Annotated in this window: 49 protein-coding genes (1 of these 49 running past the window's edge); 17 read left to right on the top strand and 32 right to left on the bottom strand. The window is 71.7% G+C overall.

The window, feature by feature from the left end:
• Positions 1–1,057, top strand: partial view of a beta-xylosidase/alpha-l-arabinosidase gene (locus GB864_RS03615; RefSeq protein WP_336603861.1) — the end only. It extends 1,307 nt beyond the left edge of the window; 1,057 of the gene's 2,364 nt are visible here — the last part of the coding sequence; its start codon lies beyond the left edge, outside the window; it ends in the stop codon at positions 1,055–1,057.
• Positions 1,058–1,079: 22 nt separating this feature from the next.
• Here the strand turns inward: GB864_RS03615 and GB864_RS03610 are convergent, their stop codons facing one another.
• The 5 genes from GB864_RS03610 to GB864_RS03590 form a co-directional block, all read right to left on the bottom strand.
• Complete coding sequence (locus tag GB864_RS03610) at positions 1,080–2,105, bottom strand: LacI family DNA-binding transcriptional regulator (RefSeq protein WP_160422986.1); 1,026 nt, start codon at positions 2,103–2,105, stop codon at positions 1,080–1,082.
• Positions 2,089–3,486 (bottom strand): acyltransferase family protein, encoded by a 1,398-nt coding sequence (locus tag GB864_RS03605; RefSeq protein ID WP_160422985.1) that lies wholly within the window; start codon positions 3,484–3,486, stop codon positions 2,089–2,091. Before GB864_RS03605 ends, GB864_RS03610 begins: the two co-directional genes overlap by 17 nt.
• 121 nt (positions 3,487–3,607) lie before the next feature.
• Complete coding sequence (locus tag GB864_RS03600; protein ID WP_160422984.1) at positions 3,608–4,279, bottom strand: response regulator; 672 nt, start codon at positions 4,277–4,279, stop codon at positions 3,608–3,610.
• Positions 4,279–5,589, bottom strand: coding sequence for a sensor histidine kinase (locus GB864_RS03595; RefSeq protein ID WP_160422983.1), 1,311 nt, complete (start codon positions 5,587–5,589; stop codon positions 4,279–4,281). The genes GB864_RS03600 and GB864_RS03595 overlap by 1 nt, the downstream gene beginning before the upstream one ends.
• Before the next feature lie 87 nt (positions 5,590–5,676).
• Positions 5,677–6,252, bottom strand: coding sequence for an HhH-GPD-type base excision DNA repair protein (locus GB864_RS03590; RefSeq protein ID WP_160422982.1), 576 nt, complete (start codon positions 6,250–6,252; stop codon positions 5,677–5,679).
• A 71-nt stretch (positions 6,253–6,323) separates the two neighbouring features.
• Here GB864_RS03590 and GB864_RS03585 point away from each other — a divergent pair, with 71 nt between their 5' ends.
• A complete protein-coding gene (locus tag GB864_RS03585) occupies positions 6,324–6,698 on the top strand; it encodes a glyoxalase superfamily protein (RefSeq protein ID WP_160422981.1) in 375 nt (124 codons plus the stop codon).
• Between the two features lie 117 nt (positions 6,699–6,815).
• Here the strand turns inward: GB864_RS03585 and GB864_RS03580 are convergent, their stop codons facing one another.
• The 9 genes from GB864_RS03580 to GB864_RS03540 form a co-directional block, all read right to left on the bottom strand.
• On the bottom strand, positions 6,816–7,928 hold the full coding sequence (locus GB864_RS03580) for a substrate-binding domain-containing protein (RefSeq protein ID WP_160422980.1): 1,113 nt from the start codon (positions 7,926–7,928) through the stop codon (positions 6,816–6,818).
• Positions 7,929–7,980: 52 nt separating this feature from the next.
• The gene (gene mmsB / locus GB864_RS03575; protein ID WP_160422979.1) at positions 7,981–9,327 is read right to left on the bottom strand and encodes a multiple monosaccharide ABC transporter permease; all 1,347 of its coding nucleotides are present in this window, start codon (positions 9,325–9,327) and stop codon (positions 7,981–7,983) included.
• The gene (gene mmsA / locus GB864_RS03570; protein WP_160422978.1) at positions 9,324–10,871 is read right to left on the bottom strand and encodes a multiple monosaccharide ABC transporter ATP-binding protein; all 1,548 of its coding nucleotides are present in this window, start codon (positions 10,869–10,871) and stop codon (positions 9,324–9,326) included. Before mmsA ends, mmsB begins: the two co-directional genes overlap by 4 nt.
• 241 nt (positions 10,872–11,112) lie before the next feature.
• On the bottom strand, positions 11,113–12,141 hold the full coding sequence (locus GB864_RS03565; RefSeq protein WP_160422977.1) for a LacI family DNA-binding transcriptional regulator: 1,029 nt from the start codon (positions 12,139–12,141) through the stop codon (positions 11,113–11,115).
• 336 nt (positions 12,142–12,477) lie between these two features.
• Complete coding sequence (locus tag GB864_RS03560; protein WP_336603860.1) at positions 12,478–13,875, bottom strand: MFS transporter; 1,398 nt, start codon at positions 13,873–13,875, stop codon at positions 12,478–12,480.
• A gap of 52 nt (positions 13,876–13,927) precedes the next feature.
• A complete protein-coding gene (locus GB864_RS03555; protein WP_160422976.1) occupies positions 13,928–14,758 on the bottom strand; it encodes an aldo/keto reductase in 831 nt (276 codons plus the stop codon).
• A 58-nt stretch (positions 14,759–14,816) separates the two neighbouring features.
• Positions 14,817–16,133, bottom strand: a complete 1,317-nt coding sequence (locus GB864_RS03550; protein WP_336603859.1) for an APC family permease — start codon at positions 16,131–16,133, stop codon at positions 14,817–14,819.
• A 186-nt stretch (positions 16,134–16,319) separates the two neighbouring features.
• Positions 16,320–17,486 carry a cystathionine gamma-synthase gene (locus tag GB864_RS03545; protein ID WP_336603863.1) on the bottom strand — a complete coding sequence of 389 codons (1,167 nt, stop codon included), beginning with the start codon at positions 17,484–17,486 and terminating at the stop codon, positions 16,320–16,322.
• An 8-nt stretch (positions 17,487–17,494) separates the two neighbouring features.
• Positions 17,495–18,859, bottom strand: coding sequence for a cystathionine beta-synthase (locus tag GB864_RS03540; RefSeq protein WP_160422973.1), 1,365 nt, complete (start codon positions 18,857–18,859; stop codon positions 17,495–17,497).
• Positions 18,860–19,185: 326 nt separating this feature from the next.
• Between GB864_RS03540 and GB864_RS03535 the strand changes: the two genes are divergently transcribed.
• Both GB864_RS03535 and GB864_RS03530 read left to right on the top strand, forming a co-directional pair.
• The gene (locus GB864_RS03535; RefSeq protein ID WP_336603858.1) at positions 19,186–19,860 is read left to right on the top strand and encodes a DUF3105 domain-containing protein; all 675 of its coding nucleotides are present in this window, start codon (positions 19,186–19,188) and stop codon (positions 19,858–19,860) included.
• Between the two features lie 16 nt (positions 19,861–19,876).
• Positions 19,877–20,632 (top strand): DUF305 domain-containing protein, encoded by a 756-nt coding sequence (locus GB864_RS03530; protein ID WP_160422971.1) that lies wholly within the window; start codon positions 19,877–19,879, stop codon positions 20,630–20,632.
• A gap of 271 nt (positions 20,633–20,903) precedes the next feature.
• On the opposite strand, the gene GB864_RS03525 is transcribed toward GB864_RS03530, so the two are convergent.
• The 6 genes from GB864_RS03525 to GB864_RS03500 form a co-directional block, all read right to left on the bottom strand.
• On the bottom strand, positions 20,904–22,931 hold the full coding sequence (locus tag GB864_RS03525; RefSeq protein WP_160422990.1) for an ABC transporter ATP-binding protein: 2,028 nt from the start codon (positions 22,929–22,931) through the stop codon (positions 20,904–20,906).
• Positions 22,932–23,180: 249 nt separating this feature from the next.
• Entirely contained in the window at positions 23,181–24,170 is a 990-nt protein-coding gene (locus GB864_RS03520; protein ID WP_160422970.1) for a carbohydrate ABC transporter permease, read from the bottom strand.
• Entirely contained in the window at positions 24,167–25,135 is a 969-nt protein-coding gene (locus tag GB864_RS03515; RefSeq protein WP_160422969.1) for a carbohydrate ABC transporter permease, read from the bottom strand. Before GB864_RS03515 ends, GB864_RS03520 begins: the two co-directional genes overlap by 4 nt.
• A gap of 111 nt (positions 25,136–25,246) precedes the next feature.
• On the bottom strand, positions 25,247–26,605 hold the full coding sequence (locus tag GB864_RS03510; protein WP_160422968.1) for an ABC transporter substrate-binding protein: 1,359 nt from the start codon (positions 26,603–26,605) through the stop codon (positions 25,247–25,249).
• A gap of 199 nt (positions 26,606–26,804) precedes the next feature.
• Positions 26,805–28,019 (bottom strand): MFS transporter, encoded by a 1,215-nt coding sequence (locus tag GB864_RS03505; RefSeq protein WP_336603862.1) that lies wholly within the window; start codon positions 28,017–28,019, stop codon positions 26,805–26,807.
• Between the two features lie 80 nt (positions 28,020–28,099).
• Entirely contained in the window at positions 28,100–28,609 is a 510-nt protein-coding gene (locus tag GB864_RS03500; protein ID WP_160422966.1) for a MarR family winged helix-turn-helix transcriptional regulator, read from the bottom strand.
• 340 nt (positions 28,610–28,949) lie between these two features.
• Between GB864_RS03500 and GB864_RS03495 the strand changes: the two genes are divergently transcribed.
• The 5 genes from GB864_RS03495 (at position 28,950) to GB864_RS03475 (ending at position 35,505) form a co-directional block, all read left to right on the top strand.
• Positions 28,950–29,879 carry a carbohydrate ABC transporter permease gene (locus tag GB864_RS03495; protein WP_160422965.1) on the top strand — a complete coding sequence of 310 codons (930 nt, stop codon included), beginning with the start codon at positions 28,950–28,952 and terminating at the stop codon, positions 29,877–29,879.
• The gene (locus GB864_RS03490; RefSeq protein ID WP_160422964.1) at positions 29,866–30,801 is read left to right on the top strand and encodes a carbohydrate ABC transporter permease; all 936 of its coding nucleotides are present in this window, start codon (positions 29,866–29,868) and stop codon (positions 30,799–30,801) included. The genes GB864_RS03495 and GB864_RS03490 overlap by 14 nt, the downstream gene beginning before the upstream one ends.
• 63 nt (positions 30,802–30,864) lie before the next feature.
• Positions 30,865–32,184 carry an ABC transporter substrate-binding protein gene (locus GB864_RS03485; protein WP_160422963.1) on the top strand — a complete coding sequence of 440 codons (1,320 nt, stop codon included), beginning with the start codon at positions 30,865–30,867 and terminating at the stop codon, positions 32,182–32,184.
• A 187-nt stretch (positions 32,185–32,371) separates the two neighbouring features.
• Entirely contained in the window at positions 32,372–34,336 is a 1,965-nt protein-coding gene (locus GB864_RS18905) for a DUF6807 family protein (protein ID WP_160422962.1), read from the top strand.
• Complete coding sequence (locus tag GB864_RS03475; protein WP_160422961.1) at positions 34,333–35,505, top strand: Gfo/Idh/MocA family protein; 1,173 nt, start codon at positions 34,333–34,335, stop codon at positions 35,503–35,505. The genes GB864_RS18905 and GB864_RS03475 overlap by 4 nt, the downstream gene beginning before the upstream one ends.
• A gap of 199 nt (positions 35,506–35,704) precedes the next feature.
• On the opposite strand, the gene rplL is transcribed toward GB864_RS03475, so the two are convergent.
• Complete coding sequence (gene rplL, locus GB864_RS03470) at positions 35,705–36,085, bottom strand: 50S ribosomal protein L7/L12 (RefSeq protein WP_160422960.1); 381 nt, start codon at positions 36,083–36,085, stop codon at positions 35,705–35,707.
• Between the two features lie 49 nt (positions 36,086–36,134).
• Positions 36,135–36,623: a 50S ribosomal protein L10 gene (rplJ, locus tag GB864_RS03465; RefSeq protein WP_160422959.1), complete on the bottom strand. Its 489-nt coding sequence runs from the start codon at positions 36,621–36,623 to the stop codon at positions 36,135–36,137.
• A gap of 359 nt (positions 36,624–36,982) precedes the next feature.
• Here rplJ and GB864_RS03460 point away from each other — a divergent pair, with 359 nt between their 5' ends.
• The 3 genes from GB864_RS03460 (at position 36,983) to GB864_RS03450 (ending at position 39,663) form a co-directional block, all read left to right on the top strand.
• Positions 36,983–38,722: an MDR family MFS transporter gene (locus tag GB864_RS03460; protein ID WP_202106952.1), complete on the top strand. Its 1,740-nt coding sequence runs from the start codon at positions 36,983–36,985 to the stop codon at positions 38,720–38,722.
• 1 nt (position 38,723) lies between these two features.
• A complete protein-coding gene (locus GB864_RS03455; protein ID WP_160422958.1) occupies positions 38,724–39,158 on the top strand; it encodes a MarR family winged helix-turn-helix transcriptional regulator in 435 nt (144 codons plus the stop codon).
• Positions 39,159–39,222: 64 nt separating this feature from the next.
• Entirely contained in the window at positions 39,223–39,663 is a 441-nt protein-coding gene (locus GB864_RS03450; protein ID WP_160422957.1) for a MarR family winged helix-turn-helix transcriptional regulator, read from the top strand.
• Positions 39,664–39,679: 16 nt separating this feature from the next.
• Here the strand turns inward: GB864_RS03450 and GB864_RS03445 are convergent, their stop codons facing one another.
• On the bottom strand, positions 39,680–40,924 hold the full coding sequence (locus GB864_RS03445) for a benzoate/H(+) symporter BenE family transporter (protein WP_160422956.1): 1,245 nt from the start codon (positions 40,922–40,924) through the stop codon (positions 39,680–39,682).
• A 60-nt stretch (positions 40,925–40,984) separates the two neighbouring features.
• On the opposite strand from GB864_RS03445, the gene GB864_RS03440 reads away from it, so the two are divergent.
• Positions 40,985–41,518: a helix-turn-helix domain-containing protein gene (locus GB864_RS03440; protein ID WP_160422955.1), complete on the top strand. Its 534-nt coding sequence runs from the start codon at positions 40,985–40,987 to the stop codon at positions 41,516–41,518.
• Between the two features lie 90 nt (positions 41,519–41,608).
• On the opposite strand, the gene GB864_RS03435 is transcribed toward GB864_RS03440, so the two are convergent.
• The 6 genes from GB864_RS03435 to GB864_RS03410 form a co-directional block, all read right to left on the bottom strand.
• Positions 41,609–43,936 (bottom strand): Xaa-Pro dipeptidyl-peptidase, encoded by a 2,328-nt coding sequence (locus tag GB864_RS03435; protein WP_160422954.1) that lies wholly within the window; start codon positions 43,934–43,936, stop codon positions 41,609–41,611.
• A gap of 118 nt (positions 43,937–44,054) precedes the next feature.
• Positions 44,055–46,454: a M64 family metallopeptidase gene (locus tag GB864_RS03430; RefSeq protein WP_160422953.1), complete on the bottom strand. Its 2,400-nt coding sequence runs from the start codon at positions 46,452–46,454 to the stop codon at positions 44,055–44,057.
• 143 nt (positions 46,455–46,597) lie between these two features.
• Positions 46,598–47,701 (bottom strand): COG1470 family protein, encoded by a 1,104-nt coding sequence (locus GB864_RS03425; protein WP_160422952.1) that lies wholly within the window; start codon positions 47,699–47,701, stop codon positions 46,598–46,600.
• 135 nt (positions 47,702–47,836) lie between these two features.
• Complete coding sequence (locus GB864_RS03420) at positions 47,837–49,063, bottom strand: helix-turn-helix domain-containing protein (RefSeq protein WP_160422951.1); 1,227 nt, start codon at positions 49,061–49,063, stop codon at positions 47,837–47,839.
• Between the two features lie 89 nt (positions 49,064–49,152).
• A complete protein-coding gene (locus GB864_RS03415; RefSeq protein WP_160422950.1) occupies positions 49,153–50,763 on the bottom strand; it encodes a sensor histidine kinase in 1,611 nt (536 codons plus the stop codon).
• Positions 50,760–51,500 carry a response regulator transcription factor gene (locus GB864_RS03410; protein ID WP_160422949.1) on the bottom strand — a complete coding sequence of 247 codons (741 nt, stop codon included), beginning with the start codon at positions 51,498–51,500 and terminating at the stop codon, positions 50,760–50,762. The genes GB864_RS03415 and GB864_RS03410 overlap by 4 nt, the downstream gene beginning before the upstream one ends.
• Positions 51,501–51,735: 235 nt before the next feature.
• Between GB864_RS03410 and GB864_RS03405 the strand changes: the two genes are divergently transcribed.
• The 4 genes from GB864_RS03405 (at position 51,736) to GB864_RS03390 (ending at position 55,609) form a co-directional block, all read left to right on the top strand.
• Positions 51,736–53,268: an ABC transporter permease gene (locus GB864_RS03405; RefSeq protein WP_160422948.1), complete on the top strand. Its 1,533-nt coding sequence runs from the start codon at positions 51,736–51,738 to the stop codon at positions 53,266–53,268.
• Positions 53,269–53,333: 65 nt separating this feature from the next.
• Positions 53,334–54,062: an ABC transporter ATP-binding protein gene (locus GB864_RS03400; RefSeq protein ID WP_160422947.1), complete on the top strand. Its 729-nt coding sequence runs from the start codon at positions 53,334–53,336 to the stop codon at positions 54,060–54,062.
• A gap of 96 nt (positions 54,063–54,158) precedes the next feature.
• A complete protein-coding gene (locus GB864_RS03395) occupies positions 54,159–54,830 on the top strand; it encodes a YqaJ viral recombinase family protein (protein ID WP_336603857.1) in 672 nt (223 codons plus the stop codon).
• Entirely contained in the window at positions 54,827–55,609 is a 783-nt protein-coding gene (locus GB864_RS03390; protein ID WP_160422946.1) for an alpha/beta fold hydrolase, read from the top strand. Before GB864_RS03395 ends, GB864_RS03390 begins: the two co-directional genes overlap by 4 nt.
• A 36-nt stretch (positions 55,610–55,645) precedes the next feature.
• Here the strand turns inward: GB864_RS03390 and GB864_RS03385 are convergent, their stop codons facing one another.
• From GB864_RS03385 to GB864_RS03375, 3 genes are all read right to left on the bottom strand, one after another.
• Complete coding sequence (locus tag GB864_RS03385) at positions 55,646–56,236, bottom strand: hypothetical protein (RefSeq protein ID WP_160422945.1); 591 nt, start codon at positions 56,234–56,236, stop codon at positions 55,646–55,648.
• Positions 56,233–57,069: a PP2C family protein-serine/threonine phosphatase gene (locus GB864_RS03380; protein WP_160422944.1), complete on the bottom strand. Its 837-nt coding sequence runs from the start codon at positions 57,067–57,069 to the stop codon at positions 56,233–56,235. Before GB864_RS03380 ends, GB864_RS03385 begins: the two co-directional genes overlap by 4 nt.
• The coding region (locus GB864_RS03375; protein WP_160422943.1) for an FHA domain-containing protein at positions 57,066–57,671 on the bottom strand (606 nt) is incomplete at its 5' end. The genes GB864_RS03380 and GB864_RS03375, both read right to left, overlap by 4 nt.

Below are 57,671 nucleotides of genomic sequence, written 5' to 3'. Positions count from 1 at the left end.
CGAGGACCCGTTCGCCGTGCTCGGCTGCTACTCCTTCCCCCTGCACGTCGGCGCCCACCACCCCGGCACGCCCGTGGGCATCGACCTGCCGAGCCTGCGCGAGGCCCTCGAAACCGAACTGCCCGGTGTCGAGTTCGTGCACGTCGCCGGCACCTCCATCGCCGGCGGCGAGCGGGACGGCATCGCCGCGGCCGCCGCGACCGCGGCCGACGCGGACCTCGCGATCGTCGCCCTCGGCGACCGCGCCGGCCTGTTCGGGCGCGGCACGAGCGGCGAAGGATGCGACGTCGCCTCGCTCGATCTGCCGGGCGCGCAGGGCGAGCTCCTGGATGCCGTGCTCGACACCGGCACGCCGACGATCGTCGCGCTCCTGTCTGGCCGGCCGTACGCCCTGGGCTCCGCGGCCGAGCGCGCGGCGGCGATCGTGCAGGCGTTCTTCGCCGGACAGGCCGGCACGACCGCGCTCGCGGGCATCCTCTCGGGGCGGGTGAACCCGTCGGGGCGACTGCCCGTCAGCATCCCGGCGCGGCCCGGCGCGCAGCCCTCGACGTACCTCGCCGCGCCCCTCGGCCGCGCGAACGACGTGTCGAATCTCGACCCGTCGGCCGTCTTCCCCTTCGGGCACGGCCTCGGGTACGCGCGCTTCGAGTGGTCCGACGAGTCGGCCGCCGCCGGGACCGTCCCCGTCGACGGCGACGTCGAGCTCGCCCTCTCCGTGCGCAACACGGGCGAGCGCGCCGGGGCCGACGTCGTGCAGCTCTACCTGCACGACCCGATCGCCTCGGTCGTTCGCCCGGTGCAGCGGCTCGTCGGCTTCCGCCGCGTCGAGCTGGAACCCGGCGCTTCAGTGCGGCTGACCGTGCGGGTCCCCGCCGACCTCGCGGCCTTCACCGGCCGCGACGGGCGCCGCGCCGTCGAGCCCGGTGCGCTCGTCTTCTCATGGGGCCGCTCGAGCGGGGAGCTCGTGCCGGCCGCCGAGGTCGAACTCGCGGGCCCCCGCCGCGAGGTCGGCTTCGACCGCGCCCTGCACCCGGACTGGCGCGTCGAAGCCGTGTGAACGGGGCGGCCCCGGTCGGCGATCAGGCCGCCGGGGCCGCCGTGCTCTGCCGGACGACGACGTGCGTCGCGAGGTCCATGCGCGGCGTCGGCTGCTCCGGAGTCTCGGCGGCGGCCAGCTGGATCACGAGCTCGGCGGCGCTCGCGCCCATGCGCCGCAACGGCTGGTGCACGGTCGTGAGGGCCGGCGTCACCCACCGGGCGGCCGGGATGTCGTCGTAGCCGACGACCGAGAGCTGTTCGGGCACGCGGATGCCCCGGGCGTACGCCGTCTCGAGCACGCCGAGCGCCTGCAGGTCGCTGCCCGCGAAGATCGCCGTCGGCGGGTCGGCCAGATCGAGCAGCGCTGCCGCGCCCGTGCGGCCGCCGTCGACCTCGAAGTCGCCGTAGCGCACGAGCGCGTCGTCGAGCGGCAGTCCCGCGGTGCCCATCGCCGAGCGATAGCCGTCGATGCGGGCGAGCGAGCACATCATGTCGTCGGGGCCGGAGATCATGCCGATGCGGCGATGCCCGAGCTCGATGAGGTGACGGGTCGCCATGAGCCCGCCCGACCAGTTCGCCGAGCCGACCGAGGGCACGTCGGGGGCGGGGTCGCCCGCGGGGTCGACGATCGCGAACGGGATGGCGCGGGAGCGCAGCTTGCGCTTCATCGCCGGAGGCAGATCGCTGAAGACGAGCACCACGCCGACCGGCCGTCGACGCAGCACCCCGTCGACCCAGTCCTCGGCGGGCGCGTGCCGGTCGCCCGACTCCGTCAGCACGACCGACAGTCCATGGGTGCGCGCGACCGCCTCGACGCCGCCGATGATCTCCATCGACCACACGCTCTGCAGCTCGGGGAACACGAGCTCGATGAGTTCGGATCGCGGCTCCCCCGCACCGCGGCGGCGGTAGCCGTGCGCTTCGAGCAGCGCCTCGACCTTGGCCCGCGTCGCCGCCGACACGTCGGTGCGACCGTTCAGCACTTTCGACACCGTCGAGAGCGAAACTCCCGCGAGTTCGGCGAGTTGCGCGAGGGTCACGCGGTCGGTCTCAGCTGCGTCGCTCATCCCCCGATGCTAGTCCCCGCGCGGCGCGGGCCGGACTCCCGGCGCGGTCGTCCTCGATTCCAGCCCCCGAAACTTGCGGACCCGGTTTGGACGATCCGGCGAGCGCGACGAGGAGGAGCCCCGCGGAGACGAGGGCCGGAAGCGGTCCGAACCCGTGCACCAGCACGACGACGACGCCCAGGATGCCCGCCGGCACGGCGACCCCGACGGGCACGCCCGCCCGCGTCATCCGCCGCCCGGCCCAGGACTGGGGAACGATGCGGCCCCCGCGTTCGAAGCGGGCCGTCGCCCGCGCCAGGAGCACGGCGAGGGCGATCGCGGCCAGGAGCCAGACGGGCCGGCTCAGCCACCACTCCGCGGTCTGCGGGGCGGGCAGGCCGATCGCACCCGCCTGGGCGCCGAGCAGCAGCACGCCGGCGAGCAGCACGTACGCCGTCAGGTGCCACAGGTAGAGCGTCATGCCCTGCTCACCGAATCGGGCGACGAGCCGCGCCGGCCCCGGACGCGCCGCCCACCGGCCGAGCGCCGGGCGCACGAGCGAGAAGGCGAGCAGTTGGGCGACGCCGAGCGGCACGAGCGCGAAGGTGGGCGGGTTGAGGTTCTCGAGGAGGTCGGGCGAGTAGCCGCCGAGCACGATGAGCGATGCGAGCATCCCGAGGGCAGCGAGCAGGGCGAGCGCCCGCACGCGGCGGGAGTGCCGCTCGAGCCGGCCGTCCGCGAGGAAGAACCCGAACTGCTGCACGAGGAGCCAGACGAACGCGAGGTTCAGCAGCCCGAACGCCGTGATGCCGGTCGCCGCGCGCAGCCCGTCCACGGCGAGCGCGAGCGCGGCGAGCGCCGCCACGACCGTGAGCGGACGTCGCTCATGAAGCCGGGACATCGCGGGCACGAGCGCCGTCGCGCCGAGGTAGACCGCGAGGAACCAGAGGGGCTGGCCGATGCGGAAGCCCGCGGTCGCGACGATGTCGGCGGGCACCCCCGCGACCGACAGCGCCGCGAGCCCGAGCCCGACGAACCCGACGAGCGCGACCGCCGGCCGCACCAACCGGGCGAGCCGGCCCCGCACGAAGTCGCCCGCCGTGCCGCCGCGCGAGCGCATCCGCTGCCAGCCGCGCCGGCCGGCGAACCCGCCGATGACGAAGAAGAGCGGCATCACCTGCGCGAACCAGGTCAGCGGGGCGAGGCCCGCCCACCCGTCGAGGGCGTTGCCGAGCACGGGCCCCGAGGCGTCGAGCGACACCCCGACCATGAGCGCGTGCAGTGCGAGCACGACGACGAGGCAGAACGCGCGGGCCGCGTCGACGGCACCGTCCCGTTCGGATTCGGGCCGGGCGGTCGCGGGCCCGGGGTGTGCGGCGGGCCGCACGGCGGCGATGGTCATCGGAGGCTCCCTGCCCGGGCGGCGTCTCCGCCCGCCCGGGCAGGTTAGGAATGCGCTGCCGCCGAGGGCATCGCCCCGCGGAGCGCTTCTCGCCCCCTACCGGGGTAGGGCCGGATGACGCTCAGCGACCGGCGCGGACGAGACCGGTCTCGTAGGCGAAGACGACGGCGTGCACCCGGTCGCGGAGCCCGAGCTTCGCGAGGATGCGGCTGACGTGCGACTTCACCGTCTGCTCCGCGATGAAGAGCGCCTCGGCGATCTCGTGGTTGGTGCGGCCCTGGGCGATCTGCACGAGCACCTCGCGCTCGCGTTCGGTGAGCCCGGCGAGTCGGTGCTCCTCGACGACGGGCGCGGGCGGGGTCGCGGCCACCTGCTCGATGAGCCGTCGGGTCACGCTCGGCGCGAGCAGCCCGTCGCCGGCGGCGATGACCCGCACTGCGGCGACCACGTCCTCCGGCAGCGCGTCCTTGAGCAGGAAGCCGCTCGCCCCGGCCCGGAGCGCCGCATACACGTAGTCGTCGATGTCGAAGGTCGTGAGCATGAGCACCTTCGGCACGTAGTCGCTCGAGCGCGGCGGCGTCTGCAGGGCCGCCGTGGCTTCGATGCCGTTGCGGCCGGGCATCCGCACATCCATGACGACGACGTCGGGGCGCAGCTCGTGCGCGAGCCGCACGGCCTCGTCGCCGTCGGCGGCCTGGCCGACGACCTCGATGCCGTCGTGGGCGTCGAGCACGGCGGCGAAGCCGGCGCGGACCATCGCCTGGTCGTCCGCGACGAGCACCCGGATGCCCATCAGGCCCCCGCCGCGTCGCCGGCGCGTTGCGGCAGCTCGCCGTGCACGCGGAACCCGCCCTCTGGCGTCGGTCCGGCGTCGAGGGAGCCGCCGAGGGCGCGGGCGCGTTCGCGCATGCCGATGATGCCGTGGCCGCCGCCGCGGGTGTCGGACGGCGCGGGCTCGGGCGGCGCCTGGTTGCGCACGGTGACGAGCACCGTCCCGCCCCGCTCCTGCACGAGGACCTCCGTCGCGGCACCCGGCGCGTGGCGGAGCACGTTGCTCAGCGATTCCTGCACGATGCGGTACGCGGCGCGACCGGCGAGCCCGTCGTCCGCGCCGTCGGCCTCGATGCGCACCTGCACCGGCAGCCCCGCCCGTTCGACGCTCGCGACGAGCGTCGGCAGTTCGGCGAGCCCCGGCTGCGGGGCGGTCTCGACGTCGGCGTCGGGCGCGCGCAGCACCGAGAGCAGGCCGCGCAGCTCGCCCATCGCCGTCCGCGCCGAGGCCGCGATCGCGCGGAACTCGTCGGCGGCGGCGGGGTCGAGGTCGGGCAGGCGGTAGGGCGCGCTCGTCGCCTGCACCTGCACGATCGAGAGGCTGTGGGCGACGACATCGTGCAGTTCCCGGGCGATGCGCGTGCGCTCCTCGGCGACGACCCGGCGCTCGTGCTCGACCTCGACCGCGCGACGGCCGCGCTCGAGTTCCTCGCTCACCCGGGAGCGCCCGACCTGCGCGACGAGCGCGGCGACGAGCGCGAGCGCGCTGACGCCGGCGACCGTCACGATGTTCGCGACGATGCCGTCCGGCGTCGCCCCGCGGTCGGGGAGGAACGCGAACGCGAGCGGCACGATCACGCCGCCCGCCCACGCCCAGGCGGCGGCGGTGCGCCGCCCGCGCAGCGCGAGCACGGCGATGAGCGCGCACAGGGCGAGCAACTGCGGCACCCCCACCGGCCACGGATCCCCCGGGCCGGCGGTGCCGAACACGGTGAAGAGCACTGCCCCGACGAGCGAGGCCGCCACCGCCGTCCACGGAGCGACGAGCGCGAGCGGGATCGCGCCGGCGGTCAGCAGCGCGACACCGAACGCGATCGCGACGTGCACGTCGTAGGCCGCCGCGAGGATCGGCACGTCGACCGCGTAGAGCACGACGCCGGCGACGATCGCGAGGAGCGCGAGCATCCGCTCGAACGAGAGGGTCCCGAGCAGCCGATCGGATGCGGCGGGAGCGGGATCGGGTTCGTGGGTCGGGGCCGACCGCGGCGCCGGAACGGCCGGAGGTTCCGGCGGCAGCGGCGGCGGCGCGATGGGGCCGAGCGGTGCGGACATGCTGCTCACTCTCGCAGAGGCCCCATCCGCCGGCATCCCTCCCCGGAGCGATTCCGGGATGCTACTCCGGTAGGGCCGCGGCCGGCCTCAGCTCTTCGCGGCCTTCGCCGCGGCCTTCGCGGCCTGCTTCGTCGCCCGCACTTTCTGCAGCGACTCAGGGCTGACGATGTCCGCCACCGAGCGGTACGAGCCCTCCTCGCCGTAGGCGCCCGCGGCCTCGCGCCAGCCGGGGGCGGTCAGTCCGCACTGCTTGCCGAGGAGCGCGAGGAAGATGCGCGCCTTCTGGTCGCCGTAGCCGGGCAGCGCCTGCAGCCGCTGCAGCACCTCGGCGCCGCTCGGCTCGCCCTCGGTCCAGATCGCGGCGGCATCGCCGCCCCAGTCGTCGACGACCGCCTGGGCGAGCTGCTGCACGCGACCGGCCATCGAACCGGGGAAGCGGTGCACCGCGGGGGTCTGCTTGAACACCTCGACGAACCGCTCCGGGTCGGTCGAGGCGACGCTCGCCGGGTCGATCGAGCCGAGACGCTCGCGGATCTTCTCGGGGCCGGCGAACGCCGTCTCCATCGCGACCTGCTGATCGAGCAGCATCCCGGTGAGGAGGGCGAAGGCGTCGTCGCTGAGCAGTCGGTCGGCGGCGTCGTCGCCGGTGATGTGGAGGGCCATGCCTCCATCCTCCCGCAGGGTTGTCGGCGGTGCGAGGCATCCTGGAGGCCTGGGACATCGAGGGGGACCCCATGGATTGGAAGATCGAACTCATCCACGTGCCCGTGAGCGACGTCGACCGGGCGAAAGCCTTCTACGTCGACAAGCTGGGCTTCAACGCCGACCACGACCAACGGGTGTCGCCCGAACTGCGGTTCGTGCAGCTCACCCCGCCCGGGTCGGCGTGCTCGATCGCGATCGGCGAAGGGCTCGGCGCGACGCTCGAACCGGGCTCGCTCGACGTCATCCAGGTCGTCATCGACGACGCGGATGCGGTGCTCGCCGACCTGCGTGCCAAAGGGGTCGACGCGCAGGGCGTCGACGAGCAGGCCTGGGGCCGCTTCGTCACGCTGCAAGACCCGGACGGCAACCGCTGGACGCTCCAGGAACTGCCGAAGTGGGCGTGAGCGCCGACCGGCGCTGATCGTGCGCGGCCAGTCCGGAGCGCCGGACACGACGAACGGGGCGGGTGCTCGCGCACCCGCCCCGCCGTCGTTCCCCGGCCGGAGCCGGGGCAGTGGAACTTAGTAGGACTCCACGATCTCCAGGAGCGACGGGACGTTGGCGTACGCCTCGGCCGCGTTCTCCTTGGTGACGATGACCGGAGCCAGCAGGTACGCCGGAACGACCTTCACGCCGTTGTCGTACTGCTCGGTGTCGTTGACCTCGGGCTCCTCGCCCTTCTGGAGGTCCTGGATCATCTTGATGGTCTGCTCGACCAGCAGGGTGGTGTCCTTGTTGATCGTGGAGTACTGGATGCCCTCCATGATCGACTTGACCGACTCGGCCTCCGAGTCCTGACCGGTGACGGTGACCTTGCTCATGTCCTTACCGGCCTGCTGCACGGAGGTGATGATGGCGCGGGCCAGGGTGTCGTTCGGCGAGAGGACGCCGTCGATCTCCTGCGAGCCGTAGGTCGAGGTGAGGATCGAGTCCATGCGGCTCTGGGCGTTCTCGGCCTCCCAGCCCTGGGTCGCCGTCTGGGCGATCTCGGTCTGGCCCGACGCGACGACGAGGGTGCCGTCGTCGATCTTCGGCTGGAGGACGTCCATCGCACCGTTGAAGAACACGGCCGAGTTGGCGTCGTCCGGCGAGCCGGAGAAGAGCTCGACGTTCCACGGCGCGCCGTGGCCCGAACGCTCCTCGAGGCCCGCGAGCAGCGCCTCGCCCTGGAGCTGGCCGACCTTGAAGTTGTCGAACGCGACGTAGTAGTCGACGTTCTCCGTGTTCTCGATCAGGCGGTCGTAGGCGATGATCTTGACGCCGGCGTCGGCAGCCTGCTGGAGCTGGGTGCCGAGCTGCTTGCCGTCCTTGGCGCCGATGACGATGACCTTGGCGCCGTTGGTGACCATGCTCGAGATCTGGTTCTGCTGCTCGGCGACCGTGTTGGACGCCGGGGCGTACTGCACGTCGGCCTTGAAGCCGGCCTCTTCGAGACCGTCGGTGAACAGGTCGCCCGCGAGCACCCAGTTCTCCGAGGTCTTGTCGGGCAGGGCGATGCCGATCGACGAGTCGGCGGCGAAGCCGGCGGCGTCCGTCGAGTCGCCCGATCCGCCGCGCTCGGAGGACGAGCAGCCGGCGAGGGTGAGCGCCGCGGCAGCTGCCACCGCGGTTGCGGCCAAAGCGATTCTCTTCATTGATCAGTCACTTTCTCTTGGTTGAGTGAAACGAACCCGGGTGCGATCGGGGTCACGGCTGACGATTGTCGGCCGGGATGCTCGTCTCATTTGTCCCGGCCGTCGGCTCGACGGCGGGAGTTTCGGGAACGGCGGTCTCGAGGCGCGCCTGACGGCGACGCGACCAGATGCCGAAGATGGATGCCCCGCCGCTGCGCTTGGACAGCACGTCGATGCCGACCGCGAGGAGCAGCACGAGGCCCTTGATGATGGAGACCAGGTCGGCACCCGTGCCGATGAGCTGGAGGCCGTTGTTCAGGAACGCCATGACCAGACCACCGATGATCGAGCCGATCACGGTGCCGATGCCGCCCGAGACCGCCGCGCCGCCGATGAAGACGGCCGCGATGGCGTCGAGCTCCCAGCCGTTGCCGTCCTGGGGGCCGGAGGCGGTGGAGCGGGCGACGAAGATCATGCCGGCGAGCGAGGCGAGCACCGACATGTTCATCATGACGAAGAAGTCGACCCGGCGGTCCTTGACGCCCGACAGGCTCGCGGCGAGACGGTTGCCGCCGACCGCGTAGATGTGGCGGCCGAAGACCGTCTTGTTCGTGACGAACGAGTAGACGATGACGAGGACGACGAGGATGATGCCCGAGACCGGGAAGCTCGTGCCGGGGCGGCCGGTCGCGAAGAGCCACGCGGCCCAGAGGATGACGGCGGAGAGCAGCACGACCTTCAGGATCGAGACCCAGACGGGCGCCATGTCGGAGCCGGTGCGCTTCTGCTGGCCGCGCAGGCGGAACTCGTTCCAGATGATCCACGCGACGCCGATGAGGCCGAGCAGCATCGTGAGCACGTTGAACGGCAGCGCGATGGGCAGTTCGGGCAGGTAGCCGGCGCCGATCACGCCGAACTCGGAGGGGACGGGAACCGTCGTCGACTGGCCGACGACCTGGTTCGCGCCGCGGAAGATGAGCATGCCCGCGAGCGTCACGATGAACGCCGGGACGCCGACGTAGGCGACCCACCACCCCTGCCAGGCGCCGATGAGCGCGCCGACGACGAGGCCGAGCACGATGGCGAACGGCCAGGGGAGGTTCCAGTCCGCCATCGCCTTCGCGACGACGATGCCCGAGAACGCCGCCACCGAGCCGACCGACAGGTCGATGTGGCCCATGATGATGACCATCACCATGCCGATCGCCAGGATCAGGATGTACGAGTACTGGTTGACGACGTTGATGAGGTTCGTCGGGGAGAGCGTCAGACCCCCGGTCCAGATCTGGAAGATCAGGATGATGACGAGGAGCGAACCCAGGATGCCGAACTGGCGCAGGGTCGACTGGCCGCCGCCGAACATCTTCCGGATGTCGGAGAAGCCGCCGCTCTTCTTGGGGGTGTCAGTGGCGCTGGTCATGCGTTCGCCTTCTTCTTCGCGGAGGTCATGCGCCGCATGAGGTTCTCCGGGGTCGCTTCGGATGCAGGGATGTCGTCGGTGATCTGTCCTTCGAACACCGTGTAGATGCGGTCGGCGATGCCGAGCAGCTCGGGCAGCTCGCTGGAGATGAGGATGACGCCCTTCCCCTGTGCGGCGAGCTGCTGGATGATCGTGTAGATCTCGTACTTCGCCCCGACGTCGATGCCGCGGGTGGGCTCGTCGAGGATGAGCAGGTCGGGGTCGGTGAACATCCACTTCGCCAGCACGACCTTCTGCTGGTTGCCGCCCGAGAGCTTCGAGACGCCCGCGTCGACGCTCGGGGTCTTGATGCGCAGCTGCTTGCGGTAGCCCTCGGCGATGCCGTGCTCCTGCTGGTTGTCGATGACCCCGCGCTTGGAGATCTTGCCGAGCTTCGCGGCGACGATCGAGCGCTTGATGGTGTCGAGCAGGTTCAGGCCCAGGACCTTGCGGTCCTCGCTGACGTAGGCGAGGCCGTGGTCGATCGCGGCCTGCACGTCCTTCAGGACGATCTCCTGGCCGTCCTTGATGATCGTGCCGCCGAGGTACGTGCCGTAGGAGCGGCCGAAGAGGCTCATCGCGAGCTCGGTGCGGCCGGCTCCCATGAGGCCCGCGAGGCCGACGATCTCGCCGCGACGGACGTTCAGGTTCGAGCCCTTCGCGACGAGCCGCTCGGGCACCTGCGGGTGCTGGATCGTCCAGTCCTTGACCTCGAAGAAGACCTCGCCGATCTTCGGCGTGCGGTCGGGGTAGCGGCTCTCGAGCGAGCGCCCGACCATGCCGCGGATGATGCGGTCCTCGTCGACGCCGCCGGCGGCGACGTCGAGGGTCTCGATCGTGCGGCCGTCGCGGATGATCGTGATCGAGTCGGAGATCTGCTCGATCTCGTTGAGCTTGTGGCTGATCATGATCGACGCGATGCCCTTGCCCTTGAGGCCGAGGATGAGGTCGAGCAGGTGCTGCGAGTCGTCCTCGTTGAGGGCCGCGGTCGGCTCGTCGAGGATGAGCAGCTTGACGTTCTTGGCGAGCGCCTTCGCGATCTCGACGAGCTGCTGCTTGCCGACGCCGAGGTGCTTGATCTGCGTGTCGGGGTTCTCGTCGAGGCCGACGCGGGCGAGCAGATCGACGGCGCGGCGCTTGGCCTCGGTCCAGTCGATGCGGCCGCCCTTGGCGATCTCGTTGCCGAGGAAGATGTTCTCGGTGATCGAGAGCTCGGGGATGAGCGCGAGCTCCTGGTGGATGATCGCGATGCCGGCGTGCTCGCTGGCCCGGATGTCCTTGAACTCGACGAGCTCGCCCTGGAACCAGATCTCGCCGGTGTAGGTGCCCGCGGGGTAGACGCCGGAGAGCACCTTCATGAGGGTGGACTTGCCGGCGCCGTTCTCGCCGCAGATCGCGTGGATCTCGCCTGCTCGGACCGTGATGGAGACCTCGGAGAGGGCCTTGACGCCCGGGAACTCCTTGGTGATGTCGCGCATCTCGAGGATGGGGGGATTGAGACTCATCGGGCGGCACCTTCCTCGGTGCCCGTGATGGGCACGCGCTGCTGTCTCGGGTTCGCGACGAGATCGCGATCGACATGCGCCCGACTGCGCCGAAGCGGCGAGTTGCTCACGGATGACCTCGCTGTCAGTGGGGATCGAACTGTGGGGTGTGACGGCGTGTGACCGTTCACATCGTCGTCAATCGTGCATCCGACCCGGGTGCGTGTCAAGTCGACCGAATCTCGCTTCGATAACGGCCGGTTCAGCCGACTTGGGCGCCGATGGGCGGCGCGCTCGAGGCCCGCACCTCGAGGTGCGCGGCGACCGGTGCATCCGCGTACCCGGTGTCGACGCCCATCTCGGCGAGCAGCAGCGCGATCGTCCGGCGTCCGGCGCCGCGGAAGTCCTGGTGCACCGTGGTGAGCGGCGGCCAGACGTGCCGAGCGACGGGGATGTCGTCGAATCCGACGATGCTGACGGCCCTCGGAACGTCGAGGCCCATGTCGCGGAAACCGTGCATGAGGCCGATCGCCATGAGGTCGTTCGCGGCGAACACCGCCGTGAAATCGCGCCGTCGGGCGAGCTCACGGGCGGCGTAATAGCCGAAGTCGGCGGTCCAGTCGCCGAGGAACGGCGGGTGGGTCATCAGGTCGGCGTCGTTGACCGCATCGAGGAATCCTCGCATCCTGCTCTCGGCCTCGATCCAGTCCCGCGGACCCGCGAGATGCACGATCTCGCGGTGTCCGAGCGAGATCAGGTGCTCGGTCGCGAGGCGCGCGCCCGTCACCTGGTCGTCGGCGATCTCCGTGCGCAGGGCGCCGGCCGCGGACTGGAGGCTCACGACCGGCACCCCGAGGGCGAGTTCCGCGAGCACGTCGAAGGTGCGCACCTGCGGCGCGATCACGATGAGGCCCTCGATGTCCTGCTCGCGCAGGTGGGCGACCGCCTCGGCGATGGCCTCGGGCGTCGTCGCCGGCAGGTTCGCGGTCGTCACCCAGTAGCCCTGCTCGCGGGCGGCGTCCTCGATCGCGGCGATCGAGGAGGTGGGCCCGTACTCGCCGCGCGTGGCCAACAGGACGCCGATCGTGCGGGACCGGCTCGTGACGAGCGTGCGGGCGGCGCGATTGGGCCGGTACTTCAACTCGCCCATCGCGTCGATGACGCGCTGCTTGGTCTCGGGGCGGATGCTGGGGTGGTCGTTGAGCACGCGCGAGACGGTCTGATGGGAGACCCCCGCGAGGCGCGCGACATCGCGAATGCTGGGCTGTCGCCCTCCGTCAAGCTCTGGCATCACCCGCGACCGTTCGACTCCGATGTGCACGTTCACATGCGGCGCTCCCATTATGCACATTCGTCGCGAGAGTGCGATTCCGAGGTGCCGCCCGGCATGTGACCGTCACATCCGCCGGTCAGCGGTCATTTCCGCAAGAGATGCCCGAACCGGCATACGAATCCGGCCGCATCCGAAGCCCGCCGGTCCGGACAATTCCCCGGTCAGGCTCGAATCGTTTCGACCACGGAGCGCCGCCGATCTGCCCGCCGCCCGACCGCGAAAGCGACGGCAGCCGGCCGCGACCCCGCCGGCTCAGCCCGGCCGGCTCAGCCCGCTGAGATCGACCCGCTCGGATCAGCCGCGGTCCGACGCCGACGCCGCCGGGCGCATGCGTGCGGCCAGGAGCAGGGCGACGAGGGCGACGAGCACCGTCACGGCGAACTCCGCGGTGAACGCGTCGAACGCGAGCGCGCCGGCCACGAGGGCTGTCACGGAGATCGACACCGAGACGCCGAGCGACTCCCCGATCGTGAGGGCCGACGAGTTGAACCCCTGCGCGCTCACCGGCGAGAGTTCGAGCACCGACACCGTGAAGCGCGGGTACATGAGCCCCATCCCGGCACCTGCGACCGTCCAGGCGGCGAACGCGCACCACACCGGCAGCGCGAACGCCGCGGTGGCGAGCACCGCCACGAGGGCCGCGAGCAGCGTCGCCGTCCCGATCGCGACCGCGCGCGCGTTCGTCAGCCGCGCGCCGAGCCGTCCTTGCAACCACGACCCGGCCGCCCAGGAGATCCCCGCGCCCGTCAGCACGACGCCCGAGAGCGCCGGAGTCAGCTCGTACTCGGACTGCAGCAGATAGGGCAGGTAGAGCTCGGTCGCGAAGAAGGCGCCGGCGACGAGCATCCTGAGCACGACCGCCGCGGGCAGCCCCCGGGCGACCCGGAGCGCGCCTGCCGGCAGCAGCGGCCGAGCCGCGACGACGACGAGGGCGATCGAGGCGAGCGCGACGACCCAGCGCCACGGCGCGGCGAGCTCCTCCGACAGGCTCACCCCGAGGGCGGCGACGGCCGCGACGAGGGCCCAGCCGAAGCGCGAACGGCTCCACGGCACGCTCGGGTCGCCGGCGACCGCGTCGCGGGCCCGGAAGAGCGGGGCGGCCATGAGGAAGGCGGCCGGAACGGTGATGACGAGGACGCCGAGGAAGACCCAGCGCCAGCCGATGCCCTCCGCGTCGGCGATCGCGCCGGCGATGGCCGGCCCGATGATCGAGGGCACGACCCAGGCTGCGGCGAACGCCGCGAAGATGCGCGGATGCAGTGTCGGCGGGTACACGCGCGCGACGATGACGTAGATCGGCACCGTCACCGCCGCGCCGCCGAGCCCGTGCACGAGACGGCCCAGCACGAAGACCTCCATCGTCGGGGCGAGTCCCGCGATGACGAGGCCGACGGCGAAGACGGACCCCGCGACGATGAGCGGCACCACCGGGCCTCGGCGGTCGGTCCAGTTGCCGATGACCACCATGCCGACGACGCCGGCCGCGAACGGCACCGCGAACGCCAGGGCGAAGAGCTCCTCGCCGTCGAGCTCGGCGGCGATGCCCGGCATCACGGTCGTGACGGCGAGCGACTCGAAGGCCGCGATGACGATGAGGGCGACCATGCCGACCGTGAGCCAGCGCAGCGACGGCGCCATGATCGTGGCGGGTTCGCTCGGGACGGCTTCGCTGCCGGGACTCTCGTGACGCACCGATCCAGCCTATGCGGCCGGGCGCGCCTCGCCTCGACGGCGGAGCGCGGGGCTACTGCTCCTCGTGCTCGTCGGGGTCGGCTCCCCACAGCCGTCCGCGCTCGAGCCCCGAGATCGCCGCGACCTCCTCTTGCGCGAGTTCGAAGTCGAACACGTCGAGGTTCTCGCGCTGCCGTGCGGCGTCGCGCGAGCGCGGGATCGGGATGGTGCCGAGCTGAACGTGCCAGCGCAGCACGATGCGGGCCGGGCTGACGCCCTTCGCGCTCGCGAGGTCGACGATCACCGGCTCGGCGAGCAGCTCGCTGCCCCGACCGAGCGGGCTCCAGCTCTGCGTGCGGATGCCGTGGTCGTCGTGATAGCGGCGCAGACCGCCCTGCGGGAAATAGGGGTGCAGTTCGACCTGGTTGATCGCCGGCACGACGCCCGTCTCGTCTTCCAGCCGCGCGAGCATCGGCGCCGTGAAGTTCGAGACGCCGATCGAGCGCACGAGCCCCTTCTCGCGGAGGCGGATCATCGCCCGCCAGCTCTCGACGTAGCGGTCGACGGAGGGGTTCGGCCAGTGGATCAGGTAGAGGTCGAGCCAGTCGAGGTCGAGCCGTGCCCGCGACTCCTCGAAGCTCTCGAGGGTCTCGTCGAAGCCGTGGTGGCGGCCGGGCAGCTTGGTCGTGACGAAGAGCTCGGCGCGGTCGATGCCGGAGCGCACGAGCGCCTGGCCGACCTCGGCCTCGTTGCCGTAGTTGTACGCGGTGTCGAGCAGTCGGTACCCGCTCTCGATCGCCTGCACCATCGAGGCGAGTCCCTCGGCTCCGTCGAGCCGGTAGGTGCCGAGGCCGATCTGGGGGATCGATTGGCCGTCGCGCAACGTGTAGGCGGGCACGTTCATCGTCACAGTCTCGCCCATTGCGCCGCCCCGGCGCCAGGCCGCGCCGCGGGCCGACCGCTCAGATCGCGGTTGCGCTCCGTGCCCGCCCGCGCCGGACGAGCGTCACGGCGACCGCCGCGAGCGCGAGGAGACCGGGCACGAGCAGGTGCTGCCAGGCGAGCACGAGCAGGCCGAGAGTGAGCACGCTCGCGACGACCGCGAGCACCCACCCGAGGCTGCCGCGGCGAAGGATGCGCGTCGCGGCGAGCATCCCGGCGGTGTAGATGGCGACCATCGTGCTCGTGTGGATGAGGATGAACGCGGTCAGGTCGAGCCCGCCGGCGATCATGGCCACGAGGTAGGCGGCCATGAGGATGCCCGTGAGCGCGAGTGCGGGACGGGGCACCTCGCCGTCGGCGGCGCCGCGCGCGAACCGTCGCGGGAGGTCGCCGTCACGCCCCAGTGCGGCGCCGAGTTTGCCGAACGCGGGCAGATAGGAGTTCAGCACCCCGAGGGTGACGATGGCGGCGACGATCGCGACCAGCACGGGGCCGATGCCGGGCGCGGTCGCCGACACGAGCGCGAGGAGGGGCACGACGCCCTCCCCCGCGGACTCGCCGAGCACCGCGACCGTCGCCCATTGGAGCGCCAGGTAACCGATGCCGACGACGACGATCGCGATACCGGTCGCGAGCGGGATCGTACGGCGCGGGTCGCGGAACTCCCCGGCGAGGTGCGTGCCGACCTCCCATCCGGCGAACGCCCACACGAAGAGGCTCACCGCGGTGCCGACGCCGGCCCAACCGTGCGGCAGGAACGGCTGGAAGTTCGTCGCGTCGGCCGCCGGCACGGCGACCGCGACGACGCCGATCACGAGGGCGAGCAGCAGGCCCGTCAGCACGAACTGCACCCAGCCCGCGACGCGCACGCCGAACCAGTTCGCGACGAACGGCGGGATGAAGATGGCGGCGGCGATCCACGGCACGGCGGCGCGATCGACGCCGAGCACGGCCACGGCGTACTCGCCGCCGAGGACGGCGACGACCGGCGCCCCGATCGAGATGCCGAAGAAGAACCAGTATCCGGCCGCCCGTGCGGCGGTCCCTCCGAGGGCGCGACGCACGTAGCTCGCCACGCCGCCCGGGTCGGGGAAGCGCGAGGCGAGCGCGGCGAAGGTGCCGGCGAGCGGGATGCTCAGCACGAGGACCGCGGCGACGGCGAGCACCGAGGCCGGGCCCGCCGCGGCGGCCGCGAGGCCCGGCAGGGTCAGGATGCCCGTGCCGAGCACGCTCGCGATGTAGAGCGCGGTGCCCTGCACGAGGCCGAGCCCCGCCCGCCGCGGCGCGGTGGTTCCTCGGGCGGGGCCGGCGGGTCGGGGTGCGGTCTCGGTCGTCACGCTTCGATCATTCCGTCGCCCGGGCAGCGCCGGCGATGGCAGTAACGACACGCTCCGGAGAAAAACTGCCAGCATTGCCGTCGGTCGAGTCGGCGCGTCAGCGCCGTATCGAGACCCTGCAGCAGGTCGACTCGCCCGGTCTCGAGACGCCACTCCTCGCTTCCTCGACCACCGCGAACGGCGCGCTCACAGCGACGCGAGCGCGCCGTCGATGTCGGCGATGAGGTCCGCGGCGGCCTCGAGGCCGACCGACAGGCGCACGATCGACGGCGACACCTCGGCGGGCGTGCCCTTGACCGACGCGTGCGTCATCTCCGACGGGTAGTTCACGAGGGACTCCACGCCGCCGAGCGACTCGGCGAGGGAGAAGAGCTCGGTCGACTCGGCGAACTTCCGCGCTGCGGCTTCGCCGCCGGCGAGGTCGAGCGAGATCATGCCGCCGAAGCCCGACATCTGCCGCGCCGCGAGCTCGTGGCCGGGGTGCGTCGGCAGGCCCGGGTAGAGGACGCGCGCGACCGCGGCGTGGCCGACGAGGTGCTCGGCGATCGCCTGCGCGTTGGACGAGTGCCGCTCCATGCGCACGGCGAGCGTCTTGATGCCGCGCGAGGTGAGGAACGCGTCGAACGGGCTCGAGACCGCGCCGGCCGCGAACTGGGTGAAGCGCACCTGCTCCTCGAGCTCGGGGTCGTTCAGCACGAGCGCGCCGCCGACGACGTCGGAGTGGCCGCCGAGGTACTTCGTCGTCGAGTGCACGACCACGTCGGCGCCGAACTCGAGCGGGCGCTGCAGCGCCGGGCTCGCGAAGGTGTTGTCGACGACGACGAGCAGACCGCGGGAGTGGCCGAGTTCGACGAGCGCCGCGATGTCGCTGAGCTTCATGAGCGGGTTCGACGGCGTCTCGACCCAGAGGATTTTCGTCTCGGGGCGGATCGCCGCCGCGACGGCATCCAGGTCGCTCGTGTCGACCGTCGAGTGCTCGACGCCCTTGCCGCCGTGGATGCGGCGGATGAGGCGGTGCGTGCCGCCGTAGACGTCGTTGCCGATGATGACGTGGTCGCCGGGGCCGAGCACCGTGCGCAGCAGCGCGTCCTCGGCCGCGAGGCCCGACGCGAACGACAGGCCGAAGGCGCCGCCCTCGATGCCGGCGAGCTGCGTCTCGAGCGCCGTGCGCGTCGGGTTGCCGCCGCGCGAGTACTCGTAGCCGCCGCGGAGGCCGCCGATGCCGTCCTGCACGTAGGTGGAGGTGACGTGAATCGGCGGGATGACCGCGCCCGTCGTGGGGTCGGCGTCCTGGCCGGCGTGGATGGCGATGGTCTCGAAGGAAGTCATGTCGGTATCTCGATTCGTCTCGATCGCGCGCGTCACGCGGAGAGGTAGGTCAGGAGGTCGGCGCGGCTCACGACGCCGAGCACCTTGCCGCCGTCGGTGACGAGCAGTGCCGGATGCGTGGTGAACTCCGCCCGCGCGGTCGCGACGGGCTCGTTGACGCCGATGAGCGGCAGCGGCGACACATCGAGCGTCGACACCTCGTCGGTGAGCTGCACCGCGCCGGAGAAGACGAGCTCGAGCAGCGCCTCCTCGTCGAGCGCACCGCGCACCTCGCCGAGCACGACGGGCGGCTCGGCGCCGAGCACGAGCAGCTGGGAGACGCCGGTCTCGGTCATCCGGTCGATCGCGTCGCGCACCGAGTCGGTCGGGTGCACGTAGACGAGCGGGGCGATGCGGTCGGCCTTCGCCGCGAGCAGGTTCGCGACGGTGTGGCCGGCCGGCGCGTTCGCGAAGCCGTTCGCGCGCATCCAGGTGTCGTTGAAGATCTTGCCGAGGTAGCCGCGGCCGCCGTCGGGCAGCAGCACGACGAACACCGAGTCCGCCGGAGCGTCCTTGGCCGCCTTGAGCGCTGCGACGACGGCCATGCCGCTCGAGCCGCCGACGAGGATGCCCTCCTCGCGCGCCAGACGACGGGTCATCGCGAACGACTCGGCGTCGGTGACCTCGATGATCTCGTGCGGCACGGCGGGGTCGTAGGTGCCCGGCCAGAAGTCCTCGCCGACGCCCTCGACGAGGTACGGACGGCCCGTGCCGCCCGAGTACACCGAGCCCTCGGGGTCGGCGCCGATAATGCGCACGGCGTCGCCCGAGACCTCGCGCAGGTAGCGCCCGGTGCCCGTGATCGTGCCGCCCGTGCCGACGCCCGCGACGAAGTGCGTGACCTCGCCCTCGGTGTCGGCCCAGATCTCGGGACCGGTCGTCTCGTAGTGCGCGCGCGGGCCGTTCGGGTTGTCGTACTGGTTCGGCTTGAACGCGCCCGGGATCTCGGCGACGAGCCGGTCGCTCACCGAGTAGTAGGACTCCGGGCTCTCGGGGGCGACCGCCGTCGGGGTCACGACGACCTCGGCGCCGTAGGCCGTGAGCACGTTGCGCTTGTCCTCGCCGACCTTGTCGGGCACGACGAAGATCGTGCGGTAGCCGCGCTGCTGCGCGACGAGCGCCAGGCCGACGCCGGTGTTGCCGCTCGTCGGCTCGACGATCGTGCCGCCGGGGGCGAGCTTGCCCTCCTGCTCGGCCGCGTCGATGATGCGCGTCGCGATGCGGTCCTTCGAGGAGCCGCCGGGGTTCAGGTACTCGAGCTTGACGAGCACCGTGGCCTGGATGCCGTCGGTGACGTGGTTGAGCTTGACGAGGGGGGTGCCGCCGACGAGGTCGACGACGTGGTTCGCGTAACGCACTGGAATGGGTCCTCAGGGTCGTGTCGTGTGGTGCACGCAGGCGTCGGATGCCGATCGCGACGGGTCCGGGGGCGTTCGCGCCCGCGCCGGACTGCCGAATTGCGCGCAGGAAGCTGGGTCAGCGCGAACGGCGACGACAGCAACACGAGAACGGCGGGAGCACTCGACCAGCCTAGCCGCATCCCCCGGGGCCGGGTAGCCGGTCGGCGCCCCCGCGCCCTGGGGAAGCCCCGGGAACCCGGCGGATTCCCGCGGTTGCTTGCCGCGGCATCGTTTAGGCTCGGCGACGAGTGTCGTCCCCGCCAAACCCGACGAGAGGCCCCCACGTGCCCCAGCAGTCCGCTTCGAACCAGAACCCGACGGTCAAGCAGCAGCGCGCCGCCGCGCGCGACGCGAAGCTCGCCGCGTACCGCAAGAAGGAAGCGGCCCGGAAGCGCAACAAGCTCATCTGGATCTGGACCGGCTCCGTCGCGGCGGTCGCGGTCATCGCCCTCGTCGTCACGACGATCGTGCTGACGCCGAAGCCGGCCTCCTACGCGGGCGGCGCCACTCCCGGCGAGATCGAGGGCGTCGAGACCTTCGAGAACACGAGCGAGCACGTCTCGGGCACGGTCGAGTACCCCCAGGACCCGCCGGCCGGCGGCCAGCACAACCAGGTCTGGCTGAACTGCGGCGTCTACGACGTGCCGGTTCCCAATGAGAACGCGGTGCACTCGATGGAGCACGGCGCCGTGTGGCTCACCTACGACCCCGCCCAGGTCGACGAGGACGACATCGCGAAGCTCAAGTCCTACCTGCCGCTCAGCTTCGCGGTCTTCTCCCCCTACGAGAACATGGACACCCCGATCGCCGTGAGCGCGTGGAACGCGCAGCTCAAGGTCGACTCCGCCGACGACCCGCGGATCTCCGAGTTCTTCGAGCAGTACTGGCGCGCCGCCACCGTCCCCGAGCCCAACGCGGTCTGCACGGGCGGGGTCGACGAGACCGGCTCGCTCTCCTGATCGAACTGGACGCTCGATGACGGACGCGAAGTCGGAGCACGGGGTCGAGGGACTCGACGACGTCGAGGACCCCGACGAACTCGACGAGCTCGACGAGCTCGACGACGACCAGGCGGACGCCCCGCGTCGGCCGGCGATCGCCGTCCTCGCGATCGTGTCGCTCGTCGCGATCGTCGTCGTGGCCCTCGTGGCGTACTCGTTCGGCCGGCTCTCGACGCTCGCGCCGGAGGCCGAGGCTCCGAGCGACACGAGCGCCGAGGCCGGCTTCGCCCGCGACATGCAGGAGCACCACCACCAGGCCGTCGAGATGTCGCGCCTCATCCGCGACCGCACGGACGACCCCGAAGTGCGCACGCTCGCGTGGGACATCATCACGGCGCAGTCCGGCCAGGCCGGCCAGCTCTACGGCTGGCTGCAGGAGTGGGGACTCAACCAGGCCGGTTCCCAGCCCTCGATGACGTGGATGACGCTGCCGACGCTCTCGGGGTCGCCGCACGAGCACGCGGAGTCCGGCTCCCACGAGCCGGGGCAGCCGATGCCGGGCATGGCGACCGACGAGCAGTTGCAGGAACTCAGCGACGCGACCGGCGTCGAGGCGGAACGCCTCTACCTCGAGCTCATGATCGCCCATCATCAGGGCGGCGTGGAGATGGCCGAGGCGTACCTCGCCCGCGGGGACCGCCCGTCGGTGGTCGGCCTCGCCGAGAACATCGTCATGATGCAGCAGTCGGAGATCGACCTGATGACGGAGATGCTCGCCGAACGGCAGTAGTCGCCCCGCGGCCTCCGCCGGTCGAGTCGGCGCGCCGGCGCCGTGTCGAGACCCCCGCACCCGGTCTCGATACGCTCGCTCCGCTCGCTACTCGACCAACGCAACGCTGGTCGAGTAGGCGCGCCAGCGCCGTATCGAGACCCCCGCACCCGGTCTCGAGACGCGACCATTTCGCTGGTCGAGTCGGCGCGCCAGCGCCGTATCGAGACAACCGCACCCGGTCTCGAGACGATCGCTCCGCTCGCTACTCGACCACCGGACGAACGGAGCGCTACTCGACCGGAGGCGCCGGCTCGTCGAGGTCCGGCGAGAACGTGCGGATCGGTCCGGTCGGCTCGGGCGCCGGCGCCGGCGCCGCGGGCGCGTCGCTCGACCCGGGGCCCTCCTCCGGAGCATCCGGCGCCGGTGCGATCGCGGCGGTCTGCTGCTCGTGGAAGAGCGACGCGTAGACGCCGCCCGTCGCGAGCAGCTCGGGGTGCGTGCCGCGCTCGACGATGCGGCCGGCGACGACGACGAAGATGACGTCGGCCCCGACGATCGTCGTGAGCCGGTGCGCGATCGCCACGGTCGTGCGGCCGCGGGTCGCGTCATCCAGCGCGTGCTGCACGACGCGCTCGGAGATCGTGTCGAGGGCGCTCGTCGCCTCGTCGAGCACGACCACGGGCGGATCCTTCAGCAGCACCCGGGCGATCGCGATGCGCTGCTTCTCGCCGCCGGAGAGCCGGTACCCGCGCTCCCCCACGACCGTCTCGTAGCCGTCGGGGAAGGAGGCGATCGTGTCGTGGATGTTCGCGGCGCGCGCGGCCGCCTCGAGTTCCTCATCGCTCGCGTCGGGCTTCGCGTAGCGCAGGTTCTCGGCGATCGTCGCGTGGAAGAGGTAGGTCTCCTGGCTGACGATGCCGATGCGGTCGATGAGGCTCGCCTGCGCGAGGTCGCGCACGTCGACCCCCGCGAACCGCACCGATCCCTCGGATGCCTCGTAGAGCCGCGGGATCAGGTAGGACACGGTCGTCTTGCCCGCGCCCGACGGTCCGACGAACGCCGCGAACTCGCCCGGTTCGATGGTGAACGAGACCTGTTCGAGCGTCGGATGCTCGTCGGCACGGGCATCCGGATAGCGGAACGAGACCCCGTCGAACTCGAGCCGCCCGAGCGCGGCGCCGGCGGGCACGGGCTTCGGCTCGGCCGGGTCGGTGATCGCGGGCACGAGGTCGAGGTACTCGAAGATACGGGCGAACAGAGCGCCGGAGGTCTGCAGGTCGAGGGCGACCCGCATGAGGCCCATGAGCGGGAAGAGGAGCCGCGACTGCACGGTCGTGAAGGCGACGATCGTGCCCGCCGTGATGTCGGTCGAGCCGCCGCCGAGCAGGAATCCCGAGACGAGGTACACGATCGCCGGGATCGAGGACAGGAAGATGTTCACCATCGCGAAGAACCACTGGCCGGTCATCTGCTGGCGCACCTGCAGGCCGATCTGCGTGCGGTTCGCGTCGGCGTAGCGATCGATCTCGCTCGACTGCCGGCTGAACGACTTGCCGAGCAGGATGCCCGAGACCGACAGCGTCTCCTGGGTGATCGCGGTCATCTCCGAGAGCGACTCCTGCGTCTGTCCGGCGATGCGGGCCCGCACACGGCCGACGCGGCGCTGCGCGATCACCATGAACGGCATGAGCGCGACGGCGATGAGGGTGAGCTGCCAGTTGAGCAGCAGCATCGCGATGAGCGCCGAGATGACCGTGACGGTGTTGCCGAGCACGCTCGAGACCGTGTTGGTCAGCACGTTGGCGACGCCGCCGACGTCGTTCTGCAGGCGCGACTGGATGACGCCCGTCTTCGTGCGGGTGAAGAACGAGAGCTCCATCGCCTGGAGGTGGGTGAAGAGCCGCACCCGCAGGGCGCCCATGACCTCGTTGCCGATCGTCGCCGTGAGCCACGTCTGCCAGACGCCGAGCAGCGCCGAGACGACGTAGACGAGCACCATGAGGCCCACGAGCCCGCCGAGCAGCGGCAGGTTCGGCCCCGTCGGGGCGAAGAGGCCGTCGTCGAAGGCGCGCTGCGTGAGCAGCGGCGGGATGATGCTGAGCGTGGCGCCGATGAGCACGAGCACGACGACCGTGACGAGCGCCGCGCGGTGCGGCCGGAAGAGGCCGCCGATGCGGCGCAGCAGGTGCGGGATGCTCGGCGCCGCCGAGATCTGCGCGCGGGCGGCATCCTCGTCGACGGGTTTCACGCCGCGCCCGCCGAGCCCGCCCGGCATGCCGGCCGACCTGGCCGCGCGGCCACCCGGCCCTCCGCCCATGCTCATGGGCCCACCCTAAGCCCGCCCGGCGACGGCCCCGCAGCAGGCCGGATGTCCCGATCCGCCGAGCGCGAACGGCGTGTCGAGCCGGTGCGGGAGCCGGTCGTCCCGGGTCCGGCGCGCAACGAATCCGCTCGTCCCGCGCTCGGTGGAATCCGCCGCGCTCCCCCGCACACTCGGAGGAGAGAAGGCCGGGCGCCCCCACGCCCGGCCTTCCCGCCTCGGTAGTGCCTCCCCCTGACCCGCCGGCTACCCCTTCGTAGATCCGGCGAGCAGCCCTCGTACGAAGTACCGCTGCAGACTGAAGAACACGATGAGCGGGATGACGAGCGACACGAACGCGCCCGCCGTCAGGCGTTGCCAGTCCTGACCTCTCGACCCGACCATCTCCGCCAATCGTTGGGTGAGCGGCGCGGCGTCCTGCGTGCCGCCCGAGAAGATCAGCGCGACGAGCAGGTCGTTCCAGACCCACAGGAACTGGAAGATCGCGAACGACGCGATCGCCGGCACGGCGAGCGGGAGCACGATGCGGAAGAAGATCTGGCCGTGGGTCGCGCCGTCGACGCGGGCCGCCTCGATGACGTCCGCCGGGATGTCCGCGATGAAGTTGTGCAGCAGGAAGATCGCGAGCGGCAGGCCGAACATCGTGTGGGCGATCCACAGCGGCACGTAGTTCTGCGTCGGGATGATCGGGATGACGTCGTGCAGCCACTCCATCGAGGGCCGCAGGAACGTGCTGAAGAACTGCAGCAGCGGCACGAGGGCCACCTGGATCGGCACGATCTGGAGCGCGAAGATGAAGATGAACAGCGCGTTCGACCACTTGAACTTGATCCACGCGAAGGCGTACGCCGCCATCGACGCGAAGACGAGCGGGATGAGCACGCCGAGGATCGAGATCGCGATCGAGTTGACGATGTAGGAGCCCAGCTGCGGCGACGACTGCGACGCCGAGAAGAGCACCTCGTTGTAGTTGTCGAGCGTCCAACCCCAGTTCGAGAAGACCGTCCACCACCCGGTCTCGCGAATGAGCTCCGCCGGCCGGAACGACGAGATGAACAGGCCGAACGTCGGGATCGTCCAGAGGACGGCGATGATGAGCGAGGCGATCGTCGCGGTGCGCGACGTCAGGCGCTTCTTGACCCGACCGGTCTTCGTCTCGCCGAGCGTCATGGCCGTGACGACGTCGTCGCCGCCGACCTCCTTCGGTGCGGGCAGGTCCGCGGGTGCGATGCTCATCGGATCTCCCTCTGCCGGCGCAGCACTCTGACGTTGTAGACGACGATCGGCAGCACGAAGATGAGCAGGATGATGGCGAGCGCCGAACCGCGCCCCACCTCGCTCGCCCGGAACGCCTGGGTGTACATCTCGTTGGCGACGACGCTCGTGTTGAAGTTTCCGCCGGTCATCGTGCGGACGATGTCGAAGACCTTCAGCGTCGCGATCGAGATCGTCGTGAGCACCACCACGAGCGAGGGCCGGATGCCGGGGAGCGTGACGTTCGTGAAACGCTGCCAGGCGCTCGTGCCGTCGAGCTCTGCGGCCTCGAGCTGCTCGGTCGGGATGCCCTTGATGGCGGCGCTCAGCACGACCATCGCGAAACCGGTCTGGATCCAGATCATCACGACGATGAGCAGGATCGTGTTGATCGGGTCGGACTGGAGCCACTGCACGGGCTCGCCGCCGAACGCCACGACGATCGCGTTGAGGAGGCCGATCTGGTCGCGCCCCGGCGAGCGGTACTCGTAGACGAAGCGCCAGATGATGCCCGCGCCGACGAACGAGATCGCCATCGGCATGAACAGCAACGACTTGTAGTACTTCTCCCCGCGGGAGCGGTCGATGAAGACCGCGTAGGCGAGGCCGATCGCCGTCGCGAGCGTCGGCACGAGCAGCACCCACACGAGGGTGTTGATCAGCGTGCGGATCGCGGCCGGCTGCGTGAACGCCCACACGAAGTTGTCGAAGGTGAACGCGCCGTCGTTCGTCTGGAACGACAGGATGAACGTGCGGATCGCGGGGTAGACCAGGCCGATCGCGATCAGGATGAGGGCCGGCAGCAGGAACCCGGCCAGCTGCCAGTAGTCGCGGCCGCGCTTGGGCGCCTTGTCGATGAAGAAGATCAGCAGCCCGACCACGGCGGCGAACACCGCGAGGCCGATGAAGAGCAGCAGGATCTTCCCGAGCAGGTCGTTCGTCGTCATCGTGCCTCCCGGTTCGTCGTCGAGACTGGGGGTTGCCGAGGGGCGGAGCTCGCGCCCCGCCCCTCGATCATGCCTCTGCCGATGCGATCAGTGCCAGAGGCGCCCCGATGTTCAGCTGCTGGGCCAGGTCGCCTCGATGGTGTCGAGGACGGTCTGCGTGTCCTCGCCGCCGACCCAGGAGACGATGCCCTTCCAGAAGGAGTCGGCGCCGACGGCGCCCGGCATCAGGTCGGAACCGTCGAAGCGGAACGTCGTCTCGGGATCCTGGAGGATCTCGATGGACTGGACGAGCAGCTCGCTCGACGCGTTCTCCGGGTCGACGCCCTTGTTGGCGCTGATCACGCCGCCGAGGCTGACGCGGTTGTTCGCCCAGGTGTCGCTCGAGAGGTACGCGCGCACCGCCTCGACCTCCTCGGCGTCGCGGAACGCGACCGGGAACTCGCCGCCGCCCGTGACGGCCATGCCGCTGTCGGCGTCGACCGGCGGGAGCAGGAAGCCGAACACCGAACCGTCGGACGCCACCGTGTTCTCGTCGCCGCCGTCCGGGTTCCAGAAGGTCTCGTAGAACGAGGCCTGGTGGTGCAGCGAGCATTCGCCGTCGAGGATCGGCAGGCCGGCCGTCTGGAAGGCCTCGCTGATCTGCGTGGAGACGTCGCCGATGCCGCCGTTGACCATGTCCTCGTTCTTGAGGTACTCGCCGACGGCGTCGAACGCCTCGGCGACCATCGGGTCGTTGAACGGGATCTCGTGCGTTACCCACTGGTCGTAGACCTCGGGACCGTGGAGACGGAGCATGTAGTCCTCGATCCAGTCGGTGCCGGGCCAGCCCGTCGCCTCACCGGATTCGAGTCCGACGCACCACGGCTTGTGGCCGCTGTCGGCGGCGATCGTCGCGGACAGGTCGCTCAGCTCGTCGAGGGTCGTCGGGATCTCGTAGCCCGCCTCCTCGAACTCCGTCGGCGAGTACCAGACGTAGCCCTTGATGCTCGCCATCAGCGGAGCGGCGTACGTCGTGCCGTCGACGGTCGCGTACTCCTTCCAGATGGGATCCCAGAACTCGTCGATGTTCGCGACGACGGGTTCGGATGCCGGGATCGCCCAGCCGCCCGCGACGAGTCGGTTCAACAGGCCCGGCTGCGGCACGATGCCGATGTCGGGCGCGTTGCCGCCCTCGGCGAGCACGGCGATCTGCGCCTCGAACTCGCTCGAGCCCTGGTATTCGATCGAGATCCCCGTGCAGGTCTGGAAGTCGGACCACGACTCGACCAGGCGGTCGGCCTCGAGGTCCAGGATCGTGCCGGAGATGGTGACTTCGGCGCCGTCGAACGTGCCGTAGTCCTCGTAGTCGCCGCAGTCGACGTCGGCGGCGTCCTGTTCCGCCGCATCGCCCGTGCAGCCAGTGAGCGCCAGGCCGATGACCGCGGCTCCCGCCACGGCTGCCCAAGCGCCGCGTCGCTGGAATGTGCGCATAACCTCTCTCCCTCTTCATCGAGTTCATAGGTGGATCGCAGTCCCCCCGAACCGTTCCGCGCTCCACGCTATGCCCGGGCTATGCCGGGGGGCAAGGACCGCCGGGTCACGATCGGGCCACGGGTGAACGCGCTCTCACGGCGTCCGGACGCGCCGCACGCCCGCATCCGGCGATCGGATGCGGGCGCGCGGCGGTGGTTCAGGCGGCGTCGCCGAACGCGATCGCCTGCGCGACCTCGGGGGCGTGCTCCTCCCCGGCGTCGGCCCTCACGAGGGCGCGTCGGCCGAGCACGATGACGAGCGTCGCGGCGAGCACGGCGGCTGCGCCGAACACGAAGGCCCACTCGCCGCCGAAGGCGCCGGCGATGAGCGTCGCCACGGGCGGGGCGATGGCGCCGCCGAGGAAGCGCACGCCCGAATAGGCCGAGGATGCCACGGGGCGCGGCACGTCGGCGGCCTCCATCGAGCACTCCGTGAGCACCGTGTTGAGGACGCCGAGGAAGAGCCCGCCGACGATGACGCAGACGATGAGCCCGACGAGGGAGTGCACCAGGAGCGCCGCGGCGACGAGGTCGAGCGCGAGCAGCGGGAGCACGATGCGCAGCACGACGGTGCGGCGCAGGCGCGCCGTGAGCCACGGGGCGGCCCAGACGGACGTGACCGCGACCGCGAGCCCCCAGCCGAAGAAGATCAGGCCGAGCGAGACCGCCGAGCCCATGCCGATCGCCTCGAGCGCGAACGGTGTGTAGGCCAGCAGCACGAAGAAGCCGATGTTGTAGCAGAACGCCGCGGTCGCCATGACGCCGAGGCCCGGCTTCGCGAGCGCGCGGAACGGCGCCGAGAGGCGGGTCGGCGCGGGCCGCGCGGCGTCGGTGCGCAGCATCGTCATGATCGCGATGAAGCCCACCGCCATGAGCACCGCGGTGCCGAAGAACGGCGCGCGCCACGACAGGGAGCCGAGCGCACCGCCGAGCAGCGGCCCGATCGCGATGCCGAGGCCGAGCGCCGCCTCGTAGAGGATGATCGCCTGCGCCGCGCCGCCGGAGGCCGCACCCACGATGGTCGCGAGCGCCGTGGAGATGAAGAGGGCGTTGCCGAGGCCCCAGCCGGCGCGGAAGCCGATGACGCCGTCGACGCTGCCCGAGAACCCGGCGAGCGCGGCGAAGACCACGATGACGGCGAGGCCGATGAGCAGCGTGCGCTTCGCCCCGATGCGGGTCGACACCCAACTGGTGAAGAACATCGCGAGGCCGGTCACGGCCAGGTAGCTCGTGAAGAGCAGCTGCGTCTGCGCGGGGCTCGCCTCGAGGTCGCGGGCGATCGCGGGCAGGATCGGGTCGACGAGCCCGATGCCCATGAACGACACGACGGCGGCGAACGCGACGGCCCAGACCGCCTTCGGCTGGTGCAGGATGCTCGGTTTCGCCGGCGCGGTCGTGGCCGCCGGTGCGCCCGGTGCGGTCTCGAGTACGGGGAGGCTCGACGTGGCGGCGCTCACGCGACGCCCCCGGGCCGGACGGCTCCGCGGGCGGGCTGGAGGTCGAGGCGCTCGTGCACGATGCGCGAGGCGTCGATGAGGGTGTCGACGTCGTCGGGCGAGAGGCCGGCGAACCAGGGGGCGAGGGCCTCGCCGAGCTCGGCGCGCCACGCGTCGAGCGCGGCGAGGCCGGACGGGTCGAGCGAGATCTTCCACGCGCGGCCGTCGGCCGCGTCGACGAGCCGGCGCACCCAACCGCGCTCGTCGAGCGCGTGCACGAGCTTGGTCATGGTCGGCTGGGCCACGCGGCTCGCACGCGCGAGCTCGCCGAGACGCAGCGGGCCGAGGTCGCGCAGCACGGCGAGCGTGCGCCAGACCGCGGGGGATTCGGCGTTGCCGGTCTCGCTCGCGGCCAGGCGCGCGAGGCGGCTGGAGACCGCGACGAGGTCGCCGATGACGGTGGCGAGATCGCGATCCGGGTGCAGGATGCGGGCGCCGTTCGCGTCCGTCGGCTTCTGATCGTCCATCCCGACATCATATAGCCAATCTATATAGATTGGCGATACGGTTCGGGAACGCGAACAGTCGGGCCGACGACGGCCGGCCACCGCGCCCGAGCCGCCTCGATGACGCGCCGCGCACGGCGACGCCGCATGCATCCCGAGAAACCCCTTTCACGGATCCCGACGGAATTCTCGGAATGAATTCGGGAAAGGGCTTGCCAGACCCCGGGGGACTCGGGTAGAAACGTCCCCAGCATCCGAGATAGCGCTTTCTCGGAAAGTGATCAACGACGATGACTGGAGTCCGCGTGCCCGACACGACCTTCAACCGACCGGCCCGCAGCGGCCGCCCGAGGAGGCTCGCATGAGTGCTCTCGGCGAACTGCGAACCCTCAAAGGCGGGAGCGCTCCCAAGGGGCGACGGCAGAACAAGGCCGCGTACCTCTTCCTCCTGCCGTGGTTCCTCGGGCTCGCGGTCATCACCATCGGCCCGATGATCTCGTCCCTGTACCTCTCGTTCACGAAGTACAACCTCCTCAGCCCGCCGAAGTTCACCGGCCTCACGAACATCGAGCGGATGATCGAGGACGAGCGGCTGCACCACTCCCTCCTCGTGACGTTCCAGTACGTCTTCATCTCGGTGCCGCTGCAGCTCGCACTCGCACTCCTGCTCGCGGTCGTCCTCGACCGGGGCCTTCGCGGCCTCGCGATCTACCGCTCGGTGTTCTACCTGCCCTCGCTGCTCGGCGCGAGCGTCGCCATCGCCGTGCTCTGGCGCCAGCTCTTCGGCTACGACGGGCTCGTCAACCAGGTGCTCGCCTGGTTCGGCATCGAGGGCCAGGGCTGGATCTCGAGCCCCGACACCGCGCTCGGCACCCTCATGATCCTGAACGTCTGGACCTTCGGCTCCCCGATGGTGATCTTCCTCGCCGGCCTCCGTCAGATCCCGACGATGTACTACGAGGCGGCCTCGGTCGACGGCGCGAGCCGCTGGCAGCAGTTCTGGCGCATCACGATGCCGATGCTGACGCCGATCATCTTCTTCAACCTGATCCTCCAGATCATCGGCGCCTTCCAGTCGTTCACGCAGGCCTTCGTCGTCTCCGGCGGCACCGGCGGACCGGTCGACTCGACGCTCTTCTACACGCTCTACCTGTACCAGCGCGGCTTCACGAGCCTCGACATGGGCTACGCCTCGGCGATGGCCTGGCTGCTCCTCGTGATCATCGGCGCATTCACCGCCCTGAACTTCTGGGCCTCGAAGTATTGGGTTTTCTACGATGACCAGGACTGACCTTCCCACCGAGCCCGCACCCGTCACCGAGTGGGTGGTGACGGGCGAACCGATCGAGGACATCCGCGATCGCCGGCGCCGCCGCGCGGCGATGCGCAAGCCCTTCACGAGCATCCTGCGCCACGTGCTGCTCATCGCGGCCGCCGCGCTCATGCTCTACCCGGTGATCTGGATGGTCGTGAGCTCCCTGCGGCCCAACGAGCTGATCTTCCGCGAGCCCGGCATCATCCTGGACAGCTTCGAGGTGTCGAACTACACCGACGGCTGGAACGCGTTGAGCTACCCGTTCAACGTCTACCTGCTGAACTCGGCGATCGTCGTCATCGGCTCGATCATCGGCAACCTCGTCTCGTGCTCGCTCGCGGCCTACGCGTTCGCCCGGCTCGAGTTCGCCGGCAAGAAGTGGTGGTTCGCCATCATGCTCGTCACGATCATGCTGCCGATCCACGTCGTGATCGTGCCGCAGTACATCCTGTTCAGCCAGCTCGGCTGGGTGAACACGTTCCTGCCGCTCATCGTGCCGAAGCTGCTGGCGACCGACGCCTTCTTCATCTTCCTGATGGTGCAGTTCATCCGCGGAATCCCGCGCGAGCTCGACGAGGCGGCGCGCATCGACGGCGCCGGCCACCCCCGGATCTTCGCGCAGATCATCCTGCCGCTCATGGTCCCGGCCCTCGCCACGACGACGATCTTCACCTTCATCTGGACCTGGAACGACTTCTTCAGCCAGCTCATCTTCCTGACGAAGCCCAGCCTCTACACCGTGCCGCTGGCGCTCAACGCCTTCCAGGACTCGCAGAGCTCCACCGATTTCGGGCAGCTGTTCGCCATGAGCGTCGTCGCCCTCCTCCCGATCTTCCTCATCTTCCTCTTCGGGCAGAAGTACCTCATCAAGGGCATCGCCACGACGGGGATCAAGTGACGCGCCGGCCCCGGACGCGTCGCCACCACTGCACCACCCAACAGCACTAGGAAGGAATGCACCATGCGAGGCAACACACGACGCCGTGTCGGCGTCCTCGTCGGTCTGAGCGCAGCGACGATGCTCGCGCTCACGTCCTGCGCCGGCTCCCCCGCGGCCGCTCCCGAGGCGGAGCAGCTCGAGCTCTCCGACGAGCCCGTGACCCTCTCGTTCACCTGGTGGGGCAATGACACCCGCCACGCCGCGACCGAGGAGATCATCGCGGCCTTCGAGGACGAGCACCCGAACATCACCATCGAGCCGCAGTACACCGACTGGGCCGGCTACTGGGACAAGCTCAACACCTCGGTCGCCGCCGGCGAGATCCCCGACATCATCCAGATGGACGAGAAGCAGCTCTCGACCTATGCCGCCAACGGCGTGCTCGCCGACCTCGGCGCCTACTCGTCGATCCTCTCGACCGAGGACTTCCCGGCCGCCACCCTCGGCACCGGCGCCCTCGACGGCACGCAGTACGGCATCCCCGTCGGCGTGAACTCGTACACGATCATCGCCAACCAGACGATCCTCGACCAGTACGGCATCGACCTGCCCGACGACGAGTCGTGGACGTGGGACGACTTCGTGGACGTCTCCGAGGAGGTCGCCTCCGCGAGCGGCGGCGCGACCATCGGCACCCAGTCGTGGGGCTTCGAGGACGGCGGCCTGAACAACTGGCTCCGCCAGAACGGCAGCGCGCTGTACACGACCGACGGCGGCATCGCCGCGACCGAAGAGGACCTCGCCGGCTGGTGGGAGTTCCTCCTCGAGGCCACCGAGGGCGGCGCCACGCCCGACCCGGCCGCGACGGTCGAGCGCGAGTCCGGCGGTCTCGCCGAGTCCTTCACCGCGACCAACGCGTCGGCCTTCGGCCCGTGGTGGTCGAACCAGGTGCAGGCGCTCCGCGACGCGAGCGGCCAGGACCTCGTCGCCCTGCGCGTGCCCGGCACGACCGACGACTCCGCGTACTACAAGCCGTCCATGTTCTGGTCCTCCTCCGCGAAGACCGAGCACCCGGCCGAGGTCGCGACGTTCCTCGACTACCTCGCCAACAGCGAGGATGCGGCCGACCTGCTCCTCGCCGAGCGCGGCGTTCCCGCCAACGAGAAGATCCGCGAGTACATCACGCCGAAGCTCGACGAGGTGAACCAGACGGTCGTCGAGTTCCTCGACAGCCTCTCGGTCGGCGACGCCCCGCCCGCCACGCCCCCGGGCGGCGGCGTGATCGAGACGATCATCGACCAGCACACCACTGCCGTGCTGTTCGGCGAGATGACGCCGGACGAGGCCGCCGCGAGCTTCCTCGAGGAGCTCCAGACGGCGCTGGACGACGCCGCGGTCTGAGCCGACCGGCACTGAACGCCGCCGGCCGAGGAGCCCGTTCCGCTCCATCGACACCGTCGGTCCCCGACCGACACCCGGCAGCGAAACGCCGCCGGCCGAGGAGCCCGTTCCGCTCCTCGGCCGGCGGTCCCCACAATCTTCGCCCATCCAGCCCCCGCCCAACCCGATCCCTCGACGGAGGTCCCTCGTGCCGAACCCGCCGCACCGGCAGGTCACGATCGCCCAGGTCGCCGAGTACGCCGGCGTCTCGCAGGCATCCGTCTCGCGCGTGCTGAACCGCAACCAGAAGGTCGATCCCGCGATCTCGGCGAAGGTCCTCGACGCGATCGAGAAACTCGACTACTCCCCCAGCCAGACGGCCCGCAATCTCGTGCGAGGCCGCAGCAACACCATCGCGCTCGTCGTTCCCGACCTCGCGAACCCCATGTTCCAGGGCGTCCTCGCCGGCCTCAGCCGCGAGGCCGACCGCGACGGCTACCGCCTGCTCATCGCCGACACGGGCGAGCGGGTGGAGCACGAGGCGGAGATCGCCCGCGAAGCCCGCTCCCGCTGCGACGCCCTCGTGCTCGTGTCGCCGCGCATGAGCGCCGACCGCCTCGACGAGCTCATCGCGCGCTGCGGCCCGGCCGTCGTCGTGAACCGCCGCGTCGATCGCGACCCGGCCGCGGAGCTCTCCGTGGACTACGAGCACGCCGCACGGCTCATCGCCGAGCACCTCCTCGATCTCGGCCACACGCGACTGGCCTACCTCGCAGGGCCGGCGCAGTCGTTCGCCGACAAGCTGCGCCGCCGCGGGCTCGCCGCGCTCGGCGCGATGCGCCCCGAGCTCGATCTCGTCGAGCTGCCCGGGGGTTCCCGCGTCGAGGACGGCTTCGCCGCCGCGGAGGCGGTGCTCGCCTCCGGCGCCACGGGCGTCGTCTGCTTCAACGACCTGCTCGCCCTCGGCCTGCTCGCCCGGCTGCGCGAGCTCGGCGTCGACGTCCCGGGCGACCTCTCGGTCGGCGGCATCGACGACGTCCCCCTCGCCCGGTTCGCGGCACCGCCGCTGACGACGGTCTCGGTGCCGCGGGACGAGCTCGGTGCGCAGGCCTGGCGCCGGCTCCGGGATGCGATGGCCGGCACTCCGGCGACGCATCCGCTCTCCTTCCGCGGCATCCTCGAGGTGCGCGCGAGCACCGGTCCGGCGCCCGAATCGTCGGGCTGGCTGGCACCGGGCCGCCCGCAGTTGCGGCTCGGCGGCCGCGTGGTCGCCCGCATCGAGTCCGGCGACGACGTCGACGCCGTGCTCTCGCCGCGCCCGTACCTGCATCCCGTCACGACCCTGGCCGGCACGGTCACGACCGACACCCTGCCCGCCGACCACCTGCACCATCTCGGGCTCGGCGTGGCCCTGCCCGACGTCAACGGCACGAGCCACTGGGGCGGGCGCACGTACGTGCGCGGCACGGGCTCGGTAATGCTGGCGAACCACGGCCGGCAGCGGCGCGACGGCGTCGAGGTCGAGGGCGGATTGCTCCGCGAGCGGCTGACGTGGCTCGACGAGCACGGCGCCGCGCAGCTCGGCGAGCACCGCGAGACGACCGGCGAGGTCGTGCGGGTCGGCGCCGACGAAGCCTGGATGCTCGGCTGGCGCAGTCTCCTCACCGCCAACTTCGGGGCGCTCGAGTTCGGCTCGCCTGCGACGAAGGGCCGCGTCGGAGCGGGCTACGGCGGCGTGTTCTGGCGCTTCCCCGACTGGGCTGCGACGGTCGTCACGGCCGACGGAGCGGGCGAGGACAATGCCCACGGTTCGCGATCGCCCTGGCTCGCGGTGACGGATGCGTCGCGTGCGACCACGGTGCTGCTCATGCAGCCGGTCGGGCCGCGGCCGCGGCCGTGGTTCGCGCGGGTCGCGGAGTACCTCGGGGTCGGCCCGGCCCTCGCCTGGGACGAGCCGTTCCACGTCGCGGAGGGCGACTCGGTCGAGCTCGGCCTCGACGCGCTCCTGCTCGATCGCGCGGTGGTCGATCCCGACGAGCTCGCGGCACTGGCCCTGCGCTTCGCGTCCGGCCGTCGCATCCGCCCGGTCTCGATCCCGGTGGCCTCCCTGCCGGTGCTGCCCGAACCGCCGGAACCGACGGAGACTCCGGCCGCGCAGGGCGCCGTCCGATGACCGCCGGTCTCCCCCGAGTCGGCATCGCGGGCATCCACGGCCACGGCGCGAGCCATGTGCGCACGGCGCTCGGGCTGGTCGCGGCGGGGCGGGCCGAGCTCGCAGCCGTCGCCGACCCGCGGCCGCCCGCGTCAGGGCCCGGGGAACCGGTCCTGCCGGTGTCGACGGCCGTCTTCGACGACGCCGCGGCGATGATCGACGCTGCCGACCTCGACGTCGTGGTCCTGTGCACCCCCATCCACACGCACCTCCCGCTCGGCCTCGCCGCGATGGAGGCCGGCTCCCACGTCCTGCTCGAGAAGCCGCCCACGCCGACGTTCGCCGACTTCGAACAGCTCGTCGCGGCGAGCGCGACGACGGGCCGGGCCGTGCAGTTGGGATTCCAGAGCCTCGGCTCGGCGGGGATCGCCGAGGTGCGCCGGCTCGTCGCCGAGGGCGCGATCGGCGAGGTCGTGCGCTACGGCGCGCTCGGCACGTGGCTGCGCACCGAGGCCTATTGGACGCGCGCGCCGTGGGCGGGGCACCGGACGCTCGGCGGCCGACCCGTCGCGGACGGCGCGGTCACCAACCCGCTCGCCCACGCCGTCGCGACGGCGCTCGCGGTGGCCGGGGCCGACCGCTCCGACGACGTCGGCCGGGTGCGGCTCGACCTCCACCGGGCGAACGACATCGAGGCCGACGACACGTCCTCGTTCGTCGTCGAACTCCAGGACCGGGCCCCGCTCGCCGGTGCGTTGAGCCTGACGGCGCCGCGTCGGAGCGAGCCGTGCGTCGTCGTGACCGGGACGCGCGGCCGGATCGTCCTCTGGTACACCCTCGACGTCGTGCAGGTCTTCGCCGACGACGGCGCCCTGCCGCACACGAGCGCCCATCCCCGCGTCGGCCTGCTCGAGAACCTGCTCGATCACCTCGGCACGGGCGCCTCGCTCGTCGCACCGGCGGCGGCGACCGGCGGGTTCATGCGGGTGCTCGAGGCGGTCCGCACGTCGGAGGCGCCCCATCGCATCCCGGACGGGTTCGTCGAGCGCCGCGAGAGCCCCGAGGGCGTCCACCGCGTCGTCGCCGATGTCGAGCGCTGGAGCGACCGCGTCCTCGCCGAGGGCCGCACCTTCGCCGAGCTTGGCGCCCCCTGGGCGGTCCCGGCGTCCGTCGCCGCGTCGGTCGAATAATCCGCCGTCGGTCGAGTATCGAAGCGTATCGAGACCCCGCAGGTCGACTCGCGGGGTCTCGATACGCTCCTTCGTCGCGACTCGACCAACGGGACAATGCGGAAAGGGCGTCGCATCCGACGGATGCGACGCCCTTCCGTGCGTTGCTGGAGCGCGTCCGCGCCCTCAACCCGCGTGCTCCGTCTGGCGGAGCGCGGGATTACTTGAGGGTGACGGTGGCGCCGGCGGCCTCGAGGGCCTCCTTCGCCTTGTCGGCGGTCTCCTTGTTGGCGCCCTCGAGGACGGCCTTGGGAGCACCGTCGACGACGGCCTTGGCCTCGCCGAGGCCGAGCGAGGTGAGCTCGCGGACGACCTTGATGACCTGGATCTTCTTGTCGCCGGCAGCCTCGAGGACGACGTCGAAGGAGTCCTTCTCCTCGACCTCTTCGGCAGCACCGGCACCGCCGGCGCCGGCGACGGCGACGGGGGCGGCAGCGGTGACGTCGAACTTCTCCTCGAACGCCTTCACGAACTCGCTGAGCTCGACAAGCGTGAGACCAGCGAACTGCTCGAGCAGCTCTTCGGTGGTGAGCTTCGCCATGATGTATCTCCTAGCTAAATGGGGGTTGTGTAACGAGATCTCCGGGCGCTTACGCGGCCTCGGCGGTCTCCAGCTTTTCGCGAAGCGCGTCGATGGTGGCGGCAGCCTTGCCCATCGTCGCCTTCATCATTCCCGCAGCCTTCGCCAGCAGAACCTCACGGCTCTCGAGCGAGGCGTACATGTTGATCTCGTCAGCGCTGAGGGACTTGCCCTCGAAGACGCCGCCCTTGATCACGAGAAGGGGGTTCGCCTTGGCGAAGTCACGAACGGCCTTGGCGGTGGCGACGAAGTCGCCGTGCACGAAGGCGACGGCGGACGGGCCCTTGAGGTCCTCGTCCAGCGTCGTGATCCCCGCGTTGTTCGCGGCGATCTTGGTCAGCGTGTTCTTCACCACGGCGTAGTTCGCGTCCTGACGGATGTTGTTGCGCAGCGTCTTCAGCTGGGCAACCGTCAGGCCGCGGTATTCGGTCAGCAGAACGGCGCTCGAGCTCTCGAACAGGTTCGTGAGTTCGGCAACCGAGGCTTCCTTGTTCGCCATGGCCACTCCTTGTGTACTCAACGTGCATCGCGGCGGCGATGCACGGCCTGGACCACGCGAACTCGCGGTGAAAAACGAAAAAGCTCCGGCGCAAGCGCTCGGAGCTTCACCCGGATGCTTCCGGGAAGTGGTCTTCACACCTGCGCGGGCCCTCGTTCTCACGAGACTTCGATCGGCCTTCCCGAAGGAAGACGCGACGACCAGCGGTCTTCGGCTCAGACCACGATAGCGGACGGCCCCCGGTCGGCCAAATCGTTCCCAGGATGCTGCCAGGAATAGTTGACCGGCGTCCATAGTTGACAAATCGCAACAAATACTTATCATTGACGAAGATCAACTATCTCCGTAGGGAACACGCCTTGACCGCACCAGCACCCACCGCCTCCGCCGCCGCGCCCACGCGCTCGGCGCGGGAGGTCTTCACCGCCATCTCCGGCCTCGTCGTCGCGATGTTCGTCGCCGTCATCTCCGGCACCATCGTGTCGACGTCGATGCCCGTCATCATCGCCGACCTCGGCGGCACGCAGTCCCAGTACACCTGGGTCATCACCGCGAGCCTGCTGGCGACCGCCGTCTCCACGCCGATCTGGGGCAAGCTCGCCGACCTCGTCGACCGCAAGATCCTCATCCAGCTCGCGCTCGTCCTCTTCACGGTCGGCACCGTCATCGCCGGCTTCTCGACCGACACCAACATGCTCATCGCGGTGCGCGTCATCCAGGGCCTCGGCGTCGGCGGCCTCATGTCGCTCGTCATGATCGCGGTCGCGCTCATCATCTCGCCGCGCGAACGCGGCAAGTACATGGGCGTCGTCGGCGGCATCATGGCGCTCGGCACCATCGGCGGCCCGCTCCTCGGCGGCGTCCTCACCGACGCCTGGGGCTGGCGCTCCAACTTCTTCGTCGGCGTGCCGATCGCGATCGTCGCCCTGATCCTGCTGCAGTTCACCCTGCACCTGCCGAAGCCGCAGCGCGGCACGAAGGTCTCGATCGACTACTTCGGCATCGCGCTGATGGCCGTCGGCGTCTCGCTCCTGCTCATCTGGGTGTCGATGGGCGGCAGCCAGTTCGAGTGGGACTCCACCACGAGCTGGGCGCTCGCCGTCACCTCCGGCGTCGCGATCGTCGCCTTCGTGATCGTCGAGTTCTTCGTCAAGGAGCCCATCGTGCCGATGACGCTCTTCAAGAACCGCACGTTCACCCTCTCGGTCGTCGCCTCGATCGGCGTCGGCGTCGCGATGTTCGCCACCTCGGTGTTCCTCGCCCAGTACTTCCAGCTCGCGCGCGGCGCGACCCCGACCGAGTCGGGCCTCATGACGATCCCGATGATCGTCGGCCAGATGGGCGCGTCGATCATCATCGGCCAGCTCGTCAGCCGTTTCGGCAAGTGGAAGGGCTGGATGGTCACGGGCGCGGTCCTCATCATCGCGGGCGTGAGCCTCATGTCGACGATCCGCTACGACACGGAGTTCTGGCTCGTCGCGGTCTTCATGGTCGTGCTCGGCATGGGCCTCGGCATGACGATGCAGAACCTCACCCTCATCGTGCAGAACGACACCCCCGCCACCCAGCTGGGCGCCGCGTCGTCGAACGTGAACTTCTTCCGCACCATCGCCGGCACGATCGGCGTGACCATCATGGGCTCGGTGCTCGCCACCCAGGTCGCCGACTACCTGAAGGGCGACCTCTCGACGTTCCAGCCGACGTCGCAGGGCGAGGTCGATGCGCTGCAGCACCTCGCGAGCGGCAACGTGCCGGCGGTCTCGTCGCTGCCCGACACGATCCGCGCGATCGTCGAGGGTGCGTACGGCCACGGCATCGCCGACGTGTTCCTCATCGCGATCCCGCTCGCCGTGCTCGGCCTCATCGCCATCGCGTTCCTGCCGAACAAGAAGCTCTCGACGAAGTCGGCGGGCGACGAGCTCCGCGAGCAGGCGGAGGAATCGGTCATCGAGGTCGCCGAGGCCGAGATCGGCGCCGCGGCGACGGGTTCGATCACCGCGCTGCGTCCCGCCTCGGGCGAGCAGCCGACGACGGCCACCGGCTCGGTGGCAGTGCTCGAACGCGCGGACGCCGAGGACGACTCGGAGCGGACGCGCTGACATGCAGGCCGCGACGGCGGACGCGATCGACGCGGTCGAGTCGAGCGTGAACGTGCTCTTCGGGCGCGCGAAGCTGCTCTGGCGCGAGGCGGCGGCGCAGGTGCACCCCGAGCTGCAGCCCGCGGGCTACAAGCTGCTCGCGCACCTCGTCCGTACGGGCGGCTCGACCGCCCACCTCCTCGCCGAGCTGTTCGAGATGGACAAGTCGGTCGTGAGCCGCCAGGTCGGCCGGCTCGAGGAGTTCGGCCTGGCGGAGTCCCGCATCGACGAGCACGACGGTCGCATCCGCCGGCTCAGCGCGACCCCGGCCGGGGTCGAGTCGGTGCGACGGGTCCGCGACCTCCACCACGAGCGGCTGCGCTCGGCGCTCGAGGAGTTCTCGCCCGACGAGCTCGTCACGTGCGCCCGCGTGCTCGGCTGCCTCGCCGAGGTCTGATCCGCACTCCCGACGGCCCGTCCGCGCCCTGGCGCGGGCGGGCCGTCGTCGTACACTGACGGGCATGACCGACGACGCCCGACTCGACGTCGACGCCGCCGTCGCGACCGTCATCCAGGACCTCGGCGCGCTCTTCGCGAGCGTGCGCGTCGGCTGGCGCGACGCGGCCGCGAGCGTGCACCCCGATCTGGCGCCATTCGGCTACCAGGTGCTCACCAACATCGAGACGGGCAAGGCGACGACCGCGGGCGAGCTCGTCGACCGGCTCCGCACCGACAAGTCCGCCGTGAGCCGGCAGCTCCGCCAGCTCGAGTCGCTCGACCTCGTCGAATCGCGACCCGACCCGACCGACCGGCGTGCTCGCATCCTCTCGGCGACGCCGCTCGCGGTCGAGCGCGTGCGTGCGGCGCGCGAGCGCTACGAGGCCTCGCTCGGCGAACGCCTCCGGCACTGGTCGCCCGAGGAGCTCGCGATGTTCTCCGAACTGCTCGCGCGACTGCGCTGACGCGGGGCCGACCGGCTCACGCCGGGCGACGGCCGATCCGGAGCACCGCGTGCACGACGAGCCCCGCGACGAGGGCCCAGAACGCGGCGCCGATCCCCGCGACCGCGGCGCCCGACGCCGCGACGACGAAGGCGACGACGGCCGGGAGCCGGCCCGCTGCATCCTGCATCGCGGTGCCGATCGCCCCGGCGAGGGTGGGCAATAGGGCGAGCCCGGCGACGGCGGCCATGAGCCCGGCGGGCGCGAGCACGGCGAGCGCCGTGACCGCCGCGGAGGCGACCGCGAGCACGAGGTAGGCGGCCCCGGCCGAGACGCCCGCACGCCAGCGCCGCGTCGGGTCCGGGTCGGCGTCCGGCCCGGCGGCGAGCGCCGCGGAGATCGCGGCGAGGTTGATCGCGTGACCGCCCGCGAACGCTCCGGCGATCGTGCCCGTGCCGGTCACGAGCATCGCGCTGCGCCACGGCGCGCGGTAGCCGAAGCTCGCGAGCACCGCGGCGCCCGGCAGGTTCTGCGACGCCATCGTCACGAGGTAGAGCGGGAGCGCGAGCCCGATGAGCGCCGCCGGCTCGAACACCGGCGCCGTCAGCACGAACCCGGGCACGAGGTCCGCCGGTGACGGCGCCGCATCGCGCACCCCGAGGTCGATCGAGATCACCACGACCGCGACGGCGAAGGCCGCGGGCACCGCCCAACGCGGTGCGAGACGGCTGAGCACGAGCCAGACGAGGAGCACCGGCACGACGGCCCAGGGCGAGAGCGAGAGCGCCGTGACCGGCGCGAGGCAGAGCGGGAGCAGGACGCCGGCGAGCATCGCCTGCGCGATGGCGGTCGGGATGCGGGCGATGAGGTCGGCGAGCCGTCCCCAGAGGCCGGTGAGCACGAGCAGGAGGCCGGTCACGATGAACGCGCCGACCGCGGCGGGCCAGCCGCCCTCGGGCATGCCGCTCGCGGCGAGGAGCGCGGCGCCCGGCGTCGACCACGCGGCGGTCACGGGCATCCGGGTGCGCCACGACAGCAGCAGGGTCGCGAGCCCCGTCGCGACGGTGAGCGCCAAGAGCCCGGATGCCGCCTCGGCGTGGTCGGCACCGACCGCCGCGAGCCCCGCGAGCACCACCGCCGAGGAGCTCGTGAAGCCCACGAGCGCGGTGACGACGCCGGCGGTCACGGGCGCGGCGAGGCCGCCGGAGCGCGCGCTCGGCGCGTCTGCACCTCGTCGCGGCGTGCCGGCATCGGCCGGTTCGGCGGGGTCGCGTAGGCTCATCGCAATCGTTCCGTTCGTAGAACGTTCTGTTCACGGAACAGTAGTGGAAGGGCAGGACGGATGCACGCAGGGCCGGAGGTCGGCTCCCGCCTGCGGCGGCTGCGGGTGGAGCGCGCACTCTCGCTCTCCGAACTCGCCCGCCGCGCCGGCATCGGCAAAGGCACCCTGAGCGAGCTCGAACGCGGCCTCCGCAATCCCACGATCGACACCCTCTACGCGCTCTGCGAGCCCCTCGGCGCCCCCATCACCGCGCTCGTCGGCGACACGAGCGGCACCGTCGTCGACGACCCGGCCGGCGGCCGCGCCATCCAGCTCGACGTGCGGCAGGGCGCCGACGGCACCGTCGTCGAGGTGTTCCGCCTGGAGTTCCCCGCGGGCGCCGGGCACGACTCCCCCCGCCACGGCGACGACGTGCGCGAGGACCTCGTCGTGACGGCCGGACGGCTCGCCGTCGGCCCGGTCGGCGCGGCGGTCGAGCTCGGCACCGGCGAGCACCACGCCTGGACGAGCGACGCCCCGCACGTCTACCGGGCGGTCGACGGCCCCGCCGAGGCGATCGTGATCATCCGCACGCCGCCCGCACGGGCGTCCTGAGCCCCACGGGCATCCCGCCGCACGACCCGCACGACGACGGCGCGGGCCGGGGAGCGAACTCCCCGACCCGCGCCGTCGTGCGCATCGCGCTCACATGAGGGTGAGCGTCAGCACTCCCGAGTAGGTGCCGAGCAAGGTCGAGCCCGGGATGCCGAGCGCGAGCCCGGCACCGCACGTGAACGCACCCGCGCTCGCTCCGCGGACGGAGGAGCACAGCGTCGCGGCGTCGCCGATGCCGACGCCGGGAGCGACCGCGGCGCCCGGCTCGACGACGCTCGACTGGCCGGGAGGCGTGGGCAGTTCGCCCGCGCGCACCGACGCCGCCGGCGTCCAGCCGAGGTTCTCGGCGAGGATCGTGCCGCTGCCGCTCGTGAAGTCCGACACCTGGGCGGTCAGGTCCCAACCGGCCGACGTGCCGCGCGAGTCGCGCACCTCGACGTCGTGGAGGGAACCGGTCGTCTCCTGGTCGACGCCGGTGAGGGCGACGGCCTCGAGGCCGACGGGCTCGTCGCTCGAGATCGACATCGACAGCGCCCCGCCGGAGATGTCGGTCGTGATGACCTGGTACTCCGTGCCGGGACCCGCCGAACCGAGGACCGACACGAGCTTCGCCGCACCGCCGACGATCGGCAGCGACACCGACGACTTCGCCGGGTCGAGCGTGAGCCGCGTGCCCGCAGCCGGGCGGACCGTGTACTCGTTGTCGGAGGACATGACGACGACGCCGAGCGAGGAGCCCGCCGCGAAGACGTAGTCCTTCGGCTCGAAGTCGAAGTCGAACTCGTACGAGGTGCCCGGCTCGATCGGGTCGGTGACGGCGTCCGAGTTGCGGTTCTGCACGTCCATCCAGCCGCGCGACACGATGGTCGCCGTGCCGTTGGCCTTGTAGTCGACGAGCAGCGCCGTCAGGTTCGCCTTGTCGCGGTCGACCGCGAGCTCGAGCGAGACGCTCGGCGTGCCCGAGAGGCGCACTGCGTCCGTGATCCCACGGGTGCGGTAGACGAGGCGGTTCTCCGACTGGGCGGCCGTCGCGAGGGTCGACGCGCGCTTCGACGCGTCGTCCAGGAGGTACTCGGTGCGACCCGAGCGGTCGACCGCGAAGTCGAGGCCGCCCACGGTGTTGGCCGTCGAGGCCGCGCCGAACGAGAGCGCGACGTCGGCCGCGGCCGGGTCGGGCCACTCGGCGTACTCGGTCAGCACGCGGTCCTCGCGCTGGACGTAGGCCTTCGGCAGCGCCTCGACGCCGTTCTCCACGTGGTAGAGGTAGCGCGTGAACCAGCGGTTCAGAAGCGTGTCGGTCGGGTTGCCCCCGTGGCCGCCCTGGTGCAGGTAGATCTGGTGCGGCACGCCGTTCGCCTTCAGCACGTCGTAGAGGTCAGACGCGTTCTTCGTCATGACGTTCCAGTCGTTCAGACCGTGCGCCACGAGCGTCGCCGCGTGGATCCGGTCGGCGTTCGCGAGGTAGTCGCGCTCCGCCCAGAACTCGCTGCGGTCGCCGCTCGCGCGGTCCTGCTCGGCGCGCAGCTCGTCGATGACCGGCTGGCAGATCGCCTGATCGGGACGCGTGTGCACGTAGTCGGCGAGCACGTCGAGGTCCTCGCCCTGGTAGCCGCCCGGCGCCCGGACCGCGCCGTTCGCGCGGTAGTAGTTGTACCAGTCGGAGATCGCCGAGACCGGGACGATGGCCTCGAGGCCCTCGACGCCGGTGCTCGCCACGCCGATCGGCAGCGTGCCGTTGTACGACGTGCCGATCATGCCGACGCTGCCGGTGGCCCAGTCGGCCGTGACCGTCTGCGAGCGGTCGGTGCTCGTGTAGGCCGTCGCGCGGCCGTTCAGCCAGTCGATGACGGCCTTGCCGCCGAGCGACTCGTTGGTGCCGCCCGAGGTCGGGCAGCCCTCCGAGAAGCCGGAGCCGAGGGACTCGGCGTGCACGACCGCATAGCCGCGCGGCACCCACGTCGTCTCGAGCGAGTTCGAGATGTTCGGGCTCGTCGTCGGGTACTTCGGCGCCGCGAAGCCGCCCTTGGTCGTCGGCGGCTCGCCGAGCTCGTGGTCGACGTTCCAGTTCGGCACGCCGGTGCCGCCCGCGTAGTACGGGCTCATCTCCATGAGCACCGGCACGTCGAGGCCGTTCGCCGTCTCGGGCACGCGGGTGACGTCGACATGGACGAGGTCGTTCTTGCCGTCGCGATCGGAGTCGACCTCGCTCTCCACCCACGCCTCCTGGGTGATCCAGGCGTTGCGGTCGGTCGTGAAGACCGCCTGGGAGAGTCCGTCCTGGAACGTCGGGACGGCGGGTTCGGGGGCGGCGATCGCCGGTGCGGCGATCGAGAGCAGGCCGGCGGCCAGCGCGGGCACGGCGAGGGCCGCGACGGCTCTCGGCGTGCGCCGGCGGGCGGCGCGGTTGGGTCGGGACATGGTTCCTCCGGTTCGGTGACTGCGGGATCGGTGCGGTGGAGCGGGATCGGTGCGGTGGTCGTGCACGATCGGTGGCCGGGGTGCGGGGAGCTCGTGACGCCCCGCACCCCGGTCGGCCTCAGATGAGGGTGAGCGTCAGGACGCCGGCGTAGACGCCGGCCGGGGTGGAACCGGGCACGCCGAGGGTCAGGCCCCCGCCGCACGAGAAGGCTCCGGCGCTGTGGCCCGCGGGTGCGGAGCACAGGCTCGCGGGCTCGCCGAGGCCGGTGCCGGGTCGCTCGAGGGCGCCCGGTTCGACCTGCGGCGCCTGTCCGTCGGGCGTCGGCAGCGAGCCGGTCACTGCCTCGGCGGCCGGCTCCCAACCCAGGTTGTCGGCGAGGATCATCCCGGAGCCGCTCGTCAGGTCGGACACCTGGCCGGTGAGGTCCCAACCGGCGGCGGTGCCGCGCGCGTCGACCACCCGGAACGGCGAGAGCATCCCGACGGTCTCCGCGTCGACGCCGGAGAGCACGATGCGCTCGAGCTCGACGCCGTCGGCGTCCGGCGCCTGCAGGCTGAGCCCGCCTGCGACCTCGACGGGGGCGGTGATGATCTGGCGCGTATCGGCGTCGTCGCCGCCGAGGACGGTCACGGTGAACGCCTGAACGGGGCCGATGTTGCCGGCCGCGTCGGTCGCCCGGTACTCGATGCGGTGCGTGCCGTAGCCGGGCTCGCGCTCCACGAACGGCGAGAGCGACATGCCGCCGGAGCCGAGATTGCCGTAGATCAGGTCGTCGATGTTGGTGCCGGTCGGCGTGAAGAGGAACGGCGCTTCGGGGTCGGTCGGCCAGCCGTAGTAGTTGTGCCAGCCGTCCCCGTCGAGCCGGAACTCCGGAACGAGCGAGCCGTCGCGGTCGTCCGTGGCGACGAGCTTCATGGAGAAGGACTCGTTGACGAGGTAGTGCGGCTCGCCGTTCGCCCCGATCGTGGTCGAGACCGGTGCGGAGACGGTCGCGGCGACCGTCGGCCCGGCGTTGTCGACGGTCCACTCGACGCTCGCGGCGCCCGCTCCGGCATCGTCGGGGTCGGTCACGCGGGCGCTCACGACGTGCGCGCCGGCCGCGAGGTCGAGCGTCTCGAGGTCGAGGGCGGCCTTGCCGTACGGGTTCGCGACGGGCTCGCCGTCGACCGCCCAGGACACGGCGAACGGACGGTCGGCCCGGTGCGTCGTGTTCACGTAGAGCACGTCATCGGCGCCCGCGGCGCGGTCGGTCGGGCTCGACTCGGTGATCGCGGGTGCGACGGCGGCCGAGCTCGCGGCCCCTTCCCCGACGGTCCAGGTGCGCACCTGGGTCATCGACGATTTGGCCCGCAGCGCCGGGTCGCGCACGAACTCGGTGCCGTCGACGATGGTCGCCGTGACGACGGCACCCGGCTCCGCGTCGACGCCGGCCAGGTCGAGCGTTCGGAGATTGCCGGGGTTGGCGATCTCGACCCCGTCGATCGCCCACGTGACGTCCACCTCGTGGTAGACGGGGTGGGAGGTCTCGACCCAGAGCACCTGGTCGGCCGCGACCGTTCCCGTCGTGGGGGTGGAATCCGGCACGAGCGGAGCGCGGGCTGCCACGCGCTCGGTCACGATCTCGCGGCCGACCTGGTCGTACTGGTAGCCGAGGGTCTTCATCATCGAGTGCCGGCTCGGCCGGAAGATGCCGGTCGAGTAGTACTGTCCGCCTTCGTAGGCGCCGATGGTGCCGCCCGATTCGCTGGGCTCGCCGAGCCAGCGCCACCACTTCGTCTTCGTGGCCGCCATCTCGTCGACGCTCATGATCGTGTGGTGCTTCGAGCTCGGCTCGGCGCCCCGGTAGTCGCCCGTGGTGATGCCGCGCGAGTAGTAGTCGTACTCGTCCTGGAGACCGCCGAGCGAGTGCCCGATCTCGTGGGGCGAGATGAGCGCCGAGAGGGCGTTGCCGCCGCTCGCCGTCGCGTAGCTGCCGCCGGCGCCGCCGTAGGTGTCGCTGTTGGCGAGCGCGAGGATCTGGTCGACCTTCGGCGCCAGGTTCGCGTACTGGCGCGCGAGCGTGTTGTTGACGGTCAGCAGCCGCTCGACGCTGTTCGCGTTGCAGCCGCCCCAGAAGGCCATCTTGAGCGGGGTGTCGCGCCGGGGGGCGTCGAGGGTGCGGTCGCAGCTGACGCCCGACTCCCCCGAGACGATGCCGACGGCGTACACGTTGAAGTTGTTGCGGTAGCTCTTGAAGGGCTCGATGCTCCACATGGTCTCGAGGTGGGTCTCGACCTGCTCGTAGAACTCGTCCTGCTCGTCGGCGGTGTAGCCGTCGCCGAGGATGACGAGGGAGAAGCGCTCCGCGGGGTCGCCGGTGACCTGCATCGGCACGAGCGTCGCCGAGCCGACCTCGTCGGCGGCGTTCGCCGGCGCCGCGCCGACGATCGCGAGCGAGGCGCCGAGCAACGGGATCGTTGCGAGGACGGCCGCCGCCCGTCGCGCCTTCCCGGGTCCTCGCGTTCTGGATGCTGCCATGTCGCTTCCTTCCGATCGGTGGTGGTGCGAAGATCCGCGCGGCGCACCCGAGGGCGCATCGGCGGTCGACGACGGCGCGTTCGGGCGCGCCGGACGTCGCTCCCGCGTCGGCGTGGGCCGCGCGGGTAGCGCAGAGCGGCGGCTCAGCGCGCCGCAGCGGGTTCCGGGATGCCCGGTTCGGGAGCGTCGGAGTCGACGCCGTCCCCCGCGTCGGCCGTCTGCGCGGCGGCGACCGCGGCTTCGGCGGCACGCAGCCGCCGGCGCAGGAGGATGCCGCGGCGGACGAGGAGCACGACGACGGCGATGAGGGCGAGCAGGACGACGAGGAGCAGCCACGGGACGGCCCACGCGGTTCCGACCGCGCGGTGCTCGCCGTCGACCGCGCCGCTGCGACCCTCGCGCTGGACCGGCTCGAGATCCGCGGTCGCGGTCAGGAGCACGGCGGGCGGGACGTCGGCGAACTCCTGCGTGAGTCGGACGCTGCCGCCGGGCAGCAGCTCGGGCAGCTCCTGGGGTTCGCCGGCCGCGAGCTCCCATCCGAACGGCCCGGTGAGCGCGATGCGCACGAGGCCGCCGAGGCGGAGGTTGCCGGGGTTCTCGACGGTGTACGTCACGGTCGCCGGGCCGCCGAAGGAGGCGAAGCCGCCCTCGTACGCGACGTCGATGTCGGAGACGGTCGCGGCCGGGGCGGCGACGCCGGGAACGTCGACGTAGAGCCGCACGCCGACGCGCCGGTCGACCGCGACTTGCTGGTCGGCGCCGGCGGTCTCCGAGAGCTCGGCGAGGGAGGCGACGATGCCTCCGGCATGGTCGCCCGGCTCCGCATTCGGCGGCACCGTCAGTCGGAACGGGATCTCGGCCCGAGTGCCGGGCTCGATCGTGAAGACGCCGTCGCCCGTGATGCCGACCCACGCCCCGACGTCCTCCGACGCGGTCCCCGCGGGCGGCAGCGAGAAGGCGCCGTCCGCGGTCATGAGCGCATCCATCGCGTAGACGCGGACGACGAGCGGCTCGGCGCCGAGGTTGGAGACGCCGACATAATCGGTGGCGGTCTCGCCGGGGCCGAGTGAGTACTCGAGCACGTCGCGTCCGTCGGGCCCCTCGGGCGAGGAGGGCTGGATGGCCCAGGTGATCTGACCCGCCTCATCCGCCTCGTCGGCGGCGGAACCCGTGAGCGGAGCGAGCGCGGCGGCGAGGGCCAATGCGGCGATGACGAACGCCCCGCCCGACCTCGTTCCCCGTGACATCGCCCGCCTCCGATCCTGCGACGGGTGATGCCCGCTGCACAGCCTGGGCATAGCCTATGAACGCCGACGCGACAGGGCATCGGTCGAGTGTTCGACCCCTGTCGAATCCTGTGCGACGTTCGTCGCACAGACGGGTCAGTGTTCGGCGCCGCGCTCGAGTTTCGCGAGCAGGATGGCGATGTGGAGGCCGAGGCGCTCGACGCCGTCCTGCAGATCGAGGTCGAGGATGCGCTCGACCCGGCCCAGCCGGTGGTAGAGCGAACTGCGATGCAGATTGAGCGCCGCCGCGGACTCCTGGGCCCGCCCGCCGGTGCCCAGATACACCTCGACCGTCTCGAGCAGGGCCGCGCCGTCGCGCTCGGCGGCGACCCGCTCGAGACCGTGTTGGAAGTCCGCCGAACGCAGCCCGCGCTCTGCGATCGATCCCAGCCCCCGGTACGGGCCGAGCCCATCCCAGCGCTGCACGCCGCGCGCGAGGCCGAACTCCGTCGCGATCCGGATCGCCCGGCGGGCCTGGACGTAGCTGTCCCGCGCACCGGCCAGCAGCGCGGCGGGTCCGCCGACGCCGACGTCGATCCGATCCGCGCCCAGGATGCCGGCGAAGGAGACCTCGCCGATCCCGAGCAGCCGCTCGGCGGCGTCCTGGATGCCGTCCGCCAGGGCCGGACCGCCGGCGGGCACGACGAAGATCGCCTGGCTCTTGCGCGGGAACGCGAGCACCGACGGGATTCCGAGAGCCCCGGTCGCCGCCCGGATCGTGCGCTCGAGGGCCGCGCGGGCCGGCGAGGAGTGTGGCGAGGCCGAGTCGAACGCGGCCCGGAGGACGAGGATGCGCACGCCGTCGGCCGGGCGGATGCGACGCTCCGCGAGCAGGCGGGCCGCGGCCCCCGCCCGGCGCTTCTCGGTGCCGAAGACGAGCGTGCTCGCCTGCGCACCGGCCTGCGCCGCATCCGCGTCGAGCAGTCGCGTCGAGCGCGTCCATTCGTCGGCGATGCGGCCGGCGTACTCGTCGGCGCGCGCGACCGCCGCCTCGTCCATGGCGGAGGGCGACTCGATGAACCAGAGGTGCCCGAGGTCGGCGTCGGTGTCGGCGCGACGGATCGGGACGACGAGCCGCGGCAGCATCCCGAGCTCCCGGTTCTCGGGGATGTGCATGGCGTGGTCGGCACGGTACGCACCGATGCGGTCGAGCCACGACCGCACGGCCGGGTCCGCGAGATGGCGGAGGATCGAGTTGCGACGGACGTCGTCGATGACACCGTCCTGCGGGCTGTAGGCCACCATGCGATGGCGACGGTCTTCGAGCACGGCGGGGCGGCCCACGGCTTGTGCGACGTGGTTGACGAGTTGGGGCAGGCTCACGGACGGCTCGTTCGGGATCGAGGGGACGCGGGCCACGGGACCGCCCGCAGCCCGATTCTACGCCGCCCGCGCCGCGCGTCCGGGTCCGCTCAGACCTCGCTCCGGCCCGCCGGGGCGCGGCGATCGCCCGCAGGGTCGGCGAGCGGCAGCCGCACCGAGAAGACCGTCTCCCCGGGTTCGCTCCGCACCCCGACGGTGCCGCCGTGGGCGTCGACCACGGCCTGCACGATCGCGAGGCCGAGGCCCGTCGATCCTGCACGACGAGAGCGCGACGAGTCGCCGCGGGCGAACCGCTCGAAGAGCGAGTCCGAGAGGGCCGGCGGGATGCCCGGACCGTCGTCCTCGACCTCGATGCGGGCGGACGTTCCGTCTCGGACGAGCCGCAGCCGCACTCGGGTGCCCTCCGGCGTGTGCACGCGCGCGTTCGCGAGGAGGTTCACGACGACCTGGCGGAGCCGCGGCTCGTCGCCGTCGACGACGAGCGGTTCCTCCGGGGCCTCGAGCGACCACTCGTGCTCGGGTCCGGCGGCTTGCGCGTCGCCGACGGCGTCTCGGGCGATCGTCTGCAGGTCGACCGGTTCGCGGGCGAGCTCGCGCCCCTCGTCGAGCCGCGCGAGCAGCAGCAGGTCCTCGACGAGGTCGGTCATCCGCACCGATTCCGACTCGATGCGACCGAGGGCGTGCAGGACCTCTTCGGGCAGTTCCCCGCCGTGCAGTCGGACGAGTTCCGAGTAGCCGCGGATCGAGGCGAGCGGCGTGCGGAGCTCGTGGGACGCGTCCGCGACGAAGCGGCGCACCTTGCGCTCGCTCGCCTCGCGCGCCGAGAGGGCGTCGCTGACGTGTCCGAGCATCCGGTTGAAGGCGCCGCCCAGGCGACCGACCTCCGTGCGGTCGTCGCCGGTCTCGACGCGCTCGGCGAGCTCGACGTCACCGCGATCGAGCGGCAGCTCCGAGACGCGCATCGCCGACGCGGTGACGCGCTCGAGCGGCGCGAGCGCCCGGCCGACGATGAACCAGCCGGCGACGAGCGCGAGGAGGAGACCCGCGGCCGCCACGAGCGTGATCGTCAGCGCGAGCTGCGCGGTCGCCGATTCCGCCTCGCCGAGCGGCAGCGCGACGACGACCTGCACCTGCTGGTTGGTCTGGAGGTCGACGCCGGAGACGGCGAGGGCCCGGTAGTCCCCCAGGTCGCCGAGCCGCACGGTGACCGGCTCGATGTCCTCGGTGCGGAACCCGGGCCCGACCCCATCGGCGACCGGCACGTCGGCGAGCGCGCTCGCGTCCGTCTCGGACACGTCGACCGTGCCCTGTCCCGGCGCCCCGACGTACTGGGCCGCGATCGTGCCGTCGGCGTAGACGACGCCGACGACGGTGCCCGCGCTGATGCCGGGCTGGCCGACGAAGTCGCCCGGGTCCTGCTGCTGGCCGAACGAGAGGCCCGAGAGCACCCGCCGGGCGGACGACTCGAGGTCGGTGTCGACGCGCTGCACGGCCGAGGCGTGGAACACCGAGACGCTCACGAGCCCGACGCCAGCGCTCACGGCGATCAGCAGGAGCGCGAGGATGCCCAGGAGCGTGCGGCGCAGCGGCCAGGCGACGCCGCGGCGCGCGCGGCCGGTCTGGGTGCGCGCGGCCGAGTCCGGCACGCCGACGCGGATCCGGGCGGCCGACGCGTAGCCCGGCTCGCCCGGCTCGCTCATGCCGCGGCCTTCAACATGTACCCGGCGCCGCGCACGGTGTGGATCATGGGCGTGCGGCCCGCGTCGATCTTCTTGCGCAGGTAGGAGATGTAGAGCTCGACGACGGACTCGCGGCCGCCGAAGTCGTAGTTCCAGACGCGGTCGAGGATCTGCGCCTTCGAGAGCACCCGGCGCGGATTGCGCATGAGGTAGCGCAGCAGCTCGAATTCGGTGGCCGTGAGCTCGACGAGATCGCCGTCGCGGTAGACCTCGTAGGAGTCCTCGTCGAGGGAGAGGTCGCCGACCGTGATGATCGGGTCGCGGGTCGCGGCGAGGGTGAGGGTCGAGCGACGGATGAGGCTGCGCAGGCGCGCCACGACCTCCTCGAGGGAGAACGGCTTCGTGACGTAGTCGTCGCCGCCCGCGGTGAGGCCGGCGATGCGGTCGTCGAGCGAGTCCTTCGCGGTGAGGAAGAGCACCGGCACCTCGCTGCCGTCGGCGCGCACGCGCTGGAGCACCTCGAGCCCGTCGATGTCGGGGAGCATGATGTCGAGCACGATCGCGTCGGGCCGGAACTCGCGGGCCACCTTGACCGCGTCGTAGCCGGCCTCGGCCGTGCGGACCTCCCACCCCTCGTACCGGAGGGCCATGCGCAGGAGCTCGGTGAGCGAGTGCTCGTCGTCGACGACGAGGACGCGGACGGGCGAGCCGTCGGCCTTCTGGATCTGGGCGGCGCCGGGTGCGGTGGAGGCGGTCATGACTCCAAGTATCCGCACGGGCCTATGCGGTTTCTATGGAAGAGCGCCGGGCGACCTGTGGAAGGCGATTGCGCCCGCCCGCAGTCCGCCCGCAGCAGGTCGGCGCGCCGTCGGTTCGGCGGCGATGCCCCGCAATTCCGCGCCGTGCGGGGCATCCGTCGGCGGGACGGGATTCATAGGCGACTGCGAGGAGGGCGATGGGCTCCCGATTGGCGGCCGACCTAGCGTCGCCGTCATGTTCACGACATTCCTGCGCCGCGAGCTCGCCGGGCGACGACGGCAGACCGTCATCATCGCCCTCGGCACGGCGCTCGCCATCGCCCTCGTCATCCTCGTCAACTCCGTCTCCACGGGCGTGAAGGACGCTCAGGCCTCGGTGCTCGAGTCGGTCTACGGCGTCGGCACCGACCTCACCGTGACCGGCGCACCCGCCGAGCCCGGGCAGGGCGGCGGCCCCGGCCGCTTCGAGTTCGGCGCCGATCAGGGCGAGACGACCGACGACGGCTCCACCGAGGTCTCGACCTCCCGCCTCACCACCGGCTTCTCGACCTCGACCTTCGAGGACTCCGCGATCGACACCGTGCTCGGTGTCGACGGCGTCTCGGCGGCGAGCGGCTACCTCGAACTGACGAACACGACGTTCGACGGCGAGCTGCCCGACTTCTCGCAGATGCAGCAGGGCGAGCAGCAGACCGGCGGCGGCGGCACGACCGGGGGCGGGCAGCAGCCGCCGACCGGCGGCTTCGACGGCGCCGGCGGCTCGGCGTTCGACGTGAACTCGTTCTCGGTCATCGGCCTCGACCCCGGCGCCGCGACCGCGGGCCCCCTGTCGGCCGTGTCCCTCACCGACGGCCGCGCGTTCGAGTCCGGCGACACCGGCACGGACGTCGCCATCCTCGACGCCTCGTACGCGACGACGGCCGAGCTGGCCGTCGGCGACACCATCGATGTCGGCGGCAGCGACTTCGAGGTCGTCGGCATCGTCGAGTCGACCTCGGCCGACGCCGAGACCGCCGCGAACGTCTACATCCCCCTCGACGTCGCCCAGACGCTCTCCGGCAACGAAGGCCTCATCTCGACGCTCTCCGTCAGCGCCGGCTCCGCCGCCGACATCGACGCGATCCAGGCCGGCATCGAGGCGGCGCTGCCCGACCTCACCGTCAGCACCCAGGCCGATCTCGCCGCGAACGTCTCCGGCTCCCTCGGCTCGGCGTCGACGCTCATCTCCTCGCTCGGCCTCTGGCTCTCGATCGCGGTGCTCGTCGCGGCGTTCCTCATCGCGATCCTCCTGACCGTCCAGTCGGTGTCCCGCCGCACCCGCGAGTTCGGCACCCTCAAGGCGATCGGCTGGCGCAACCGCCGCATCGTGGGTCAGGTCGCGGGCGAGTCGCTCGTGCAGGGACTCATCGGCGGCGTCGTCGGCCTCGCGCTCGGCCTCATCGGCATCCTCGTCGTGAACCTCGTCTCCCCCACGCTCGGCGGCACGACCGGCGGCTCCGGCTTCGACTTCGGCGGCCAGGGCGGCGGCGGGCAGACCGGCGGCCAGGGCGGCGACGCCGGTCAGATGATGGGCGGCGGCGGCGGCCCGTTCGGCCAGGCCGGCGGCGGCTCGACCACGACCGAGGTCGTGCTCCACGCGCCGATCACGCCGTCGGTCATCCTCCTCGCCATCGGCATCGCGGTCCTCGGCGGGCTCCTCGCCGGTGCGATCGGCGGCTGGCGCGCCTCGCGCCTGCGGCCGGCCGAAGCCCTCCGGAGCCTCGCATGAGCGGCAACGGCGGTACGACGACCACCCCTGACACGACCAGCACGGCGAACGGAACGGAGCCGACCATGACCGATGGGACCATCGCGACCGTCCCGGCGGAGGCGACCCCGGCCGCCCCGCCGGCGGGGTACCGCCTCGAGGGCGTCACCAAGCAGTACCAGCAGAAGGGCCGCGCGGTCACCGCGCTGAAGGGCGTGGACCTGGTGATCGGCGCGGGCGAGCACATCGCCGTGCAGGGGCAGACGGGCGGCGGCAAGTCGACCCTGCTGCAGATGCTCGGGGCGCTCGACCGGCCGACCTCCGGTCGCATCGCGCTCGGCGACGCCGAGATCTCCCACGCGAAGGACGGCGAGCTCACGAAGCTCCGCGCCGAGCGCATCGGGTTCGTGTTCCAGAACTTCAACCTGATCCCGACCCTCAGCGCCCAGGAGAACGTCGAGGCGGCCCTCGCCCCGCTCGGCGTCCCCGCGGAGGAGCGGCGCAACCGCGCGGCGGCCGCCCTCGCCTCGGTCGGCCTCGCCGACCGCGGTGCGCACCTGCCGGCCGAGCTCTCCGGCGGCCAGCAGCAGCGTGTCGCCATCGCCCGCGCGATCGTGAAGAACCCTGCCGTGCTCCTCGCCGACGAGCCCACGGGCGCCCTCGACGAGGAGACCCGCGACGAGATCATGGCACTGCTGGAGCGTCTGCGCGACGAGCGCGGGCTCACGCTCATCGTCGTCACGCACGACTCGGCCGTGGCCAAGCGCGCCGACCGCCGCCTGTACATCAAGGCGGGGGTGGTCACCGAGCGCTGATCCGCGCTCGGCACGGCGCCGGATGCCTCCCACGCGGGAGGCATCCGGCGCTGCCCGTTCCCCGGCATCGTCCGCGGCACCGACTACCCTCGAAACGTGACCGACGCCCCCTTCGCGCTGTTCGCGCTCGACGCGCCGGCGCCTTCCGCGCCGGGTCCCGTCGTGGCGACGCTGCCGCACGAGACCCGCATCGTCGCGGACTCGAGCGACCGCATCGCCTGGCTCCGCGCCCGTTCCCGCGGCATCACCGCGACCGACGCCGCGAAGCTCGCGACCCGCGCCTCGGTGCGATCCGCCGCGTGGGAGAAGCTCAACGGCACCGGGTTCGGCGGCAGCGCGTACACCGAGCACGGTCGCAGCCGCGAACCGGTCATCGCCGAGTGGGCCGCCCGCGAGCACGGCATGGCGGCGTCGACGAAGCTCTTCCACGCCGCCGACGACCCCCGCCACCTCGCGACGCCCGACGGGCTGCGCGTGCGCGGCGCCGCGCTCGAACTCTGCGAGATCAAGACGACCGCGAAGGTCTGGCGCTCGATCCCCCGCGGCTACCTCCGCCAGGTGTGGTGGCAGCAGTACGTGCTCGGCGCCGAGCGCACCCTCGTCGTCTGGGAGCAGCACGAGGGCTTCGTGCCCGTCGGGGCGCCCCAGTCGCGCTGGGTCGAGCGCGACGACGACCAGATCGCCGTGCTCATCGCCCTCGCCGACGAGCTCCTCGAGGCGATCGGCCTCGGCGGCCGCCCCGCGCCGCACGGAGGGGGCGCGCGGTGACGACGGTGCTGCTGCACGGTCTCGGATCCGATCGCCGGCAGCCCCTCGGGCTCTTCGGCCACGTCGTGCGCGCCACGCGCGGCGACGACGAGCTCGTGCTCGCCCCCGAGGCGCGCGCGCACGGCTCCTCCACGCTGGTCGGCGGCCCCGACGACTTCGAACTCGACCGTCTCGCCGATGAGATCGCCGACGACGTGCGGCGCGTCGTGGCCGTCGGCGGCGGCGACCCCGCCCCGGTGACGATCATGGGCATCTCGATGGGCGCCGCGATCGCCCTGCGCATCTGCCTGCGCGGCCTGCTGCCCGTCGAGCGGGCGGTGTTCGTCCGCCCGTCCTTCGACGACCGCTCGCTTCCGCGCAACCTCCGCGCATTCCCCGTCATCGGCGAACTGCTCGCCGAGCACGGCCCGGGCGGCGTCGAGGCGTTCCGGCGCACGTCGGTCTACCGGCGCATCGAGGCGAAGTCGCCCGCCGGGGCGCGCGGGCTGCTCGCCCAGTTCACGGCGCCCCAGGCGGTCGAGCGGGCGGTGCGCCTCATCGAGATCCCGCGCAATCGCGCCTACGACCATCCCGCGGAACTCGGCGCCGTCGCCGACCGGGGCATCCGCTCGCTCGTCATCGGCGCGCCCCGCGACCCGGTGCATCCGGTGAAGCTCGCGGACGTCTGGGCGCGCTCGCTCGGCGCCGACTCGATCGTCGTCCCGGCGCGCGACGACGGGCTGCCGGCGCAGACCGCGCAGATCCGCGAGGCACTCGCCGACTGGCTCGAGAGGTCCTGATCGTCCGGCTCTGAGCGCCGCCCGGATCGCCCCGCGTCAGCCGATCAGCAGCACGACGGCCGCGACCGCAATCCCCGCGAGTCCGGCGATGCCGACGACGATCGATCCCCAGAACCAGCCGAGCGCGGCACGCGCCGTCCGCCGCGAACGACGCTCGTGCGAGGGCAGCGACGGGTCGGCGCGACGCGTCGACTCGGGGCCGCGCACGATCGCGGGCGGGGGCGCGATGGTCGCCCCGCCGGTGCGCGGCGCGTAGCCGGTGATGACGCCCGGGCCGGATGCCGGCTTCGACGGCCGCACCGTCGCGAGGTCGACGGGGGCGGGACGCAGCGAGCGCGAGCGGCGGCCCGCGCGGCTGCGACCGGTCGGGGCGGACGTCGGCGGAACGGGACGGACGATCCGGCCGTCGCCGATGACGATCGTGCCCTCCTCGTCGGGTTCGGGCCCGACGCCCGCGGCGCCGTCGCCGGCTTCGCCGCCGTCGGAAGGGCGCCGGTCGAGCACGATCGTGCCCTCCTCGGCGCCGCGGTCGAGCACGATCGTGCCCTCGTCGAGCTCGCGGTCGACGACGAGCGTGCCGTCCTCGAGCTCGTCGACGTCCTGCGCGCCGAAGCCCGCGGCGCTCACCGCGCCGCTCCCACGGGCAGGGTGTCGTCCTCGAACTCGGTGCCCCGGGGGCCGGTCTCGAGCGTCGCGTCGTCCTCGTCGTCGAAGCCCGGTTCCTCCGGGACCCCGCCGGAGCGCACGTCGAGCACGACGACCGTGATGTTGTCGCGGCCGCCGGCGCGCTTGGCGAGCTGCACGAGCGCCGCCGCAGCCTGTTCGGGCCGGCCGTTCATGGTCAGCGTCGCCCGGATGCCCTCGTCGGCGACCTCCGAGTGCAGGCCGTCGGTGCACACGAGCAGCCGTTCGCCGTCCACGACGGGCATGAGCCAGCTGTCGGCCGTCGAGTCCGGCGCACCGATCGCCCGCGTGATGACATTGCGGTTGGCCTGCGTCTGCATCTCCTCGCGGGTGAGCGAGCCGTCGTCGACGAGCTCCTGCACGAGCGAGTGGTCGACCGTGAGCTGCTCGAGCTCGCCCGCGTACCAGCGGTACACGCGCGAGTCGCCGACGTTCAGGATGAGCCAGTGCGCCAGGCCCTCGTGCTCGACGAGCACGATGCCGGAGACCGTGCTGCCCGCGCCGCGCTTCGTGCCCGCCGCCACCGACTGCACGCCGACGTCGGCCGCCATGAGCGCGTCGCGCACGTGGACGAGTTCCGCGTCGGGCCGGCCCGCGAGGTGCTCGCGGAACGCGGCGACGACGGCCGCGCTCGCCCGATCGCCCGCCTCGTAGCCGCCCATGCCGTCGGCGACGACGAACACCGGGTCCACGGCGAGGACCGAATCCTCGTTGACCTTGCGCTTGAGCCCGGGATCCGTGAGCGCCGCGACGTCGAGGACGACGCCGAGGCTCATGACCCGGCTCCCCGTTCGGCGATCCGAAGGCCGACCTTGCCGAGGACGAAGCGCTCGAGGACGACGGCGGTCGTGCCCGCCTCGAGGAGCTGCTCGACACCCGTCTCGTCGACGACGATGACGCCGTTGGTCGAGTCCAGGTCGGTGACGCTCCAGCGCTCGCCGTCGAACTCCAGGCGGGCGTGCGTCTTCGAGAGGGTGCGGGTGTCGTCGGGCACGGCGACCGCCGTGCTGCCGTCGGTCGGCACCGCGGGGTTGCGGCCCAGGACGACGCGCTCGCCCGAGAGCTCGAGCCGCGTCGTGCCGTCGTCGAGGACGAGGTCGAAGCGGCGGACCGGACGACGGTCGACGACGATCGTCGCCTCGTCGAGGGCGTCCTCGGGTTCCGGCACGTCGACCCCGACCACGAGGGTCGACTCGTCGTTCGGGGCGACCCCGTCGAACGGGTCGACCGGGCCGAAGCCGCCGCCCGTCGTGCGGAGCGCGTCGAACTCGTCGACCGGGCCCGGCACGGGGTAGCCGGGGATCGCCGTGCCGAGCGGGCCGCCGAGCGCGGGCGCGGGGGCCGCGGCCGCGGGCGTCGGCAGGGATCGGAAGAGCAC

It is taken from the genome of Agromyces seonyuensis, from assembly GCF_009789225.1.
In the GTDB taxonomy this organism is placed as follows: Bacteria; Actinomycetota; Actinomycetes; order Actinomycetales; family Microbacteriaceae; genus Agromyces; species Agromyces seonyuensis.
Note: the sequence above shows the minus strand (reverse complement) of the source record. Positions and strands in the feature narration are given on the sequence as shown.

What these genes read in the sequence shown, in the direction of transcription:
- GB864_RS03610 (WP_160422986.1), bottom strand. Translation starts at nt 2,105, where the DNA reads ATGAGCGACGCAGCTGAGACCGACCGCGTGACCCTCGCGCAACTCGCC.
- GB864_RS03605 (WP_160422985.1), bottom strand. Translation starts at nt 3,486, where the DNA reads ATGACCATCGCCGCCGTGCGGCCCGCCGCACACCCCGGGCCCGCGACC.
- GB864_RS03600 (WP_160422984.1), bottom strand. Translation starts at nt 4,279, where the DNA reads ATGGGCATCCGGGTGCTCGTCGCGGACGACCAGGCGATGGTCCGCGCC.
- GB864_RS03595 (WP_160422983.1), bottom strand. Translation starts at nt 5,589, where the DNA reads ATGTCCGCACCGCTCGGCCCCATCGCGCCGCCGCCGCTGCCGCCGGAA.
- GB864_RS03590 (WP_160422982.1), bottom strand. Translation starts at nt 6,252, where the DNA reads ATGGCCCTCCACATCACCGGCGACGACGCCGCCGACCGACTGCTCAGC.
- GB864_RS03585 (WP_160422981.1), top strand. Translation starts at nt 6,324, where the DNA reads ATGGATTGGAAGATCGAACTCATCCACGTGCCCGTGAGCGACGTCGAC.
- GB864_RS03580 (WP_160422980.1), bottom strand. Translation starts at nt 7,928, where the DNA reads ATGAAGAGAATCGCTTTGGCCGCAACCGCGGTGGCAGCTGCCGCGGCG.
- mmsB (WP_160422979.1), bottom strand. Translation starts at nt 9,327, where the DNA reads ATGACCAGCGCCACTGACACCCCCAAGAAGAGCGGCGGCTTCTCCGAC.
- mmsA (WP_160422978.1), bottom strand. Translation starts at nt 10,871, where the DNA reads ATGAGTCTCAATCCCCCCATCCTCGAGATGCGCGACATCACCAAGGAG.
- GB864_RS03565 (WP_160422977.1), bottom strand. Translation starts at nt 12,141, where the DNA reads ATGCCAGAGCTTGACGGAGGGCGACAGCCCAGCATTCGCGATGTCGCG.
- GB864_RS03555 (WP_160422976.1), bottom strand. Translation starts at nt 14,758, where the DNA reads ATGAACGTGCCCGCCTACACGTTGCGCGACGGCCAATCGATCCCCCAG.
- GB864_RS03530 (WP_160422971.1), top strand. Translation starts at nt 19,877, where the DNA reads ATGACGGACGCGAAGTCGGAGCACGGGGTCGAGGGACTCGACGACGTC.
- GB864_RS03525 (WP_160422990.1), bottom strand. Translation starts at nt 22,931, where the DNA reads ATGGGCGGAGGGCCGGGTGGCCGCGCGGCCAGGTCGGCCGGCATGCCG.
- GB864_RS03520 (WP_160422970.1), bottom strand. Translation starts at nt 24,170, where the DNA reads ATGAGCATCGCACCCGCGGACCTGCCCGCACCGAAGGAGGTCGGCGGC.
- GB864_RS03515 (WP_160422969.1), bottom strand. Translation starts at nt 25,135, where the DNA reads ATGACGACGAACGACCTGCTCGGGAAGATCCTGCTGCTCTTCATCGGC.
- GB864_RS03510 (WP_160422968.1), bottom strand. Translation starts at nt 26,605, where the DNA reads ATGCGCACATTCCAGCGACGCGGCGCTTGGGCAGCCGTGGCGGGAGCC.
- GB864_RS03500 (WP_160422966.1), bottom strand. Translation starts at nt 28,609, where the DNA reads ATGGACGATCAGAAGCCGACGGACGCGAACGGCGCCCGCATCCTGCAC.
- GB864_RS03495 (WP_160422965.1), top strand. Translation starts at nt 28,950, where the DNA reads ATGAGTGCTCTCGGCGAACTGCGAACCCTCAAAGGCGGGAGCGCTCCC.
- GB864_RS03490 (WP_160422964.1), top strand. Translation starts at nt 29,866, where the DNA reads ATGACCAGGACTGACCTTCCCACCGAGCCCGCACCCGTCACCGAGTGG.
- GB864_RS03485 (WP_160422963.1), top strand. Translation starts at nt 30,865, where the DNA reads ATGCGAGGCAACACACGACGCCGTGTCGGCGTCCTCGTCGGTCTGAGC.
- GB864_RS03475 (WP_160422961.1), top strand. Translation starts at nt 34,333, where the DNA reads ATGACCGCCGGTCTCCCCCGAGTCGGCATCGCGGGCATCCACGGCCAC.
- rplL (WP_160422960.1), bottom strand. Translation starts at nt 36,085, where the DNA reads ATGGCGAAGCTCACCACCGAAGAGCTGCTCGAGCAGTTCGCTGGTCTC.
- rplJ (WP_160422959.1), bottom strand. Translation starts at nt 36,623, where the DNA reads ATGGCGAACAAGGAAGCCTCGGTTGCCGAACTCACGAACCTGTTCGAG.
- GB864_RS03455 (WP_160422958.1), top strand. Translation starts at nt 38,724, where the DNA reads ATGCAGGCCGCGACGGCGGACGCGATCGACGCGGTCGAGTCGAGCGTG.
- GB864_RS03450 (WP_160422957.1), top strand. Translation starts at nt 39,223, where the DNA reads ATGACCGACGACGCCCGACTCGACGTCGACGCCGCCGTCGCGACCGTC.
- GB864_RS03445 (WP_160422956.1), bottom strand. Translation starts at nt 40,924, where the DNA reads ATGAGCCTACGCGACCCCGCCGAACCGGCCGATGCCGGCACGCCGCGA.
- GB864_RS03440 (WP_160422955.1), top strand. Translation starts at nt 40,985, where the DNA reads ATGCACGCAGGGCCGGAGGTCGGCTCCCGCCTGCGGCGGCTGCGGGTG.
- GB864_RS03435 (WP_160422954.1), bottom strand. Translation starts at nt 43,936, where the DNA reads ATGTCCCGACCCAACCGCGCCGCCCGCCGGCGCACGCCGAGAGCCGTC.
- GB864_RS03430 (WP_160422953.1), bottom strand. Translation starts at nt 46,454, where the DNA reads ATGGCAGCATCCAGAACGCGAGGACCCGGGAAGGCGCGACGGGCGGCG.
- GB864_RS03425 (WP_160422952.1), bottom strand. Translation starts at nt 47,701, where the DNA reads ATGTCACGGGGAACGAGGTCGGGCGGGGCGTTCGTCATCGCCGCATTG.
- GB864_RS03415 (WP_160422950.1), bottom strand. Translation starts at nt 50,763, where the DNA reads ATGAGCGAGCCGGGCGAGCCGGGCTACGCGTCGGCCGCCCGGATCCGC.
- GB864_RS03410 (WP_160422949.1), bottom strand. Translation starts at nt 51,500, where the DNA reads ATGACCGCCTCCACCGCACCCGGCGCCGCCCAGATCCAGAAGGCCGAC.
- GB864_RS03405 (WP_160422948.1), top strand. Translation starts at nt 51,736, where the DNA reads ATGTTCACGACATTCCTGCGCCGCGAGCTCGCCGGGCGACGACGGCAG.
- GB864_RS03400 (WP_160422947.1), top strand. Translation starts at nt 53,334, where the DNA reads ATGACCGATGGGACCATCGCGACCGTCCCGGCGGAGGCGACCCCGGCC.
- GB864_RS03380 (WP_160422944.1), bottom strand. Translation starts at nt 57,069, where the DNA reads ATGAGCCTCGGCGTCGTCCTCGACGTCGCGGCGCTCACGGATCCCGGG.